51 protein-coding genes and 1 pseudogene (2 of these 52 running past the window's edge) are annotated in these 57,671 nt (G+C 56.2%); 36 read left to right on the forward strand and 16 right to left on the reverse strand.

Features of this window, described 5'->3' with window-relative positions:
• Positions 1–866, reverse strand: the 5' portion of a protein-coding gene (locus tag AC1UKS_RS01510) for a bifunctional 5-dehydro-2-deoxygluconokinase/5-dehydro-2-deoxyphosphogluconate aldolase (protein ID WP_482435467.1). It extends 1,054 nt beyond the left edge of the window; only the first 866 of its 1,920 coding nucleotides appear in the window; the start codon lies at positions 864–866; its stop codon lies beyond the left edge, outside the window.
• 489 nt (positions 867–1,355) lie between these two features.
• On the opposite strand from AC1UKS_RS01510, the gene iolD reads away from it, so the two are divergent.
• The 4 genes from iolD (at position 1,356) to iolE (ending at position 6,251) form a co-directional block, all read left to right on the forward strand.
• The gene (gene iolD / locus AC1UKS_RS01515) at positions 1,356–3,296 is read left to right on the forward strand and encodes a 3D-(3,5/4)-trihydroxycyclohexane-1,2-dione acylhydrolase (decyclizing) (RefSeq protein WP_482435468.1); all 1,941 of its coding nucleotides are present in this window, start codon (positions 1,356–1,358) and stop codon (positions 3,294–3,296) included.
• Between the two features lie 100 nt (positions 3,297–3,396).
• Positions 3,397–4,410, forward strand: a complete 1,014-nt coding sequence (gene iolG, locus AC1UKS_RS01520; RefSeq protein ID WP_482435469.1) for a bifunctional inositol 2-dehydrogenase/D-chiro-inositol 1-dehydrogenase — start codon at positions 3,397–3,399, stop codon at positions 4,408–4,410.
• A gap of 16 nt (positions 4,411–4,426) precedes the next feature.
• A complete protein-coding gene (locus AC1UKS_RS01525; RefSeq protein ID WP_013204265.1) occupies positions 4,427–5,311 on the forward strand; it encodes a sugar phosphate isomerase/epimerase family protein in 885 nt (294 codons plus the stop codon).
• 43 nt (positions 5,312–5,354) lie between these two features.
• On the forward strand, positions 5,355–6,251 hold the full coding sequence (iolE, locus tag AC1UKS_RS01530; protein ID WP_482435471.1) for a myo-inosose-2 dehydratase: 897 nt from the start codon (positions 5,355–5,357) through the stop codon (positions 6,249–6,251).
• Between the two features lie 75 nt (positions 6,252–6,326).
• Here iolE and AC1UKS_RS01535 read toward each other — a convergent pair whose 3' ends face one another.
• Together AC1UKS_RS01535 and AC1UKS_RS01540 are read right to left on the reverse strand one after the other, a co-directional pair.
• On the reverse strand, positions 6,327–6,884 hold the full coding sequence (locus AC1UKS_RS01535; RefSeq protein ID WP_013204263.1) for a DcrB family lipoprotein: 558 nt from the start codon (positions 6,882–6,884) through the stop codon (positions 6,327–6,329).
• Positions 6,885–6,982: 98 nt separating this feature from the next.
• Entirely contained in the window at positions 6,983–7,648 is a 666-nt protein-coding gene (locus AC1UKS_RS01540) for a 7-cyano-7-deazaguanine/7-aminomethyl-7-deazaguanine transporter (protein WP_265909341.1), read from the reverse strand.
• A 203-nt stretch (positions 7,649–7,851) separates the two neighbouring features.
• Between AC1UKS_RS01540 and tusA the strand changes: the two genes are divergently transcribed.
• The gene (gene tusA / locus AC1UKS_RS01545) at positions 7,852–8,097 is read left to right on the forward strand and encodes a sulfurtransferase TusA (RefSeq protein WP_013204261.1); all 246 of its coding nucleotides are present in this window, start codon (positions 7,852–7,854) and stop codon (positions 8,095–8,097) included.
• 35 nt (positions 8,098–8,132) lie between these two features.
• Here tusA and AC1UKS_RS01550 read toward each other — a convergent pair whose 3' ends face one another.
• On the reverse strand, positions 8,133–10,406 hold the full coding sequence (locus AC1UKS_RS01550) for a zinc/cadmium/mercury/lead-transporting ATPase (RefSeq protein ID WP_482435473.1): 2,274 nt from the start codon (positions 10,404–10,406) through the stop codon (positions 8,133–8,135).
• A 93-nt stretch (positions 10,407–10,499) separates the two neighbouring features.
• Positions 10,500–11,126 (reverse strand): lysoplasmalogenase, encoded by a 627-nt coding sequence (locus AC1UKS_RS01555; protein ID WP_105760377.1) that lies wholly within the window; start codon positions 11,124–11,126, stop codon positions 10,500–10,502.
• Positions 11,127–11,279: 153 nt separating this feature from the next.
• Between AC1UKS_RS01555 and AC1UKS_RS01560 the strand changes: the two genes are divergently transcribed.
• Positions 11,280–11,624, forward strand: coding sequence for a DUF2500 domain-containing protein (locus tag AC1UKS_RS01560; RefSeq protein ID WP_265909268.1), 345 nt, complete (start codon positions 11,280–11,282; stop codon positions 11,622–11,624).
• Between the two features lie 57 nt (positions 11,625–11,681).
• Here AC1UKS_RS01560 and AC1UKS_RS01565 read toward each other — a convergent pair whose 3' ends face one another.
• Both AC1UKS_RS01565 and rsmD read right to left on the reverse strand, forming a co-directional pair.
• Positions 11,682–11,951, reverse strand: coding sequence for a DUF1145 family protein (locus tag AC1UKS_RS01565; RefSeq protein WP_265909269.1), 270 nt, complete (start codon positions 11,949–11,951; stop codon positions 11,682–11,684).
• The gene (rsmD, locus tag AC1UKS_RS01570) at positions 11,941–12,546 is read right to left on the reverse strand and encodes a 16S rRNA (guanine(966)-N(2))-methyltransferase (RefSeq protein ID WP_482435475.1); all 606 of its coding nucleotides are present in this window, start codon (positions 12,544–12,546) and stop codon (positions 11,941–11,943) included. The genes AC1UKS_RS01565 and rsmD overlap by 11 nt, the downstream gene beginning before the upstream one ends.
• Positions 12,547–12,711: 165 nt before the next feature.
• Between rsmD and ftsY the strand changes: the two genes are divergently transcribed.
• From ftsY to rpoH, 4 genes are all read left to right on the forward strand, one after another.
• Positions 12,712–14,247 carry a signal recognition particle-docking protein FtsY gene (gene ftsY / locus AC1UKS_RS01575; protein WP_482435477.1) on the forward strand — a complete coding sequence of 512 codons (1,536 nt, stop codon included), beginning with the start codon at positions 12,712–12,714 and terminating at the stop codon, positions 14,245–14,247.
• A gap of 5 nt (positions 14,248–14,252) precedes the next feature.
• Positions 14,253–14,918, forward strand: a complete 666-nt coding sequence (gene ftsE, locus AC1UKS_RS01580; protein ID WP_013204253.1) for a cell division ATP-binding protein FtsE — start codon at positions 14,253–14,255, stop codon at positions 14,916–14,918.
• Positions 14,911–15,903, forward strand: coding sequence for a permease-like cell division protein FtsX (ftsX, locus tag AC1UKS_RS01585; protein ID WP_482435478.1), 993 nt, complete (start codon positions 14,911–14,913; stop codon positions 15,901–15,903). The genes ftsE and ftsX overlap by 8 nt, the downstream gene beginning before the upstream one ends.
• 262 nt (positions 15,904–16,165) lie before the next feature.
• On the forward strand, positions 16,166–17,020 hold the full coding sequence (rpoH, locus tag AC1UKS_RS01590; protein WP_013204251.1) for an RNA polymerase sigma factor RpoH: 855 nt from the start codon (positions 16,166–16,168) through the stop codon (positions 17,018–17,020).
• A 62-nt stretch (positions 17,021–17,082) separates the two neighbouring features.
• Here the strand turns inward: rpoH and panM are convergent, their stop codons facing one another.
• Positions 17,083–17,478, reverse strand: a complete 396-nt coding sequence (panM, locus tag AC1UKS_RS01595) for an aspartate 1-decarboxylase autocleavage activator PanM (RefSeq protein ID WP_482435479.1) — start codon at positions 17,476–17,478, stop codon at positions 17,083–17,085.
• 387 nt (positions 17,479–17,865) lie between these two features.
• On the opposite strand from panM, the gene AC1UKS_RS01600 reads away from it, so the two are divergent.
• From AC1UKS_RS01600 to ugpQ, 10 genes are all read left to right on the forward strand, one after another.
• On the forward strand, positions 17,866–18,981 hold the full coding sequence (locus tag AC1UKS_RS01600) for a branched-chain amino acid ABC transporter substrate-binding protein (protein ID WP_482435480.1): 1,116 nt from the start codon (positions 17,866–17,868) through the stop codon (positions 18,979–18,981).
• A 157-nt stretch (positions 18,982–19,138) separates the two neighbouring features.
• Positions 19,139–20,065: a high-affinity branched-chain amino acid ABC transporter permease LivH gene (livH, locus tag AC1UKS_RS01605; protein ID WP_482435481.1), complete on the forward strand. Its 927-nt coding sequence runs from the start codon at positions 19,139–19,141 to the stop codon at positions 20,063–20,065.
• Positions 20,062–21,336 carry a high-affinity branched-chain amino acid ABC transporter permease LivM gene (locus AC1UKS_RS01610; RefSeq protein ID WP_482435482.1) on the forward strand — a complete coding sequence of 425 codons (1,275 nt, stop codon included), beginning with the start codon at positions 20,062–20,064 and terminating at the stop codon, positions 21,334–21,336. The genes livH and AC1UKS_RS01610 overlap by 4 nt, the downstream gene beginning before the upstream one ends.
• A complete protein-coding gene (gene livG / locus AC1UKS_RS01615; protein ID WP_265909272.1) occupies positions 21,333–22,100 on the forward strand; it encodes a high-affinity branched-chain amino acid ABC transporter ATP-binding protein LivG in 768 nt (255 codons plus the stop codon). The genes AC1UKS_RS01610 and livG overlap by 4 nt, the downstream gene beginning before the upstream one ends.
• 1 nt (position 22,101) lies before the next feature.
• Positions 22,102–22,812 carry a high-affinity branched-chain amino acid ABC transporter ATP-binding protein LivF gene (gene livF, locus AC1UKS_RS01620; protein WP_482435483.1) on the forward strand — a complete coding sequence of 237 codons (711 nt, stop codon included), beginning with the start codon at positions 22,102–22,104 and terminating at the stop codon, positions 22,810–22,812.
• A gap of 262 nt (positions 22,813–23,074) precedes the next feature.
• Entirely contained in the window at positions 23,075–24,394 is a 1,320-nt protein-coding gene (ugpB, locus tag AC1UKS_RS01625; RefSeq protein ID WP_482435485.1) for a sn-glycerol-3-phosphate ABC transporter substrate-binding protein UgpB, read from the forward strand.
• 121 nt (positions 24,395–24,515) lie between these two features.
• Positions 24,516–25,403: a sn-glycerol-3-phosphate ABC transporter permease UgpA gene (ugpA, locus tag AC1UKS_RS01630; protein ID WP_482435486.1), complete on the forward strand. Its 888-nt coding sequence runs from the start codon at positions 24,516–24,518 to the stop codon at positions 25,401–25,403.
• Positions 25,400–26,245 (forward strand): sn-glycerol-3-phosphate ABC transporter permease UgpE, encoded by an 846-nt coding sequence (ugpE, locus tag AC1UKS_RS01635; protein WP_013204240.1) that lies wholly within the window; start codon positions 25,400–25,402, stop codon positions 26,243–26,245. The genes ugpA and ugpE overlap by 4 nt, the downstream gene beginning before the upstream one ends.
• 3 nt (positions 26,246–26,248) lie before the next feature.
• Complete coding sequence (locus AC1UKS_RS01640) at positions 26,249–27,319, forward strand: sn-glycerol-3-phosphate import ATP-binding protein UgpC (protein WP_482435487.1); 1,071 nt, start codon at positions 26,249–26,251, stop codon at positions 27,317–27,319.
• A complete protein-coding gene (gene ugpQ / locus AC1UKS_RS01645) occupies positions 27,319–28,077 on the forward strand; it encodes a glycerophosphodiester phosphodiesterase (protein ID WP_482436867.1) in 759 nt (252 codons plus the stop codon). The genes AC1UKS_RS01640 and ugpQ overlap by 1 nt, the downstream gene beginning before the upstream one ends.
• Positions 28,078–28,192: 115 nt before the next feature.
• On the opposite strand, the gene AC1UKS_RS01650 is transcribed toward ugpQ, so the two are convergent.
• Positions 28,193–28,486 carry a DUF2756 domain-containing protein gene (locus AC1UKS_RS01650; protein WP_265909275.1) on the reverse strand — a complete coding sequence of 98 codons (294 nt, stop codon included), beginning with the start codon at positions 28,484–28,486 and terminating at the stop codon, positions 28,193–28,195.
• Between the two features lie 155 nt (positions 28,487–28,641).
• Between AC1UKS_RS01650 and ggt the strand changes: the two genes are divergently transcribed.
• Entirely contained in the window at positions 28,642–30,390 is a 1,749-nt protein-coding gene (gene ggt / locus AC1UKS_RS01655) for a gamma-glutamyltransferase (RefSeq protein ID WP_346596168.1), read from the forward strand.
• Positions 30,391–30,503: 113 nt separating this feature from the next.
• Here the strand turns inward: ggt and AC1UKS_RS01660 are convergent.
• From AC1UKS_RS01660 to AC1UKS_RS01670, 3 genes and pseudogenes are all read right to left on the reverse strand, one after another.
• A pseudogene (locus AC1UKS_RS01660) lies at positions 30,504–31,014 on the reverse strand (GNAT family N-acetyltransferase).
• A gap of 214 nt (positions 31,015–31,228) precedes the next feature.
• A complete protein-coding gene (locus tag AC1UKS_RS01665; protein WP_482435488.1) occupies positions 31,229–31,525 on the reverse strand; it encodes a type II toxin-antitoxin system RelE/ParE family toxin in 297 nt (98 codons plus the stop codon).
• 16 nt (positions 31,526–31,541) lie between these two features.
• On the reverse strand, positions 31,542–31,781 hold the full coding sequence (locus tag AC1UKS_RS01670; RefSeq protein WP_265909281.1) for a type II toxin-antitoxin system ParD family antitoxin: 240 nt from the start codon (positions 31,779–31,781) through the stop codon (positions 31,542–31,544).
• Positions 31,782–32,022: 241 nt separating this feature from the next.
• On the opposite strand from AC1UKS_RS01670, the gene AC1UKS_RS01675 reads away from it, so the two are divergent.
• From AC1UKS_RS01675 to gntU, 4 genes are all read left to right on the forward strand, one after another.
• Entirely contained in the window at positions 32,023–32,718 is a 696-nt protein-coding gene (locus tag AC1UKS_RS01675) for a pirin family protein (protein WP_482435489.1), read from the forward strand.
• 96 nt (positions 32,719–32,814) lie between these two features.
• A complete protein-coding gene (gene gntR / locus AC1UKS_RS01680; protein ID WP_482435491.1) occupies positions 32,815–33,810 on the forward strand; it encodes a gluconate operon transcriptional repressor GntR in 996 nt (331 codons plus the stop codon).
• A gap of 247 nt (positions 33,811–34,057) precedes the next feature.
• A complete protein-coding gene (gntK, locus tag AC1UKS_RS01685; protein ID WP_053141497.1) occupies positions 34,058–34,591 on the forward strand; it encodes a gluconokinase in 534 nt (177 codons plus the stop codon).
• Between the two features lie 10 nt (positions 34,592–34,601).
• Complete coding sequence (gene gntU, locus AC1UKS_RS01690) at positions 34,602–35,942, forward strand: gluconate transporter (RefSeq protein ID WP_013204228.1); 1,341 nt, start codon at positions 34,602–34,604, stop codon at positions 35,940–35,942.
• 46 nt (positions 35,943–35,988) lie between these two features.
• Here gntU and AC1UKS_RS01695 read toward each other — a convergent pair whose 3' ends face one another.
• The gene (locus tag AC1UKS_RS01695) at positions 35,989–36,582 is read right to left on the reverse strand and encodes a YhgN family NAAT transporter (protein ID WP_013204227.1); all 594 of its coding nucleotides are present in this window, start codon (positions 36,580–36,582) and stop codon (positions 35,989–35,991) included.
• Positions 36,583–36,857: 275 nt separating this feature from the next.
• On the opposite strand from AC1UKS_RS01695, the gene asd reads away from it, so the two are divergent.
• The 6 genes from asd to glgP all read left to right on the forward strand — a co-directional run bounded on the left by asd (position 36,858) and on the right by glgP (position 47,817).
• Positions 36,858–37,967, forward strand: a complete 1,110-nt coding sequence (gene asd, locus AC1UKS_RS01700) for an aspartate-semialdehyde dehydrogenase (RefSeq protein WP_482435493.1) — start codon at positions 36,858–36,860, stop codon at positions 37,965–37,967.
• A 405-nt stretch (positions 37,968–38,372) separates the two neighbouring features.
• On the forward strand, positions 38,373–40,556 hold the full coding sequence (gene glgB / locus AC1UKS_RS01705; RefSeq protein WP_482435494.1) for a 1,4-alpha-glucan branching enzyme: 2,184 nt from the start codon (positions 38,373–38,375) through the stop codon (positions 40,554–40,556).
• Entirely contained in the window at positions 40,556–42,541 is a 1,986-nt protein-coding gene (gene glgX / locus AC1UKS_RS01710; protein ID WP_482435495.1) for a glycogen debranching protein GlgX, read from the forward strand. Before glgB ends, glgX begins: the two co-directional genes overlap by 1 nt.
• A 12-nt stretch (positions 42,542–42,553) precedes the next feature.
• On the forward strand, positions 42,554–43,843 hold the full coding sequence (glgC, locus tag AC1UKS_RS01715) for a glucose-1-phosphate adenylyltransferase (protein WP_013204223.1): 1,290 nt from the start codon (positions 42,554–42,556) through the stop codon (positions 43,841–43,843).
• Between the two features lie 73 nt (positions 43,844–43,916).
• Positions 43,917–45,350 (forward strand): glycogen synthase GlgA, encoded by a 1,434-nt coding sequence (gene glgA / locus AC1UKS_RS01720; protein ID WP_482435496.1) that lies wholly within the window; start codon positions 43,917–43,919, stop codon positions 45,348–45,350.
• 19 nt (positions 45,351–45,369) lie between these two features.
• Positions 45,370–47,817 (forward strand): glycogen phosphorylase, encoded by a 2,448-nt coding sequence (gene glgP / locus AC1UKS_RS01725; RefSeq protein WP_265909288.1) that lies wholly within the window; start codon positions 45,370–45,372, stop codon positions 47,815–47,817.
• A gap of 77 nt (positions 47,818–47,894) precedes the next feature.
• Here the strand turns inward: glgP and glpD are convergent, their stop codons facing one another.
• Complete coding sequence (glpD, locus tag AC1UKS_RS01730; protein WP_265909289.1) at positions 47,895–49,403, reverse strand: glycerol-3-phosphate dehydrogenase; 1,509 nt, start codon at positions 49,401–49,403, stop codon at positions 47,895–47,897.
• 230 nt (positions 49,404–49,633) lie between these two features.
• Here glpD and glpE point away from each other — a divergent pair, with 230 nt between their 5' ends.
• The 5 genes from glpE to malQ all read left to right on the forward strand — a co-directional run bounded on the left by glpE (position 49,634) and on the right by malQ (position 56,339).
• On the forward strand, positions 49,634–49,963 hold the full coding sequence (gene glpE, locus AC1UKS_RS01735; protein ID WP_265909290.1) for a thiosulfate sulfurtransferase GlpE: 330 nt from the start codon (positions 49,634–49,636) through the stop codon (positions 49,961–49,963).
• A gap of 69 nt (positions 49,964–50,032) precedes the next feature.
• Entirely contained in the window at positions 50,033–50,854 is an 822-nt protein-coding gene (glpG, locus tag AC1UKS_RS01740) for a rhomboid family intramembrane serine protease GlpG (protein WP_482436868.1), read from the forward strand.
• A 38-nt stretch (positions 50,855–50,892) separates the two neighbouring features.
• Positions 50,893–51,651, forward strand: coding sequence for a DeoR/GlpR family transcriptional regulator (locus AC1UKS_RS01745; RefSeq protein ID WP_482435499.1), 759 nt, complete (start codon positions 50,893–50,895; stop codon positions 51,649–51,651).
• Between the two features lie 170 nt (positions 51,652–51,821).
• A complete protein-coding gene (gene malP / locus AC1UKS_RS01750; protein ID WP_482435501.1) occupies positions 51,822–54,221 on the forward strand; it encodes a maltodextrin phosphorylase in 2,400 nt (799 codons plus the stop codon).
• A 9-nt stretch (positions 54,222–54,230) separates the two neighbouring features.
• A complete protein-coding gene (gene malQ / locus AC1UKS_RS01755) occupies positions 54,231–56,339 on the forward strand; it encodes a 4-alpha-glucanotransferase (protein ID WP_482435503.1) in 2,109 nt (702 codons plus the stop codon).
• A 45-nt stretch (positions 56,340–56,384) separates the two neighbouring features.
• Here malQ and nfuA read toward each other — a convergent pair whose 3' ends face one another.
• Positions 56,385–56,960 carry a Fe-S biogenesis protein NfuA gene (nfuA, locus tag AC1UKS_RS01760; protein ID WP_013204214.1) on the reverse strand — a complete coding sequence of 192 codons (576 nt, stop codon included), beginning with the start codon at positions 56,958–56,960 and terminating at the stop codon, positions 56,385–56,387.
• 58 nt (positions 56,961–57,018) lie between these two features.
• Positions 57,019–57,671, reverse strand: partial view of a DNA utilization protein GntX gene (gntX, locus tag AC1UKS_RS01765; RefSeq protein WP_482435504.1) — the 3' portion only. It continues 31 nt past the right edge of the window; only the last 653 of its 684 coding nucleotides appear in the window; its start codon lies beyond the right edge, outside the window; it ends in the stop codon at positions 57,019–57,021.

The raw sequence follows: 57,671 nt of genomic DNA on the forward strand, positions 1-57,671 counted from the left end.
AGCAGGCCAGACATAAAGGCATCGCCCGCGCCCAGCACGTTCAGCACTTCCACGCGCACGCCGCTTTGTAATTTGGTCTGTTCCCAGCTGTCCGGGATCTCGCCTTCCAGCACCACGCAGCCCATCGGACCACGTTTGCAGACCAGCGTGGCTTTGGTCGCCTGACGAACGTTTTTCAATGCGGTCAGGGTATCGGTGCTGCCGCCGGCAATATGAAACTCTTCTTCCGTTCCGACCACCAGATCGAAATAGTGCAGCACTTCCTGCAGCTGTTGCGTGACGTGCTCGGATTCCACAAAGCGGGTTTCACCGTCGCCGAGCGAGGTCAGTCCCCACAGCACCGGACGGTAATCAATATCCAGCGCGGTGCGTAAGCCGTTCTGACGGGCAATTTCCAGCGCCTTTAATACCGCCGCGCGGGTTTGAGGATGCGACAGGTGTGTGCCGGTGACCGCCACCGCACGGGAAGAGGTGATGTACTCTTCACTGATATCTTCCGGGATCAGTCCCATATCGGCGCAGTTATCGCGGTAGAACACCAGCGGGAAGGTGTCCTGATCCTTAATTCCGAGGATCACCAGGCCAGTCAGCCGGGTTTTATCAGTGATCAGACATTCGGTATCGGCACCCACGCGCTGCAGCTCTTCGCGCAGAAAACGGCCCATATGTTCATCGCCCACGCGGGCCAGCATGCCGGATTTCAGCCCCTGGATCGCCGTGCCGTACGCCACGTTACCCGACGAACCGCCGAGATATTTTGAAAACGTACTCATATCTTCAAGGCGGGCGCCAATTTGCTGGCCATAGAGGTCAACGGCAATGCGCCCGATACAAATCACATCAAGCCGTTTCTGTTGTGTACTCATACCTGTTGTTTCCTTCTCTGATAAGCCGACTCAGCTGCGCTTTTCCAGCGGACTCGCCTGAACGTAACGTCCGGACGCCCGGATTCAATATGAAAATGAGTATGGAGAATAAAAATTTCAACTTCAACACAAAATGAAATTAATACCCCAAAAGTGTGAGGTGGATAAAACTCTGGGGAGCGTGGTTGTGGGGGATCAAAAGCGGCGGCGGGTTGTGGCGATTCAGGCGGTGTGAGCCTGCTCGCAAACTGCAAAAGCCGTTCGGGCAAAGCTCTTGAAGTGAAACGAAATATTCTTTACTGCTCAGACATCCTCTTTATTGTTCCAAATCTGACCGCGCGATCACCCCGCGTAGAGCCGTTTCATCGCATAATTTGATCTCTCTCGCAAAATGAAATGTTTCTTCTGTAATTCTGTTTGGTGAAAAAAATATTTGTTTATAATCGCCTCACGTTTCACTTTTTCAGCCTCACCGTTAAGGAAGAGCACATGGGTAAGAGTAGATTAACCACAGCACAGGCTCTGGTCAGATTCCTGGACAACCAGTATCTGTCGGTAGATGGCGTTGAAACCAAGTTCGTTAAAGGGATTTTTGCCATCTTCGGTCACGGCAATGTGCTGGGCCTCGGTCAGGCACTGGAGCAGGACAGCGGCGACCTGATGGTTATGCAGGGTCGTAACGAACAGGGTATGGCGCACGCGGCCATCGGCTTCGCCAAACAGAAACTGCGCCGTGAAATCATCGCCTGTACCTCTTCTGTCGGACCGGGTGCGGCCAATATGATCACCGCTGCGGGCACCGCATCGGCTAACCGAATTCCTCTCTTACTGTTGCCCGGCGATGTGTTTGCTACCCGCCAGCCGGACCCGGTTCTGCAGCAGATTGAACAGAGTCATGACCTCAGCATCAGCACCAATGATGCCTTCCGCGCGGTCAGCAAATACTGGGATCGCGTCAGCCGCCCGGAGCAGCTGATGACCGCCTGTATCAATGCCATGCGCGTGCTGACCGACCCGGCTGAAACCGGTGCGGTAACGATTTCTCTGCCGCAGGACGTGCAGGGCGAAGCCTATGACTACCCAGATTATTTCTTCCAGAAGCGCGTGCATCTGCTGGATCGCCGCCTGCCAACTGAAGCCCAGCTGGCAGCCGCACTGAAGATGATCGCCGGTAAGCGTAAGCCAATTATCGTCTGCGGTGGCGGGGTGAAATACTCCGAAGCCGGTGAGGCGTTGCGCCAGTTCGCCGAGCGCCATCAGATCCCCTTCGCGGAAACCCAGGCCGGTAAAGGCACCATTGTTTCTGACCATCCGCTGAACGTCGGCGGCGTGGGCGAAACCGGTTGTCTGGCGGCAAACCTGCTGGCGAAAGAGGCGGATCTGGTGATTGGCGTCGGTACCCGTTACACCGACTTCACCACCGCCTCGAAATGGATTTTCCACAATCCGGACGTCAGCTACATCAACATTAACGTCAGCAATTTTGACGCCTACAAGCTCGATGCCGTGCAGGTAGTGGCCGATGCGCGTGAAGCGTTGACCGCACTCGATGAGCGTCTGGCCGCGCAGGGCTTCACCAGTGGCTGGGGCGAGAAAATCGCCCAGGCGCAGAGCAAATTGCTGAAAGAAACGCAGCGCGTTTATCAGTCGGTTTACAGCAACGACGGCTTTGTGCCGGAAATTGATGACCATATGGATCGTGAAGCGGTCTATGCCGAGTTCAACCGCCTGACCGATTCCTTCCTCACCCAAAGCAGCGTGCTGGGGACACTGAATGAGCATCTCCCAAAGGATTCGGTGATCGTCGCCGCTGCGGGTAGCCTGCCGGGGGATCTCCAGCGCGTCTGGCGCACCAAAGATTACAACAGCTACCACGTCGAGTACGGCTACTCGTGCATGGGGTATGAAGTCAGTGCTTCGCTGGGCGTCAAGCTGGCTGAGCCGCACCGTGAGGTCTACACCATGGTCGGTGATGGCTCCTTTATGATGCTGCACTCCGAGCTGGTGACCTCCATTCAGGAAGGGGCCAAAATCAACGTGCTGCTGTTCGACAACATGACCAACGGCTGCATCAACAACCTGCAGATGGAACACGGGATGGACAGCTTCACCACCGAGTTCCGCTTCCGTAATGCGGAAGGCGGCAAGCTGAATGGCGGCTTTGTGCCGGTGGACTTCGCGGCGATTGCCGGCGGTTACGGCTGCAAAACCTATCGCGTCACTACCCTCGACCAGCTGAAGCACGCGCTGGAAGATGCCCGCAAGCAGACCGTTTCCACGCTGATTGATATCAAAGTGCTGCCGAAAACCATGGTGCACAAATACTTCAGCTGGTGGCGCGTTGGCGGGGCGCAGGTTTCCGAATCTGAACGCGTCGATGCGGTCGCCAAAATGCTCAACGAACATATCGACCAGGCACGCGAATACTGATTCGTTTTGCTTACTCTGAATTTAGTGCGGACATCTTCACTGGCTGCAAATAACGGCCAGGTTGATGCCCGCGCTCTCCCCTACATATAAAGGATATTTTATGACTCTGAAACTTGGCGTAATCGGCACCGGTGCTATTGGTCAGGAACATATTCGTCGCTGTAGCAAAGTGCTGCAGGGCGCCAAAGTGGTTGCCGTCTCGGATATCAACATCGACGGCGCGAAAGGCATTGTCAGCCGGTTAGGTCTGGACGCGGAAGTCTATGCCAACGGCCACGATGTGATCGCCTCTGCGGAAGTGGATGCGATCATCGTGACGTCCTGGGACCCAACGCATGAAGAGTTCACCCTGGCGGCAGTTGCTGCGGGTAAACCGGTGTTCTGCGAAAAGCCGCTGGCGCTGAGTGCTGAAGGTTGCCGCCGTATCGTGGATGCGGAAATCGCCCACGGCAAACGTCTTGTGCAGGTAGGCTTTATGCGTCCTTACGATGCCGGCTACCGCGCGTTGAAGAAAGTGATCACCGACGGTGACATTGGCGAGCCGCTGATGCTGCACTGTGCGCACCGTAACCCGACCGTACCGGAAAGCTACACCACCGATATGGCGATCACCAACACGCTGATCCACGAGCTGGACGTGCTGCGCTGGCTGACCGAAGACGATTACAAATCTGTGCAGGTGGTCTTCCCGCGTTCGACCAAAAACACCCATGCAAAACTGCGCGATCCGCAGATTGTGCTGTTTGAAACCCATAAGGGCACCCGCATTGACGTTGAGATTTACGTCAACTGCGCTTACGGCTACGACATCCAGTGTGAAGTGGTCGGTGAAACTGGCATCGCCAAATTACCAGAGCCGTCTTCTGTTCAGCTGCGCAAAGACGCCAGGCTGTCGAACACCATTCTGACCGACTGGAAAGACCGCTTTATTGATGCCTACGACGTTGAGCTGCAGGCCTTTATCAATGATGCCACCGCCGGAACCTTGCAGGGCCCGTCAGCATGGGATGGCTATGCCGCTTCCGTTGCCGCCGATGCCTGTTTGAAAGCGCAGGAAAGCGGCGCTATCGAGCCGGTTGAGCTGCCAGCGCGTCCAGCCTTCTACAACAAGTAGCTTCAGGGAGATCGCAATGAAAATCGCCTTTGACGTAGACGTCATCAGAGACATGGGCATTACCAAAATGGTTCATCAGGTGGCGGACTGGGGCTACAAGTACATTGAGCAGTCTCCGCACCCACAGATTAACCCGTTCTATAAGCATCCGAAGGCCAGCCGGGAGATCATCACCGAGTATAAAAACGCGCTGCGTGAAACCGGGCTGGAGATTTCGTCGTATATCGTGGTTTACCGCTGGTCCGGCCCGGACGAAGCGCGGCGTCAGGCGGCTGTCCGTAACTGGAAGCGCATGATTGAGATCGCGGTGGAAACCGGCGTGCAGGTGATCAATACCGAGCTTTCCGGTACGCCGAACGAGCCGGAAATCTGCGAAGAGATGTTCTATCGCTCGATGGAAGAAATCTTACCTATCGTCGAACGTGAAGGTATCCGTATCGAAATCCAGTCACATCCGTGGGATTTCTGCGAAGAGAATAACGAAACCGCCGATCTGGTGAAATCATTCCGCAGTGAGAACGTGAAGTACCTGTACAGCGTGCCGCACACCTTCTTCTATGACAAAGGAAAGGGCGATGTGAAGAGCATGCTGGAGTACGCCGGTGGCGATCTGTCCCACGTGCTGATTGCCGATACCATGAACCACACTAAGCATTGTCGCTACATCGTTAACCCGCCAGGCGTGGATGCCACCATTCACCAGCATGTGGGTGTCGGTGAAGGGGAGGTCGATTTCGACACCCTGTTCCAGACGCTGCGCGAAATGGATTTTGCCAACCGAACCTACAAAGTGGGCGGTGAGTCGATTATTGCCTCTTCGCTGTTCGGTTATCCGGAAAAAATGAACCGTCAGGCCGTGGAAACCCGCGAACTGATCGAGCGTGAGCTGCTGAGCAGATAACTTCTGGCAGCCTGCGCTGCCGTACCCCTTGCGAGAGAGTGCGATGAACAAAGATAACGTTAAGCTGGCAATAGCCCCGATTGGCTGGACCAACGATGATATGCCGGAGCTGGGTGCGGAAAATACCTTCCAGCAAATCGTCAGCGAAATGGCGCTGGCGGGATTTACCGGCAGTGAAGTGGGCAGCAAATACCCGCGCGATCCGGCGGTATTGAAGCCAATGCTGGATATTCGCGGCGTGCAGATCTGCAACGCCTGGTTCAGTACCTTTTTTGCCAACGGCGATAAAGCGAAAACCATCGACGAATTTATCAACCACCGTGATTTCCTGCACGCGATGGGCGCGAAGGTGATCGGCTGTTCCGAGCAGAGTAAGAGCATTCAGGGCACGCCGCTTTCGGTACTGGATGAGAAGCCTTACTTCACTGATGAAGAGTGGCAGCTGACCGCCGACGGCTATAACGAGCTGGCGAAACTGGCGGCGGAGAAAGGCATGCAGGTCTGTCTGCATCACCATATGGGCACCGCTATCCAGACCACGGAAGAGATTGACCGCTTTATGGCGATCACCAATGACGACGTGTTCCTGTTGTTTGATACTGGCCATGCCTACTATTCGGAAGGCAGCCAGGCGAAGATGCTGGCGATCCTCGAAAAGTACCTGCCGCGCATCAACCATGTGCATCTGAAAGATGTGCGTGATGAGGTGGTCGCCGAGGTGAGAAGCCAGAAGCTCTCCTTCCTTGATGGCGTCAAGAAAGGCACCTTTACCGTGCCTGGCGATGGCGTGATCGACTTTAGGCCGGTGTTTAAAATTCTGGACGAGTCTGGCTATAAAGGCTGGATGGTGGTGGAAGCCGAGCAGGATCCGGCGTTAGCCAATCCGTTTGAGTATGCGGTGAAAGCCAGAAAATATATCCGCGAGACCGCCGGCCTGTAACCGAGGCGGCAGTGAAATAAGAAAGCCCCTGACCAGCACGCTGGCAGGGGCTTTTTGTCATTCAAACAACGGCGATTATTTCAGCGCAATCGTTTTGATGATGTTCTCAGAGTCGGTCTGAGACTGCTGCTGGTTTTCTGCTGGCAGCGTAATCTGCATGGTCAGCAGTTTGCCATCCACCTTCGCCAGCACCACGGAAGACCAGGAAGACTGGTTCTTGGCGGAGATCACCGTATCCAGCTGCTGAGCAGGCTGGCCGCTGATTTCAATCGCTTTATTGGTCACGACCTGCAGCTGAGGATCGCGGTTGCGCTGCTGCTGCTCAAGGCGGCCAGCCAGCACGTCCAGTCCATCGGTCGTCGCATCACCTTCAATCACGATAATCGCTTTCTGGCCGGTCGCATCAGCATAGACGTGCATGTTATTGGCCTGGGTGCCAAGCTTGCCGCTCTGATCGGACATCCCGGCGGGCAGGGTGAAGCCCAGCTTGCCGTCCATCAGGGTGACGGCCTGGCTGCTCTGGCTGCTGCTGACGCCGTTATCATCCGCAGAGGCTTTGTCATCTTTGCCGTCGCAGGCGGTCAGTCCAACCACCAGTAAGCCGATACCGGCATATTTCAGTAAGTTACGCATCATGATCCCTTTTACGTTAGTCGTGTGCTGCTTTACAGCCCCTCATAAAATAGTAATCAGCGGGCAAAAGCAACTGTCGCTCTGTCACAGAATGCAGCTTAGCCGAAGTTAATCTGAGCGCGGTTCGATTTTTCCGCCAGACGCTTCAGCATGGCATTCAGCAGCAGGCCATAAGCCGGCAGGAAGAAAATCATGCAGATAAGCACCTTGAAGCTGTAATCCACCAGGGCGATCTCCACCCAGTTCTGCGCCATAAACGGATCGGGACTTTTGTAGAAGGCGATAAAGAAGAACGCCAGCGTATCGCTGATATTGCCGAGGAACATCGCGGAGGCCGGGGCAATCCACCACTGCGGCAGCTGGCGCAGACGGTTGAAGACGTGCACATCCAGCACCTGGCCCAACGCGTAGGCCATAAAGCTGGCGCAGGCGATGCGGGCAACGAACAGGTTGACGTTTGCTAATGCGGCAAAGCCCTGCCACTCACCCTGATAGAAGAGTGCGGAGACGGCGTAGGAGATAAACAGTGCCGGAACCATCACCGCAAGGATGATGCGACGAGCCAGCGGCGCGCCAAAAATGCGCACGGTGAGATCGGTTGCCAGGAAGATAAACGGGAAGCTGAACGCGCCCCAGGTGGTGTGAAAACCGAAAATGGAGATCGGCAATTGCACCAGATAGTTACTGGAGGTGATCACCAGCACGTGGAAAAGGGACAGCCAAATCAACGCATGCGTGCGCTGACTATTCGAGAACGAAATCATCATATGACCTTTTTGAAGATTGGGGTGAGGGAACCCAATGAAAAATTGTGTCGCAATAGCGATTGCGCGGCATCTTACCGAAACAGAGTGCTATTGCAACGGTTAATTTTAGCGCAAACGTTATCGTCTCGGCACCTACTTGCACATGCAAAAGGTGAGGGTAAAATGAGCGCAGGTATTTCTTCCGTTTTAATGAGACTGCTATGAGCGATCTGTTCGCCAATCCCGATCAAACCCTCGATGCGATGGGCCTGCGCTGCCCGGAACCTGTGATGATGGTGCGTAAAACCGTGCGTCATATGCAGGAGGGCGAAACCCTGCTGATTATCGCTGACGATCCGGCTACCACGCGTGATATCCCCGGCTTCTGCCGTTTTATGGAACACCAGCTGGTAGCGCAGATGACCGAGCAGACCCCCTATAAGTATCTGCTGAAGAAAGGGCTCTGAGCATCGGCTGCGGGCCCGGCTTTACGCGGGGCCACTCAGCGTTTGCGCAGCAGCCTTAACGCATTCGCGGTGACCAGCGCCGTTGCGCCGGAGTCTGCCAGTACCGCCAGCCACAGGCCGGTAATTCCCAGCAGCGTGGTCACCAGAAACACCCCTTTTAGCCCCAACGCAATAGTGATGTTTTGTCGGATATTGGCATGCGTGGCCCTGGAGATACGGATCATCGTCGCCAGTCCGCCAAGCCGGTTGTGCGTCAGCGCGGCATCCGCCGTTTCCAGCGCGACATCGCTGCCGCTGCCCATCGCAATCCCGGTCGTCGCGGCTTTCATTGCCGGCGCATCGTTAATACCATCACCGACCATCGCCACCGGCTGCTGCTGATTCAGTTCGCCAATCGCGGTGACCTTATCCGCAGGCAACAAGCCTGCGCGGTAGTCGATGCCCAGCTCACCGGCGATCGCCGCAGCGGCGCGCGGATTGTCTCCGGTCAGCATCACCGCCTGAATATCCAGCGCTTTTAACTCCGCCAACGCGGCGGCGGCATCGGCACGCAGCGTGTCACGCAAGGCGATCAGCGCCGTTGGCTGATTCTCCTGCAACAGCACCACCACGGTGTTTCCTTCTGCTTCCAGCGCGGTCACCCGTTCCTGCTGTTCAGGGCTGAGCGTGCCTTGATCCAGCCTGGCGGGCGCGCTGATTAGCAGTGAGTGACCACTGACGATAGCCTCAACGCCGCTGCCGGCCAGCGCGCGTTGCGAGGTTGCCGCTGCCAGCGTTAAGCCACGCTGGCCAGCCAGCGCCACGATGGCTTTGGCTAAGGGATGCGACGAACCGGTTTCCACCGCTGCCGCTTTGGCCAGCAGGGAATCTTCACTCTCCTCTGCCAGTGGGATCAGCGCGGTGACCTGCGGTTTTCCTTCGGTCAGCGTGCCGGTTTTATCGAAGGCAAAGGTGCGGATGGCGTTCAGGCTTTCCAGCGCGGCACCGCCTTTGATTAACACACCCCGACGGGATGCCGTAGCCAACCCGGAGGTGATGGCGGCAGGCGTTGAAATCACTAATGCGCAAGGGCAACCAATCAGCAGCAGCGTCAGGCCTTTGTAGATCCACGGCTGCCAGTCGGCGGCGAACAGCAGCGGCGGGATCACCGCTACCAGCAGCGCCATCGCCATAATCACCGGCGTGTAGATGCGGCTGAAGCGGTCAAGGAAGCGCTCAATCGGTGCCCGGTTGGATTCGGCTTCTTCAATCAGATGCAGAATGCGGTCGATGGCACTTTCACCCGGTTTGGATACCACTTCTAACAGCACCTGGCGGTCCACGCTCAGGCAGCCTGCGGCAACCGCTTCGCCTTGCTGACGCTCGACCGGCACGGATTCGCCGGTTAATGCGCTCTCATCAAAGCTGGCAAACGGCGAGAGTAAGCGCGCATCGGCGGGCAATCTCGCGCCGGCGGCCACTTCAATTCTGTCGCCAGGGCGCAGTTCACTGAGGGCAACCGTTTCACGCTTCTCGCCGCTCACCCGGACAGCTTCTTCCGGTTTCAGGGCCATTAAGGCGGTCACGCCACGGCGGGCGCGGCTGGCGGCAAAGGATTCCAGCCGTTCACCCAGCAGGAACAGCAGCAGCACCATCGCGGCTTCTGCGGTGGCGCCAATAAATAATGCGCCGATGGCCGCGACGGTCATCAGGGTTTCAATGGCAAATGGGGTGCCGCTGCGGATCAAACGCAGCGCGCTGCGGGCAATGGGCCAGGCACCGGCGAGGGTGGTCAGGGTGAAAGCGATCTGTCCGGCTGCAGGGCTGACAAGGTCGATCAGCCAACTGGCCAGCATCATCACGGCAAGCAGAATAATGGCGCGATTTTCCTGCCAGAAGCCCGGCGTGGTGGCGTCGGTTTTGACGGCATCGCTACGTTGCAGGGTGAAACCGGCTTGCTTCACCGCCGCTTCAACCTGCTGGCGGACGTCGCGATCGGCGTTCACGACCAGTTTTTCGGTGGCATACAGCACGCGAGCCGTATCGACTTCGCTGAGCTTGCTAACGGCGGTTTCAATTTTTCGTGCGCAGCTGGGACAATCCATTCCGCTGATTATCCAGCTGAAACGTTCTGCGGAACCTCTCCTGTCGCTTTCCTCATCGGCATCGCTGCCTGAACCGCAGCCGGCCTCGCTGCAACAGCTGGTTTCAGCGGTGACTGAGGTCATCATCGAGATTTTTTTGATGGTTGGGCGAGGTTTACTGCTGCAACCCTGCTGGCTGTGAGCATGGCGTTGGCCACAAGGGCAAGAAGATGAGTGCTGATGCATGGCGCCTCCTGATGGGCAACGGCGGGAAACGCTCCCGCCGATGACGCATCTTACACTCTGGAGTGGACTCCAGAGTCAAGGCTTTTACGGCGATTACAGATACAGCGAACGCACGATCATAAAGTGACCGGCAAAGTAGCAGGCGGCGACAATCGCCCGGTCAGAGGTGAACCGGCGACGATAGTGGCTGACAAGCCAGACGATATTGGCCAGCAGCAGCAGCGAAGTCCCTACCATCAGCGTGAAGCTGTAATCGGTTGGGCGGAAGAAATACTGCTCGGTGGTCAGCCAGACCATCAGCAGGGTCATGCCGATAAAGGTGCAGATCGGCCAGCGCAGATCTTCCAGTCTGGACCAGATGGTGGCGATCAACAGCGCGCCAATTACCAGTACCGTCAGCGGGATCGGCCAGAAGAAGGTCAGCGTCATATGGCTGGCGAAGCACAGGGTATACAGCAGATGCGAAAGGAAAAATGCGCCAATCGCGTACAGCATGCGCCGGTTAGGTAATAGCGTCAGTGCATCACCAATCAGCGTGGCCAGCAGGCCAAACAGGATCAGATAGTCGGTGGTATTGAGGATCGGTGCCTGCCAGGCCAACGCCAGCAGAAGCAGCAAGGTGACGGGCTTAAATACCCAGCGTTGCCATTGAGGTCCACGGTACGACGCATCAACGTAGAGCCAACCGGAAAAGAAAACTGCCAGAAACGACCAAATCATAATGTGTCCCTTTGTATTCAGATGCAAAACTCCACAATTCTGAATCTAGTCTAGGACAGAGCCTGCTGATGTGACAATGGGAGGCGTCTGGTTGTATCCTTTCTGGCCGTGGGAATGATTGGCATTGCCTGATAAGGAGGAAGAAGAAAAAATATGAAGGTCATTTTTTTCATCGTACTGGCTATCATCGCCGTGCTGGCGACGCGTCAGTTTATCAAGCAGCGGAGAGAAGTGGCGGTCAATGACGCTTCCCCGGTGCGCTCAATTCCCGCCGAGGTAAAAGCCAAGCGCGAGGTTCCGATGCCGAACCGCCGTTCGCGTCAGCGTGAAGTGATCCCGGTTGAGGATAAGCGTTATGAAGCCTGGTTTCATCCGCTCAACGGTGCCGGGGATTTCAAACTGGTGCTGAAAGAGCAGGATTACCGGCAGATTGACCGGGGGGAAAAGGGACAGCTGAAGGTGCAGGGGACGCGGTTTATCTCGTTTAGCGCGAATTAGTGGGCTTGCCGAAAAAGCATGGAGTTCCGCGCTTTTTCGGCTGGTTTTACCACTGCGTTACTTCTTCGGCAGGTATTTCTTCTGCCAGGCCAGCAGCTCAAACACACCAAAAAAGAAAATCTTGGTTTGCATCAGGACGCTGAGCTTTGGGGCATCTTTCGGCTGCGTAGCGCGCATCAGCACCAGCTGCAGTCCGTGCATCACCACCATAAAGAACAGCGCCACATCAATAAAATACTTCAGCGGCTTGGGGAACGGATGCACCAGGTTAAGCAGTAAAAATGCCCAGACACAGACCATCAGCAGCCTGCCAATATTAATCATCATGGTTCTCTTCCTTCTTCGCGATCTGGCGGTGGTACAGGCGATACGCTACCTGTCCGGCGACCTTTTCCCGATGCAGCTGCCAGCTTACCGGCACCGGCGGCAGGCCATGTTCTACTTCGCTTTCGACATAAATCAACGCGTTATCCGCCAGCCAGCCGTTGCTTTCCAGCTGGCCGAGGGTCTGTTCCAGCAGTCCCTTACGGAACGGCGGATCGATAAACACCAGATCGTGAGGCTCGCCGTTTTGCGCCAGAAATTGCAGGGTGTTGGTGTTGATCACCCGGCCAGTTTTACAGCCGAGAGTGGTCAGGTTCTTTTCTAACTGCTGCGCAACCGGGCGCTCCAGCTCTAACAGTGTGGCAGATGCGGCGTGACGCGACAGCGCTTCCAGCCCTAATGCACCGCTGCCTGCGAAGCAATCCAGGCAACGTGCGCCCTGAATATCGGGCGCCAGCCAGTTAAATAACGTTTCGCGGACGCGATCGGTGGTCGGTCGAAGTCCGGCGCTGTCCGGCACCGGTAATTTTCTGCCGCGCCACAGACCGCCAATAATGCGGATTTGTCCGGCGCCGCCGCTGCGGGGTTTTTTATTCATGCTGCTGAACTCTTCATAATTTGTTGCACAGTTTAACGGGCTTACCGGGCTGAGGAAACGTAAAAAGGGTGCTGTGTTGCGTTAGCAGGAAAGTGTTAGACTAGGGGATTAAGTCAATTTTCAACGACCTGACAGATTTTTCCCCGCGAGGAGTGTGGTTGCACCATGGCAAAAAATAAAAAACGTGGCTTTTTTTCCTGGCTGGGATTAGGGCGTGAAGAGCAGGCGCCGCCGGAAGAGATAAAAGAGACGTTAGAGGAACAGCAGCCCGCTGACGAGACGTCAACGGATGCCGCCACGCCCGCAAAAACCGAGGCAGAGCAGCGCGCCGAAGCGACGGTCAACGTCACTGAAAATGTGGCTCACGATCAGGCCGCGCACCCGGAAGCTTACCGTGAACCTGCCGCTGAGCCGCAGCCAGAAGCGAAACCTCAGCCGGAAGAGCTTGCGGTAATTGAGCCCGCGCCGCTGGAAGAGTTTTTGCCGGAAGACGACGTGCGTGTTCATCCTGAATCGGAAGAAGAGGTTTTACCGGAACAGCTGGCGGTCGTTCAGCCTGAGCCGGAAGAAGAACTTCTGCCGGAAGAGATAGCCGTTGTTCAGCCAGAGCCAGAAGAGATTGCTGAGATCGCACCGGAAGATGAGATCCTGCCCGAAGAGCTGGAAGCGCTGGCGTTAGCGGCTGACGCAGAGCCGGAAGTGATTGAGGAAGAAGAGTCCATCGCCGCCGCGTTAGCGAAAGTGGAGCAGTCAGAGCAGGCCGAGCAGCAGCGTCCGACCAAAGAAGGTTTCTTTGCCCGCCTGAAGCGCAGCCTGGTGAAAACCCGCCAGAACCTGGGTTCCGGCTTTATCGGCCTGTTCCGCGGTAAAAAGATTGATGACGATCTGTTTGAAGAGCTGGAAGAGCAGCTGCTGATTGCCGACGTTGGCGTGGAAACCACCCGCCGCATTATCAAAAACCTGACGCAGCAGGCGAACCGTAAACAGCTGCGTGATGCCGAAGCGCTTTATGGCCTGTTGAAGCAGGAAATGTCAGAGATCCTGGCTAAAGTGGAAGAGCCACTGGACGTCACCGGCAAAACGCCGTTTGTGATCCTGATGGTGGGCGTCAATGGCGTCGGCAAAACCACCACCATCGGCAAACTGGCGCGTCAGTATCAGGCGGAAGGCAAGTCTGTGATGCTGGCGGCGGGCGATACCTTCCGTGCCGCTGCGGTTGAGCAGCTGCAGGTGTGGGGCCAACGTAACAATATTCCGGTGATCGCCCAGCAGACCGGGTCGGATTCAGCCTCGGTGATTTTCGATGCGATTCAGGCCGCTAAGGCGCGTAACGTTGACGTGCTGATTGCCGATACTGCCGGTCGCCTGCAGAACAAATCGCACCTGATGGAAGAGCTGAAGAAAATCACCCGCGTGATGAAAAAGCTCGACGATCGGGCGCCGCACGAAGTGATGCTGACCATCGATGCCAGCACCGGCCAGAATGCCATCAGCCAGACTAAGCTGTTCCATGAAGCGGTGGGACTGACCGGGATTACTCTGACCAAGCTGGATGGCACCGCAAAAGGCGGCGTGATCTTCTCCGTAGCCGATCAGTTCTCCATCCCGATCCGTTATATCGGCGTGGGTGAAGGCATTGAAGATTTACGCGCGTTTAAAGCTGACGATTTTATAGAGGCACTTTTTGCCCGAGAGGACTAATTAGGATGATTCGCTTTGAAGAAGTCAGTAAGGCTTATCTCGGCGGTCGGCAAGCGCTTCAGGGGGTAGATTTCCATCTGCGTCCGGGAGAAATGGCGTTTCTGACCGGACATTCCGGGGCAGGGAAAAGTACCTTGCTGAAGCTTATTTGTGGCATCGAGCGGCCAAGTGCCGGTCAGATCTGGTTTGGCGGCCACGATATCAGCCGCCTGAAAAGCAGCGAAGTGCCGTTTTTACGCCGCCAGATTGGCATGATTTTCCAGGATCACCATCTGCTGATGGATCGTTCTGTGTATGACAACGTGGCAATCCCGTTGATCATTGCCGGTGCCAGCGGTGAAGATATTCGCCGCCGCGTGTCGGCCGCGCTGGATAAAGTCGGCCTGCTGGATAAAGCCAAAAGCTATCCGATTCAGCTGTCGGGCGGTGAGCAGCAGCGGGTGGGCATTGCCCGTGCGGTAGTGAACAAACCTGCGGTGCTGCTGGCCGATGAACCGACCGGTAACCTCGACGATGCGCTGTCGGAAGACATCCTGCGTCTGTTTGAAGAATTTAACCGGGTTGGCGTCACCGTTCTGATGGCAACCCACGACCGGGCCTTGATCGCCCGCCGCAACTACCGCCTGATGAGCCTGAATCAGGGACGTTTGCACGGAGGCCAGGGTGGTTAATAAACGCAATTCCCGGGCGCCTGCGCCCAAAGCCGCGAAGCAGAAGCAGCCTTCCAAAAGCAAAGCGCTGAAGGGCGGCTGGCAAGAGCAATGGCGTTATGCGCTGCGCGGCACCTTATCTGATATGTGGCGTCAGCCGCTGGCGACGTTACTGACGGTGATGGTTATCGCCATCTCCCTGACTCTGCCAAGCGTCTGTTATATGGTGTGGAAAAACGTCAACCAGGCGGCGGCACAGTGGTATCCGGCACCGCAGCTGACGGTTTATCTCAGCAAAACGCTGGATGACGATGCCGCTGAAGGTGTTGTCAGCCAGCTGAAGAAAGAAGATGGCGTCGACAAGGTGAACTACCTGTCGCGCGAAGAAGCGATGGGCGAGTTCCGTAACTGGTCTGGCTTTGGCGGGGCAATGGATATGCTTGAGCAGAATCCGCTGCCTGCGGTGGCAATTATCACGCCGAAGCTCAACTTCCAGAATGACGACACCATGACCAACCTGCGCGACCGCGTGTCGAAAGTGCAGGGCGTGGATGAAGTTAAGATGGACGACAGTTGGTTTGCCCGCCTGGCGGCGCTGACCGGGCTGGTGGGGCAGGTGGCGGCGATGATCGGCGTGCTGATGATTGTGGCGGTGTTCCTGGTGATCGGCAACAGCGTGCGGCTGAGCATCTTTGCCCGGCGCGATACCATCAATGTGCAGAAGCTGATCGGTGCAACGGATGGCTTTATCCTGCGTCCGTTCCTCTACGGTGGTGCGCTGTTAGGGTTCGCCGGTGCGCTGCTGTCGCTGATCCTCTCCGAAGTGCTGGTGTTCCGTCTGGAGTCCGTTGTGACACAGGTGGCGGCGGTGTTTGGCACCACCTTCAACCTGACCGGACTGGCGTGGGACGAGAGCCTGCTGTTGCTGCTGGTGTCGGCGATGATTGGCTGGATAGCCGCCTGGCTGGCGACCGTACAACATTTACGTCGATTTACGCCGCAGTAACCCCTTTACACGTTTTTTGTTATAATCTTCCTCTGTTGCATGAGTAATGTGCTTCAGAGGAAGTCATCAATTTGTCACTTCCTCCTGCTATACTCTTCCTGCCCAGACGGTGTGTAATTTATTCACCGACGATAGTGAACTTGTGGATAACTTTGACGTCGAAGTAGCACAGATTGCTTTTAATTCTGGCTGCCGTTCACGTACTCTTGTGGACTGTGCAGGGAATTGCGCGGCATTATTGTTAAATACAGAGAGGGTTTGAATGACCAAAGAAATGCAAACTTTAGCTATTGCTCCTTTAGGCAACCTGGATTCTTACATCCGGGCCGCCAATGTCTGGCCTATGCTGACGGCAGAAGAGGAAAAAGCGTTGGCTGAACGGCTGCATTACCAGGGCGATCTGGAAGCAGCTAAAACGCTGATCCTGTCTCACCTGCGCTTTGTTGTTCATGTCGCTCGTAACTATTCGGGCTACGGTCTGCCGCAGGCTGACCTGATTCAGGAAGGTAACATCGGCCTGATGAAAGCGGTTCGCCGCTTTAACCCGGAAGTCGGCGTGCGTCTGGTCTCCTTTGCGGTGCACTGGATTAAAGCTGAGATCCACGAATACGTCCTGCGTAACTGGCGTATCGTGAAGGTCGCCACCACTAAAGCACAGCGCAAGCTGTTCTTTAACCTGCGTAAAGCCAAGCAGCGTTTAGGCTGGTTCAACCAGGAAGAAGTGGAAATGGTTGCCCGTGAACTGGGCGTCACCAGCAAAGACGTGCTGGAGATGGAGTCGCGTATGGCTGCCCAGGACATGACCTTCGATCCGACACCGGATGATGAAGGTGAAGGCCGCTCGATGGCGCCTATGCTCTACCTGCAGGATAAGTCGTCTGACTTTGCCGATGGCATTGAGGAAGACAACTGGGAATCCCATGCGGCTGATAAACTCAGCGATGCGATGCAGGGTCTTGATGAGCGTAGCCAGAATATCATCCGTGCCCGCTGGCTGGACGATGACAACAAAACCACGCTGCAGGAACTCGCCGATCAATACGGCGTTTCAGCAGAGCGTGTGCGTCAGCTGGAAAAGAACGCGATGAAAAAACTGCGCGTCGCTATCGAAGCGTAATCCATGCGGTAACAAAAAAAGGGCGACTCCGGTCGCCCTTTTTGTTTTTGTCAGTCAGCCCGTTATTGCGCCAGAAAGCCCCAGCCGCCGACCTGGGCAATAAAGCCGGCCTGCCGCATAAACGCGGCCATCACCTCACGATCCTCAACCTGACGGTCCGCAATCCACCACTGCACGATCCCCGGGTTCTGCGCCAGCAAATCATTCAGTAAGTAACTGCCCACGCCGCGCCGGCGCGTCACCTCACGCACCTTGAAATCCTGCAACTCGCCCTGCGTGCCAAGGATCGACGCGTTGACTGCCGCCAGCAGGCGGTCGTTGAATTTGGCGGCCCAAACCTGCTGATGTTCATCCAGCGACGCTTCAAGCGCAACAAGGTCAGCCTCTGGCCAGATTTTCGCCAGATCCAGGCGGTCCTGATCGGTGAAATTTTGCAATCTGATGATGGTCAGTTTCATGACGAATACCGAACGAGTACGAAAGGCATATTGTAGCGAATTTAGCCAAAGAAGGGCGCTTAACTTTTCCCCGGAGAAAACGGAGTATTCTGTTTAGTTCGGCGCGCTAACCCAGCGTGAAAGCTTATTGCCGAACTATTAATCAGCATAAAAGACTGCCATTTTGCTGAAAAAGCCACCGTTGCCACCAGCGTTTTATCCTGCGGGAGCTGGGTATTTCTGAATGTGTCAGTTGATTTACAGCAGAATATTCCTGTTTAATAACCTGAAAATTAAAGCCTTATTTATAAAAATCGCCGCGTATTCCGATAACTCTCTCTTTCTTCAGCGTTTTATCTGGGATCCAGCGGCAATAAAACAGCAATCACAACAGATGGGGTAGTTCGGATGAAAATCAGTAAAGGTAGCGCGTTCCTGGCAGGTTGTGTGGCACTGGCGATGAGCCACGCGGCCATGGCGAAGGACATTAAAGTGGCCATTGTTGGCGCGATGTCCGGCCCGGTAGCGCAGTATGGTGATATGGAGTTCACCGGTGCCAAGCAGGCGATTGCCGACATCAATGCCAAAGGCGGCGTAAACGGTGACAAACTGGTTGGCGTGGAATATGACGATGCCTGCGATCCAAAACAGGCGGTTGCCGTTGCCAACAAAGTGATCAATGACGGTATCCGTTATGTCATTGGCCACCTCTGCTCGTCGTCTACTCAGCCTGCTTCCGACATCTATGAAGATGAAGGCGTGCTGATGATCACCCCGGCGGCAACCAATGCCGATCTGACCACCCGTGGTTACAAGATGATCATGCGCACCACCGGTCTGGATTCCGACCAGGGCCCAACTGCCGCCACCTATATCCTGAAAGAGATCAAGCCTCAGCGCATCGCGGTCATCCATGACAAGCAGCAGTACGGTGAAGGCCTGGCGCGTTCCGTGCAGGCCAGCTTGAAAAAATCAGGCGGCAACGTGGTGATGTTTGAAGGTATCACCGCGGGCGACAAAGATTTCTCCACGCTGGTGGCACGCCTGAAGAAAGAGAACGTCGACTTCGTCTACTTTGGCGGTTACTACCCGGAGATGGGCCAGATGCTGCGTCAGGCACGTGCTGCCGGCCTGAAGACCCAGTTTATGGGACCCGAAGGCGTGGGCAACTCCTCGCTGTCTAACATCGCAGGTGCTGCGTCTGAAGGCATGCTGGTGACCTTGCCGAAGCGTTACGACCAGGTGCCGGCTAACAAACCGATTGTTGATGCGCTGAAAGCGAAGAAGCTGGATTCAACCGGCCCATTCGTCTGGACCACCTACGCCGCACTGCAGGCGCTGACCACCGGGATGGAGCGCAGCAAAAGTGCTGAGCCAGCCGATATCGCTAAAAATCTGAAGGAAGGCGCAGCGGTGCCAACGGTGATGGGCGACCTGAGCTGGGATGAGAAGGGCGATCTGAAAGGCTTTGAGTTCGGCATCTTCAAATGGCACGCAGACGGTTCTTCTACCGCAGTGAAATAAATCAGCCATACTTTCCCGGCGGCAGGGGCTGTCCGGGGAAGGCTGACAGCGGTGAAGACGACAACAAATCGTCGGTAACAGTAAACGTCTGGTGAGGGTTCCCGGGCGTTTTTTTCCATTCTCTCCGCCCGTGCGGAAAGAAGTAAGGTAGCAAGGTATGTCCGAGCAGTTTCTCTATTTCCTGCAGCAAATGTTCAACGGCGTGACGTTGGGCAGCACCTACGCGCTGATAGCCATTGGTTACACCATGGTCTACGGCATTATCGGCATGATCAACTTCGCCCATGGCGAGGTCTATATGATCGGCAGCTACGTCTCATTTATTGTGATTGCGGCCCTGATGATGATGGGGATCGATGTCAGCTGGATGCTGATCGGTGCCGGCTTTATCGTGGCGATTGTGATTGCCAGCGCTTACGGCTGGAGCATTGAGCGCGTGGCCTATAAGCCGGTGCGATCCTCCAAACGCCTGATCGCGCTGATCTCGGCCATCGGGATGTCGATCTTCTTACAAAACTACGTCAGCCTGACGCAAGGCTCCCGCGATCTTGCGTTGCCAAGCCTGATCTCCGGGCAGTGGACGCTGGGCGAGAGCAACGGTTTCTCCGCCACTATTTCCACCATGCAGGTGGTGATCTGGGTGGTGACCTTCCTGTCGATGCTGGCGCTGACGCTATTTATCCGCTATTCCCGCATGGGACGCGCCTGTCGCGCCTGTGCTGAAGACCTGAAAATGGCCAGCCTGCTGGGCATTAACACCGACCGTGTTATCTCGCTGACCTTTGTAATCGGCGCGGCCATGGCGGCGGTGGCCGGCGTGTTGCTCGGCCAGTTCTACGGCGTGATTAACCCGTACATTGGCTTCATGGCGGGCATGAAGGCGTTTACCGCCGCTGTCCTTGGCGGCATCGGCAGTATCCCTGGCGCGATGCTGGGCGGCCTGATCCTCGGTATCGCCGAAGCGCTGACCTCTGCGTATCTCAGCACCGAATACAAAGACGTGGTCTCTTTTGCGCTGCTGATTGTGGTGCTGCTGGTAATGCCTACCGGTATTCTCGGCCGTCCGGAGGTTGAGAAAGTATGAAACATCTCAACCTGGTTAACGCCGTTGCCTCCGCGCTGATGCTGGTGCTGCTGGCGGCCTTCTTTATGGGCATGCGCCTCGACCTCGACGGTACGCATCTGGTGGTGAATAACGCCGGCAGCGTCCGCTGGAACTGGATTGCACTGGGCGCGGCGGTGGTGTTCCTGTTCCAGCTGCTGCGTCCTTTGCTGCAAAAAAGCCTGAAAAAAATCTCCGGCCCGGCGATGGTTCTGCCGGGTATTGACGGCTCCACGCCGAAGCAAAAGCTGGTGCTGCTGGTGATGATCATTGCCGCCGTGGCCTGGCCGTTTATCGTCTCACGCGGCACGGTGGATATCGCCACGCTGACGCTGATCTACGTGATGCTCGGGCTTGGCCTGAACGTGGTGGTCGGCCTTTCCGGTCTGCTGGTGCTGGGCTACGGCGGATTCTATGCCGTTGGCGCCTATACCTTTGCCTTGCTGAATCACTACTACGGTCTGAGCTTTTGGGAGTGCCTGCCGCTGGCCGGTCTGGTGGCGGCGATGTTTGGCCTGCTGCTCGGCTTCCCGGTATTGCGGCTGCGCGGTGACTATCTGGCGATTGTGACGCTCGGCTTCGGCGAAATCGTGCGTATTCTGCTGCTGAACAACACCGAAATTACCGGGGGGCCGAACGGCATCAGCCAAATCCCAAAACCGTCGCTGTTCGGTCTGGAGTTTAACCGCAGCGTGCGCGACGGCGGCTGGGACACCTTCCATAACTTCTTCGGCCTGAAGTACGATCCCAGCGACCGCATTATCTTCCTGTATATGGTGGCGTTGCTGCTGGTGATCATCACGCTGTTTGTGATTAACCGCCTGCTGCGGATGCCGCTGGGACGGGCCTGGGAAGCGCTGCGTGAAGACGAAATTGCCTGCCGCTCGCTGGGTCTGAGTCCAACGCGCATCAAGCTGACCGCCTTCACCATCAGTGCGGCCTTTGCCGGCTTTGCCGGTAGCCTGTTTGCCGCACGCCAGGGCTTTGTCAGCCCGGAATCGTTCACCTTTGCCGAGTCGGCGTTCGTGCTGGCGATTGTGGTACTGGGCGGCATGGGATCGCAGTTTGCGGTGATCCTCGCCGCGGTGCTGCTGGTGGTTTCCCGCGAGCTGATGCGTGATTTGAATGAGTACAGCATGCTGGTGCTCGGCGGTTTGATGGTGCTGATGATGATCTGGCGGCCACAGGGTCTGTTGCCGATGAAGCGTCCGCATCTGAAGTTGAAGACGGTAGAAAAAGGAGAGCAGCGATGACCCAGCCTTTGTTGGCCGTAAAAGGCCTGATGATGCGCTTTGGCGGCCTGCTCGCCGTAAATAACGTTGAGCTGGAGCTGCGCCCGCAGGAGATCGTGTCATTAATCGGCCCGAACGGCGCCGGGAAAACCACCGTCTTTAACTGTCTGACCGGTTTCTACCGGCCGACGGGCGGCAGCATCATGCTGCGCGACAAGGATATTGCGGGCCAGCCTGGGCAAAAAATTGCCCGGATGGGCATTGTCCGTACTTTCCAGCACGTGCGTCTGTTCCGCGAAATGACGGTGATCGAGAACCTGTTGGTGGCGCAGCATCAGCATCTGAAAAGCGGCGTGTTTGCCGGTTTGCTGAAAACGCCGGCCTTCCGTAAAGCCGAAAGCGACGCGCTGGATCGCGCCGCCACCTGGCTGGAGCGTGTAGGCCTGCTGGACATGGCCAACCGTCAGGCGGGCAACCTGGCCTACGGTCAGCAGCGTCGTCTGGAAATCGCCCGTTGTATGGTCACCCGGCCGGAAATCCTGATGCTGGATGAGCCAGCCGCCGGCTTGAACCCGAAAGAAACCCACGAGCTTGATGAGCTGATTGCCGAACTGCGCAACCAGCACAACGTCTCGGTACTGTTAATTGAACATGATATGAAACTGGTGATGGGCATTTCTGACCGCATTTATGTAGTGAATCAGGGCACGCCGCTGGCAAACGGCACGCCGGAACAGATCCGCAACAATCCGGACGTGATCCGCGCCTATCTGGGAGAAGCCTGATATGAATCCGATGCTCTCTCTCGAGAACGTCAGCGCCCATTACGGCAAAATTCAGGCGTTGCATAACGTCAGTCTGCATATCAACCAGGGCGAGATTGTCACCCTGATTGGTGCTAATGGCGCCGGTAAAACCACCCTCCTCGGCACCCTGTGTGGTGAGCCGCGTGCGACGCAGGGAACCATTACTTTTGACGGTAAAGCGATCACTGAATGGCAAACCGCGCGCATCATGCGTGAAGCCATCGCCATTGTGCCGGAAGGGCGACGCGTGTTTTCACGGATGACGGTGGAAGAGAATCTGGCGATGGGCGGCTTTTTCGCCGAGCGTCGGCAGTATCAGACCCGCATCAAGCGCGTATATGAGCTGTTCCCACGCCTGTATGAACGCCGCGTTCAGCGTGCCGGTACCATGTCCGGCGGTGAGCAACAGATGCTGGCGATTGGCCGGGCGTTGATGAGTCAGCCGCGCCTGCTGCTGCTGGATGAGCCCTCGTTAGGCCTGGCGCCGATCATCATCCAGCAGATTTTCGACACCATCGAGCAGCTGCGTCAGGAAGGGATGACCATCTTCCTGGTGGAGCAGAACGCTAACCAGGCGCTGAAGCTGGCCGATCGCGGTTATGTGTTGGAAAATGGCCATGTGGTGCTTGAGGATACCGGCGACGCCTTGCTGGCGAATGAAGCGGTGCGCAGCGCCTATCTCGGCGGCTAATTTGTTGTAAACCCGGCGGTTGCAAGGCCGCCAGGCCCACAGCCAGTTGGCGAAGCCGTGGTGACAGGGCGGGATTTTTCCCGCCCTTTTTTGTGCCCGTCACCGCAAAACTGGCGGTAATTCAATCGCCTCGTGCGTCACCTGCCTGTCACCTTTCCGTCATAAACCCGTTATCTTTCCGTCATTTTCCCGTGTCATGTTACTTCCCGAACAATAAGAATGCGCGATATCGCGCGATTGACTCCGGGCACAGGATACCGATATGACATCGTTCTCATTTCGTAAAACCGCACTTTGCATGGTACTGGGACTGACCTTCAGCGGTCACGCACTGGCTGCCACCGAGATCCCTTTCTGGCACTCGATGGAAGGCGAACTGGGTGTGGAAGTAAATTCTCTGGCACAACGCTTTAATGAATCTCACCCAGATTACAAAATCGTGCCGACCTACAAAGGCAACTACGAACAGAGCCTGGCGGCCGGGATTGCCGCCGTGCGTTCAGGTAAAGCGCCGGCTATTTTGCAGGTTTACGAAGTGGGTACCGCCACCATGATGGCGTCCAAAGCGATCGTGCCGGTCTACGATGTGTTCAAAAACGCCGGCGTGGCCTTCGATGAGAAGCAGTTCGTGCCGACCGTGGCGGGCTACTACAGCGACGCCAGCGGCCACCTGATTTCTCAGCCGTTTAACAGCTCGACGCCGGTGCTGTATTACAACAAAGACGCCTTCAAAAAAGCCGGTCTGAACCCGGATCAGCCGCCGAAAACCTGGCAGGATTTGGAAAAAGACGCTGCTGCACTGCGTAAAGCGGGCATGACCTGTGGCTACGCCAGTGGCTGGCAGGGATGGATCCAGATTGAGAACTTCAGCTCCTGGCATGCGCTGCCGGTCGCCACCAAAAACAACGGTTTTGACGGCACCGATACCGTGCTGGAATTCAACAAGCCGACGCAGGTTCGTCATATCCAGATGCTGGAAGACATGAACAAGAAGGGCGATTTCACCTACTTTGGCCGTAAAGATGAATCCACCGCCAAGTTCTACAACGGCGATTGTGGCATCACCACCGCGTCTTCCGGCTCGCTGGCGGATATCCGTCATTACGCCAAATTTAACTACGGCGTCGGCATGATGCCGTACGATGCCACCGTCCCTGACGCCCCGCAGAACGCCATCATCGGCGGCGCGAGCCTGTGGGTGATGAAAGGCAAAGACGCCAGCACCTACAAAGGCGTGGCCGAGTTTATGGCCTTCCTGGCACAGCCGGATATTGCGGCTGAATGGCACCAGAAAACCGGCTACCTGCCGATCACCACCGCTGCCTATGAGCTGACCCGCAAACAAGGGTTCTACGATAAAAACCCTGGCGCGGACATCGCCACCCGTCAGATGCTGAACAAGCCACCGTTAGCGTTCACCAAAGGGATGCGTCTGGGCAACATGCCGCAGATCCGTACCGTGGTTGACGAAGAGCTGGAAGGCGTCTGGACCGGTAAGAAAACGCCGCAGGCGGCACTGGATAACGCGGTGACCCGTGGCAATCTGCTGCTGCGTCGCTTTGAGCAGACGGCTAAGCAGTAACGCTTCGCCCACAGGGGCCGCATTCAGTCCAATTCCTGGCTGGATGCGGCCCTGAACCCGTTTTCAGGGCCGCGTCGAGGGTAGTGAACGCGGCCCCTTACTCCTCATATTGGACGACGCTATGTCTTCTTCCCGTCCCGTGTTTCGCTCGCGCTGCCTGCCCTATTTACTGGTGCTGCCTCAGCTGCTGATCACCGTAATCTTCTTCCTCTGGCCCGCCGGTGAAGCCCTGTGGTATTCGGTGCAAAGCGTCGATCCGTTCGGCCTTTCCAGCACCTTTGTCGGCATGGAAAACTTCAAACGGCTGATCGGCGACGAGTATTACCTCGACTCTTTTCTGACCACGCTGATTTTCAGCGGGCTGGTGACGGTCATCGGGCTGGTGGTCTCGCTGTTTTTTGCCGCGCTGGTCGACCATGTCCTGCGCCTGAAGCGCTTCTACCAGACGCTGTTTTTACTGCCTTACGCCGTGGCGCCCGCCGTCGCCGCAGTGTTGTGGATGTTCCTGTTCAGTCCGGGTCTGGGGCTGATTACCCATTTCCTGCGTTATCTCGGCTATGACTGGAACCATGCGCAAAATAGCGGCCAGGCAATGTTCCTGGTAGTGCTGGCCTCGATCTGGCAGCAGATGAGCTACAACTTCCTGTTCTTCTTTGCCGCGCTGCAATCCATTCCAAAATCGCTGACGGAAGCCGCCGCCATTGATGGCGCGGGTCCGGTCCGGCGCTTTTTCCAATTGTCTTTGCCGCTGATCACCCCCGTCGGCTTCTTTTTAGTGGTGGTGAATGTGGTGTATGCCTTCTTCGACACCTTCCCGGTGATTGACGCCGCCACCGGTGGTGGCCCGGTGCAGTCAACGACCACGCTGATTTATAAAATTTACCGCGAAGGTTTTGCCGGACTCGACCTCTCTTCCTCTTCCGCCCAGTCGGTGGTGCTGATGGTGCTGGTGATTATTCTGACGGTGATTCAGTTCCGCTACGTCGAGAAAAGGGTGCGCTACCAATGATTGAGAACCGACCAGGGCTGACGATGTTCAGCCATATCATGTTGGGACTGGGGATCCTCACCGTGCTGTTCCCGCTGTATGTGGCCTTTGTTGCCGCCACCCTGAGCAACAGCGAAGTGTTCCAGGTGCCGATGACGCTGATCCCCGGCCGCCATTTGCTGGATAACATTGCCAACATCTGGCAGCACGGCGTGGCGCAGAACAGCGCGCCCTTTGGCGTGATGCTGATGAACAGCGCGATCATGGCGCTGAGCATTACGCTGGGGAAAATCACCGTGTCGATCCTCTCCGCCTTTGCGCTGGTGTGGTTCCGCTTCCCGCTGCGCGGACTGTTCTTCTGGATGATTTTTATCACCCTGATGCTGCCGGTTGAGGTGAGGATCTTCCCGACCGTTGAGGTCATTTCCAACCTGAATATGCTCGACAGCTACAGCGGGCTGACGCTGCCGTTGATGGCTTCCGCCACCGCCACCTTCCTGTTCCGCCAGTTCTTTATGACCCTGCCGGACGAGTTGATAGAAGCAGCGCGGATTGATGGTGCCAGCCCGATGCGCTTCTTCTGGGACATCGTGCTGCCGCTGTCAAAAACCAACCTGGCGGCGCTGTTTGTGATCACCTTTATCTACGGCTGGAACCAGTATATGTGGCCGCTGCTGATCATCAGCGAAGCGGACCTTGGCACCGCCGTCGCCGGTATCCGCAGCATGATTGGCAACGGTGACGGCTCGACCCAATGGAATCTGGTGATGACCGCCATGCTACTGACCATGGTGCCGCCGATTGTGATTGTTTTAGTGATGCAGCGCGCCTTTGTTCGCGGGCTGGTTGAGAGCGAGAAATAAGTTATGGCAGGCGTAAAACTTCAGGCTGTTACCAAATCCTATGACGGCAAAAATCAGATCATTCAGCCGCTCGACGTGGAGATCCGCGACGGTGAATTTATGGTGATGGTGGGCCCCTCCGGCTGCGGAAAATCCACGCTTCTGCGCATGGTCGCCGGGCTGGAAGAGGTCACCAGCGGCGATATCTATATCGACACCCAGCGCGTCACCGATCTTGAACCGAAAGATCGGGGCATTGCCATGGTGTTCCAGAACTACGCGCTCTATCCGCATATGAGCGTTGAGCAGAACATGGCGTATGGCCTGAAGATTCGCGGCATGGGCAAAGAGCATGTGCGGCAGAAGGTGCTGGAAGCCGCCAAAAGCCTGGAGCTGGAAGCCTTGCTGCATCGCCGCCCGCGTGAGCTCTCTGGCGGCCAGCGGCAGCGCGTGGCGATGGGCAGAGCGATTGTGCGCGAGCCCGCCGTATTCCTGTTCGATGAACCCTTATCCAACCTCGATGCCCGTCTGCGCGTGCAGATGCGCCTTGAGCTGCAGCTGCTGCACCGCCGCCTGAACACCACCAGCTTGTATGTTACCCACGATCAGGTGGAAGCGATGACGCTGGCGCAGCGGGTGATGGTGATGAACAAAGGGGTGCTGGAGCAGTTGGGTACGCCGGTGGAGGTATATGAACGTCCGGCGACGCGCTTTGTCGCCAGCTTTATTGGCGCGCCGTCGATGAACCTGATGGATGGCCAGCTAAATGATGATGGCAGCCGGCTGAGGTTGTCCGATCGCTTTACGATCCCGTTGCCGCAAGCGAAAGCGCGTTGGGCGGGCCGTCCGTTGACGCTGGGTATTCGCCCGGAGCATATTACGCTCGCGTCGCCGCAGGACGGCTTGCCGCTGGTGGTGGAAACGCTGGAAATGCTGGGCGCGGATAATCTTGCGCACGGCAAGTGGGGCGGGCAGTCGCTGGTGGTACGCCTGCCGCATATCGAGCGTCCGGCGATTGGCAGCACATTGTGGCTGCATCTGCCGACAGACTCGCTACACTTCTTTGAACCCTCTACTGGACAACGGCTCGAATGATGAACAAAGCCTGGCCTTACCCACCGATTGTGGCCCATCGCGGCGGCGGTAAACTCGCCCCGGAAAACACCCTCGCCGGCATTGATGTTGGCGCGAAACTCGGCCACAAGATGATCGAATTTGACGTGAAGCTGTCGCAGGATGGCGAGATCTTTCTGCTGCACGACGACACGCTGGACAGGACCAGCAATGGCTGGGGCATTGCCGGGCAGCTTCCCTGGGAAAAGCTGGTGCAGCTGGATGTCGGCGGCTGGTACGGCAAGGATTTCGCCGATCAGCGCCTGCCGTTGCTGTCGCAGGTGGCGAAGCGCTGTGCTGAGCACCAGATGATGGCCAATATCGAAATCAAACCCACCACCGGTCTGGAAGCCGAAACCGGACGGGTGGTGGCGCTGGCCGCGCGGGATCTGTGGCATATGCAGCCCGCAGCACCGCTGCTCTCGTCGTTTTCATCTGTCGCCCTTGCCGCAGCGAAAGAGGCGGCACCGGAGCTGCCACGGGGTTTGCTGCTGCATGAATGGCACGATAACTGGCGGGAAATGACCGATGCGCTGGAGTGCGTGTCGATTCACTTCAATCACAAGGTGTTGAACGAGAAGCGCGTGGCTGAGCTGAAAAAATCCGGCTTACGTATTCTGGTGTACACGGTGAACGATGCCGACAGGGCTGCACAGTTGCTGAAGTGGGGTGTCGATGCGATCTGTACCGATGCCATCGACACCCTTGACCCCGACTTTGCCTCTCAACTGCATCGCTAAGGCGGCAACCGCGTGAGCTGAATAGATGAACCCCGACCACTGACTGATGTCAGCGCCCGGGGTTTTCAGTACTTGCCGCCTTATTTTCGCGCCAGTACGGCAGGTAAGGTGGAGATTAATTGTTGTTTTGTTGCACCGGCGGCAGGGTATTGGTACCCGGCTGTGACTGGATCACGCGCTGGGAAGCACTGTTCCGCTGCTCCTGAACTTTCCGCTGTGTGTCCTGGCTTTGACGTTGCTGATCCTGCTGCAACTTCAGTTTCTGCTGGGACTGTTGCGTCTGCATCTGGCTCTGCATCCGTTGAGTGCTGGGATTATAGCCCGGCTGGTTTGGCTGATTGTTGTTCAACATGTTGGCCATGCCGCTCAACGGTGCCAGTGCGGCAACAAAAATAACTAACCATTTCATAAACTGCCTCCGTGTTAGATTACTCAAGTGTATGCCAGGGCCACCAATCTGCCTCCAGGAGTCAACTGAATTTCAGTCCCGCCTCGCCTTTTCTCTTATTTCGTACACACTTATCAGCAGTAAACAAACGTAAATAAGACTAACAAGAGGTGAAGATGACAGGACAGGGTAAGTTAACGCGGCTTGCGGGACCGCTAATGATCGGGCTGTTACTGTGGCAGGGTGCCAGTGCTGCACCCACCGCACCGGCAGTTTCTTACGGGGTGGATGCGGATACCTTCCATCCGGTGAAAGAGCAACATGGGATGGTGTCGTCAGTGGATGCGACAGCAACTCAGGTTGGCGTGGATATCCTTAAGCAGGGTGGCAACGCGGTGGATGCGGCGATTGCCGTCGGTTATGCGCTGGCGGTGACCCATCCGCAGGCCGGCAACCTCGGCGGCGGCGGCTTTATGATGCTGCGCACCGCCTCAGGCCGCACCACCGCTATCGACTTCCGCGAAATGGCCCCGACCCGCGCCAGTCGCGATATGTTCCTTGACGCGCAGGGCAATGCCGACAGCAAAAAATCCCTCACCTCTCACCTGGCGTCCGGCGTACCTGGCACGGTAGCGGGCTTTGCGCTGGCGAATAAAGAGTACGGCACTATGCCGCTCAGCCGTCTAATCCAGCCGGCGATCAAACTGGCCAGCAAAGGCATCGTGGTCAATCAGGCGCTGGCTGACGATCTGAAGGTCTATGGCAAAGAAGTGCTGATTAACCATCCCAACAGCAAAGCGATTTTCTACAAGGCGGATGGTCAGCCTTATGCCCGCGGCGAGACGCTGGTGCAGCGTAATCTGGCCCACAGCCTGACGCTGATTGCCAGCCAGGGACCGGATGCCTTCTACAAAGGCGCTATCGCCACGCAGATTGACGAGGAAATGGCGGCGCACGGCGGCTTAATCAGCAAAGTGGACCTGGCGAAATACCAGGCGATTGAGCGTAAGCCGATCAGCGGCACCTATCGCGGCTATGAAGTCTTCTCGATGCCACCGCCATCTTCCGGCGGGATCCATATCGTGCAGATCCTGAATATCCTGGAAAACTTCGATCTGGCGAAAATGGGCTTCGGCAGCGCCGATGCCATGCAGGTGATGGCGGAGGCGGAAAAATATGCCTATGCCGACCGCTCGGAATACCTTGGCGATCCGGACTTTGTGAAGGTGCCGTGGCAGGCGCTGACCAGCAAAGCCTATGCGAAATCGCTGGCGCAGCAGATTGATGTGAATAAGGCGCGGCCGTCTTCGGAGATCAAACCGGGCAAGCTGGCACCGTATGAAAGTAACCAGACCACGCATTTCTCGGTGGTGGATAAGCAGGGCAATGCGGTGGCGGTGACCTACACGCTGAACACCTATTTTGGCAGCGGTATCGTGGCGGGTAACAGCGGTATCCTGATGAACAATGAAATGGATGACTTCTCTGCCAAGCCGGGCACGCCGAACGTCTATGGCCTGGTGGGCGGTGAAGCCAATGCGGTGGGGCCGTACAAGCGCCCGTTGTCATCAATGTCGCCGACTATCGTGGCGAAAGATGGCAAAACCTGGCTGGTGACCGGCAGCCCTGGCGGCAGCCGCATTATCACCACCGTGCTGCAAATGGTGGTCAACAGCATCGATTACGGGATGAATATCGCCGAGGCGACCAACGCACCCCGCTTCCATCACCAGTGGTTGCCGGATCAGCTGCGGGTTGAAAAGGGCTTCAGTCCGGACAGCCTGAAGCTGCTGGAAGCCAAAGGTCAGCATGTGAAGGTGATGCCGGCGATGGGCAGCACGCAGAGCATTATGATTGGGCCGGACGGCATGCTGTATGGCGCATCCGATCCGCGCACCATTGATGATTTAACGGCGGGTTACTGACTGAAAACCCCCGGCATCCGGGGGTAAATTTTTCTGACGGAGAGGCGCTAAGCCTCTGTTTTTTTCTCGTGTCCGGCGTTTTCACGGGTGATCGTGGCCACGCCGTTTAATGTTTAAACCGGCGACGGCTGATCCTTCAGACGTGCCATAAATAGCGCATCCACCTGCTGACCGTCGCGGACCGCGAAACGGCGGGCAACGCCTTCGGTAACAAAGCCGAAGCGCTGATAGAGGGCAATCGCCGTGGCATTATCAGCAAACACCGTCAGCTCAATGCGTTCGATGCTCAGCCAGTTATCGCACAGGACGATCATCTCTTTCATTAGCGCTGAAGCCACGCCTTTTGCCGCGATGATGGACATCGACGCAGATGCCAAACGATGCGGTGTGACGACGACGTAACCGACTGTTCACTTCCAGCGTCAGATCGCCCACCACCTGGCCATCAATGCAGGCGACAAACCGCTGCTGACCCTCTTTCGGTGAGTCCAGCCGCTGCTGCCACATTTGCTGCGAGGGATGCGGAAGCTGGAGCGTATCGCGATAGGTTTCGGGCTGGCTGAGGATGCGAAAAAGCGCCTCAGCATCAGTCGGTTCGGCATGACGTATAACGATCTCCCTCATTTCTCTGCTCTTTGTTTTCCGCTAATCCTCTTTAAGATCATGGGCTTTAGCCGATAAATCAAGCAAAAAAATGCTTTACAAGTGCGAATGATAATGATTATTATTGTCATGCGTTCCCGGCATGGGCTTCACGGACCATCGGGAAAGCACGACATTGCTCACATTGCTTCCAAGTATTTTTTAGCCAGCTCGGGTGCTGGCTTTTTTTTGCCTGCTATTCACTGGAGCCCACTAAATTCTTTATATCACGGGCGCAATGAAGCACTCGTTCAATCCTGACCTGCTTATCCTGAACACTGAATACAATCAGGTACTGCCTGAACGGGCACAGCCGAATGTTTTCAGCCAGTTCTTTCCAGAGTCGATAACGCTCGGGTGCTTCAGCAAGCTTTCCGCACTGGCTGGCGATTTGCTCCAGAAAACTCACCGCCCTGATGGGGTTATCCAGCGCAATATAATCACCAATCTCTTCCAAATCCTGTTCCGCCAATGGCGAGAAAATCAATTCCATCCCTGTATCCTTCTAATTACCTTGAATACTTTTTCCCCAGTCTGGCGAAAACCTCTGCGGCCGGTTTACCTTCGCCGCTGTTAACCCCTGCCTGAATGGCCAGACGAAGCTCATCCAGTTCTGATGTTTGCTCGCGTTCTTCTAACGCTCTCAAGCCTGCGCGAATGACTTCGCTAACATTATTGTAGCGACCACTCTCAATCTGCTGGCGGATGTATTGCTCGAAGTAGGGGCTCAATGCAACACTTGTCGGCATAAAAATTCTCCATTTGTACTATCTGTTATTAATAGAGAGTATTTCATCTTGCCGCATATTGTTCAACTTTGGCTCCACAGTCGGCTGCACTTAGCCACGGCTCAAGGTATCTCTCCGACAAAATGTCTGTTTGTTCCCTTTCGATTCCATCGAATAATTTGAACAGAGGAGACAATTTTATCCGCTATCATCCCCTCCAGAACAGGTCCAGACTATGTGAAAACGTTGAGGAGGATTGAACATGATTTACCTACGCAAAGCACAAGATCGCGGTCACGCTAACCACGGTTGGCTGGACAGCTACCACACATTTTCTTTCGCCAGCTATCATGACGCCAACTTTATGGGCTTCTCGGCGCTGCGGGTGATTAACGAAGATGTGATCGACGGTGGACAGGGTTTTGGTACCCATCCGCATAAAGACATGGAAATCCTGACTTACGTGCTGTCCGGTACGGTTGAGCACGAAGACAGCATGGGCAACAAAGAGCAGATCCCGGCGGGTGAATTCCAGATTATGAGCGCCGGTACCGGTGTGCGTCACTCTGAGTACAACGCCAGCAAAGAGGTGCCGCTGCACCTGTATCAAATCTGGATAATTCCGGAAAAAACCGGCATCGAGCCGCGCTATGCTCAGCGCCGCTTCGATGACGTGCAGGGTCGCCAGCTGGTGCTGTCTCCCGATGCACGTGACGGTTCGCTGAAGGTGTTCCAGGATATGACGCTGTCGCGTTGGGCGTTTAAGCAGGGCGAACAGGGCGCTGTGGAGATTGAAGCTGGACGCCGTATCTGGATCCAGGTGGTGAAAGGGGATGTCACCGTCAACGGTGAAAAAGCCTCCACCAGCGATGCGTTCGCGATCTGGGACGAAGCCGCTCTGGCGATTGAAGCCGGTAGCGATGCCGAAATCCTGCTGTTCGATCTGCCTGCTGTTTAAGTCCGTCACACTTTGGGTGCGGTTTACCGCACCCTTCACCGTTTCCCTTTCAATTTTGTTACACTCTGTTCATCTCTCCCCTGACCCTTTACAACAATGAAGAAAAAAAGACCGGTATTACAGGATGTTGCCGATCGTGTGGGCATCACCAAAATGACCGTCAGCCGCTATCTGCGTAATCCCGATCAGGTCTCTGTTGCCTTACAGAGCCGGATTGCCGAGGCGCTGGATGAGCTGGGTTACATCCCCAATAAAGCCCCCGATATTTTGTCTAATTCCACCAGTCGCGCCATTGGCGTGCTGCTGCCCTCGCTGACCAACCAGGTGTTCGCCGATGTGCTGCGCGGCATCGAGGCGGTGACCGATGCCGCGGGCTACCAGACCATGCTGGGCCACTTTGGCTACAGCGCGGAAAAAGAAGAGCGGCAAATTCGCTCGTTGCTGGCCTGGAACATTGATGGCCTGATCCTCACCGAACGCACCCACACCGCCGCCAGTCTGCGGATGCTGGAAACCGCCGGCATCCCGGTGCTGGAAATGATGGATTCGGTTTCGCCTTGCCTGGATATGGCCGTCGGCTTTGATAACGTCGAAGCCGCGCGGCAAATGACCCATGCCATTCTGCAGAAAGGCCATCGCCGTACGGTATACCTTGGCGCCCGCCTGGATGAGCGTACCTTGCTTAAGCAGCAGGGCTACGAGAAGGCGATGCGGGAAGCTGGTCTGGAGCCGCGCAGCATCATGATGGAAGAGGCGTCCTCTTTCTCGATGGGCGCAACCCTGCTGAAGGAAGCCCAGCGCCGCTATCCCGAAACCGACAGCCTGTTTTGTACCAACGATGACCTGGCGGTCGGCGCGATGTTTGAATGCCAGCGTCAGGGATTGCGGGTGCCTCAGGAAATGGCGATTGCCGGTTTTCACGGCCATGATATTACTCAGGTGGTAACACCTGAACTGGCAACGGTGGTGACACCGCGTGAAAAAATGGGTCGTGAATCTGCCGCCTTGCTGCTGTCCAGCATCCGCGGCGAATCGCGCGACGCCAAACAGGTGAATGTCGGCTTTACCATTTCGGAAGGTGGCAGCATCTGATGGCTGGGTGAATTTATCCACTGCGTGTGGGCAAGAGGGTTTGCTGCCCGCGCGCTGTGGATGAAAGTTGTCCCTTTGTGCCGCCATGACTCTGAAACTGTCATTTTTTTGAGCTACTTCACATTTACCAGCTTTTTCCTCCCCAGCTGTTGCCTTAGCGGACGGCCGTCCAGACAATGTTACCGATAACAAATTGGGCTGACCCAGAACGGCCATCTCCATAGACTTCTCTGCCGGAGCATAAATAATGAAAACATCCCCTTCGTCCAATCACGTGTTCGTGTTGATGGGCGTATCCGGAAGCGGCAAATCAGCTGTTGCCAACGCCGTTGCACACCAGTTGAAGGCGGCGTTTCTTGACGGGGATTTTCTTCATCCTCGCGCCAACATCGAGAAAATGTCTGAAGGCCATCCGCTCAATGATGATGACCGCAAACCCTGGCTGGAAGCGATTAACGATGCGGCATTCGCCATGCAGCGCACTAACGACATCTCGCTGATTGTCTGCTCGGCGCTGAAAAAGAGTTACCGCGACATCCTGCGCAAAGGCAACGACAACCTGTCCTTCGTCTATCTGCAGGGTGATTTCGACACCATCGAATCCCGTCTGCGCGCGCGCAAAGGGCACTTCTTTAAGCCGCAAATGCTGGTCACCCAGTTTTCCACGCTGGAAGAGCCGGGCACTGATGAGCGCGATGTGCTGGTCGTGGACATTAATCAGACGCTGGATGAGGTTGTGGCTGCGACCATTACCACTATCGAAGGCGCGATAAAAAAATAAGTTGGATGTAATGGCTACTGCAACACTGGTTTTGACCGCAGCGGGTTCTGTTTTACTGCTGCTGTTCCTGGTAATGAAAGCGCGTATGCACGCCTTTGTCGCTCTGATGTTAGTTTCTGTCGGGGCCGGGATCTTCTCCGGTATGCCGCTCGATAAAATTGCGGACACCATGCAGAAAGGCATGGGCGGCACGCTGGGCTTCCTCGCGATTGTGGTTGCGCTGGGGGCAATGTTCGGCAAAATTCTGCATGAAACGGGCGCGGTCGATCAGATCGCCATCAAGATGCTGAAGACCTTTGGCCAGAGCCGCGCGCATTATGCGATGGGCGTGGCCGGTTTAATCTGCGCGCTGCCGCTGTTCTTTGAAGTGGCTATTGTGCTGCTGATAAGCATTGCCTTTGCCGTGGCGCGTCGGACCAACGACAACCTGGTGAAGCTGGTCATTCCGCTGTTTGCCGGCGTGGCGGCGTCCGCGGCCTTCCTGATCCCCGGCCCTGCGCCGATGCTGCTGGCCTCGCAAATGCACGTCGACTTTGGCTGGATGATCCTGCTGGGCGTGTGCGCGGCGATCCCAAGCATGCTGATTGCCGGTCCGCTGTTCGGCAACTTTATCAGCCGTCATGTGACCTTCACGCTGCCCACCGAAACCACCCATCCGGACTTTGATGAGAGCAAGCTGCCCTCGTTTGGCTTCAGCCTGTCGCTGATCCTGTTCCCGCTGGTGCTGGTGGGCCTGAAAACCATTGGTGCCCGCTTCACGGATCCCGGCACGCGGTTGTACGAGTGGCTGGAGTTCATTGGCCATCCGTTTATCGCCATTCTGCTGGCGTGCCTGGTGGCGATTTATGGTCTGGCGTACCGTCAGGGGATGGATAAAGAGCGGGTGATGCAGATTTGCGGCAGCGCGCTGCAACCTGCCGGGATTATCCTGCTGGTGATTGGTGCCGGGGGCGTGTTCAAACAGGTGCTGGTGGATTCGGGCGTTGGCCCGGCGCTGGGTAACGCGCTGACCGGCGCGGGTCTGCCGGTTGCGCTGGCGTGCTTTATTCTGGCCGGTGCGGTGCGCATCATTCAGGGTTCAGCAACGGTTGCCTGTCTGACCACGGTTGGCCTGATTATGCCGGTGATTGAGCCGTTGCATTATTCAGGCGCGCAGATGGCAGCACTGTCGATCTGTATCGCCGGGGGTTCGATTATCTTTAGCCACGTCAACGACGCCGGTTTCTGGTTGTTCGGCCGCTTTACCGGCGCAACGGAAGCCCAGACGCTGAAAACCTGGACGATGATGGAAACCATTCTGGGGACCGTCGGTGCTATCGTCGGCATGATTGCCTTCGAGCTGCTGTCCTGATGGGCAGCTGAATAGCAGAAGGGCGCTCAGTGAGCGCCCTTTTTGTTTAAATCTTCAGATAAGCCCGGATGCCATCGAGGAACATCTGGGTCGCCAGCATAATCAGAATCAAGCCCATCAGCCTTTCCAGCGCGTTAACGCCTTTCTCCCCCAGCAGCCGTAAAAATACGCCCGACATCAGCAGGATAAACACCGTTGCGCCCCAGGCAATCATCAGTGCACCGACCAAATGCGTCATCTGATCGGGATACTGATGCGACAGCAGCATCAGGGTGGCCAGCAGCGACGGGCCTGCCACCAGCGGAATGGCCAGCGGCACCAGGAAGGGTTCTTCGCCGGCGGGCAATCCGCTGCTGCTACTTTCATGGGAAGGGAAGATCATTTTAATGGCGATCAGAAAAAGAATGATGCCGCCGGAAATCGACACGGTTTCCGTGCGCAGATTCAGGAAGGCGAGGATTTTCTCACCAGCAAACAGAAACAGCAGCATGATCACCAGCGCGATCAGCATTTCGCGGATCAACACCACCCGTCGACGTTTAGGCTCCAGATGCTTCAAAACCGACATAAAAATCGGTAAATTGCCCAGCGGATCCATAATAAGCAACAATAATATCGTTGCTGAGATCATTTCAGTCATCGTATCCATCTCTGTTAAGCGCCGTTAGCGGCCAATACCCTGCATTTTCCAGCCGACAGGTCTGGCGCTATCCGCCTGCCCGTTTGCTGAATTATTACGGGTATATTAGCGATATTGCTAAAAATTTGCCGATAATCGATTTAATTCACTTGCCACTTTTGCAGCATTTTGTAAGGTGTTAACCATACTTCTTTCTTATAACTTTAACAGGTCAGGTCTACTCTCCCCCCGCCATTGACTGGCCGGGCAAGCCAGTGGTCTGCAGCAGGTGCATCATGAAATCAGTAGGACTTATCGGTTGGCGTGGCATGGTTGGATCCGTTCTTATGCAGCGCATGGTAGAAGAACGTGACTTCGACGTGATCCGCCCGGTCTTCTTCTCGACGTCTCAGCATGGCCAGCCGGCCCCTGAGTTTGGCGGGCAGTCTGCCGGAACCTTGCAGGATGCATTCAATATCGAGGCGCTGAAAGCGCTGGATATTATTATTACCTGTCAGGGTGGCGACTATACCACTGAAATCTATCCAAAACTGCGTGCTGCCGGCTGGCAGGGTTACTGGATTGATGCCGCTTCCACCCTGCGTATGAACGACGATGCGTTGATTATCCTCGATCCGGTTAACCATAACGTTATCCATCAGGGCCTGGACAAAGGCATCAAAACCTTCGCCGGCGGTAACTGTACCGTCAGCCTGATGCTGATGTCACTGGGTGGCCTGTTTGCTAACAACCTGGTTGAGTGGGCGTCAGTGGCCACCTATCAGGCGGCCTCCGGCGGCGGCGCGCGTCATATGCGTGAACTGCTGACGCAGATGGGCATGCTGCATGACCACGTGGCGAAAGAGCTGCAGAACCCGGCCTCAGCAATCCTCGACATCGAGCGTAAAGTGACCGAGATGGGCCGCAGCGGCGTGCTGCCGACCGATAACTTTGGCGTCCCCCTGGCTGGCAGCCTGATCCCATGGATCGACAAGCAGCTGGAAAATGGTCAGAGCCGCGAAGAGTGGAAGGGCCAGGCCGAAACCAACAAAATTCTGCAGCCACCCAGCCTGATACCGGTCGACGGATTGTGCGTTCGCGTTGGTGCGCTGCGCTGTCACAGCCAGGCTTTCACGCTGAAGCTGAAAAAAGACGTGCCGCTGCAAGACGTGGAGCAGCTGCTGGCTTCCCATAACGACTGGGTCCGCGTGGTGCCAAACGACCGCGAGCTGACCATGCGCGAGCTAACGCCTGCTGCGGTGACCGGCACGCTGAAAACGCCGGTAGGGCGTCTGCGTAAGCTGAATATGGGGCCGGAATATCTGTCTGCCTTCACCGTCGGCGATCAGCTGCTGTGGGGTGCCGCTGAGCCTCTGCGTCGCATGCTGCGTCTGCTGGTTGGCTAAGCCTTAAACCCCGCGTTACCCACGCCCCGTTCGCCTCTGGCAGCGGGGTGTTTTATTTGCAATCCGTTTCCTGCTGCGCTTTCCCTCCCGCGTTTTCCGACTTGTCCGTCACCAATCTCCGAAAGTTTGATCTGAAAGGCATATTTTTATGTTTTCAGTGCTGGCTTTAGCCGCGCCCTGGCTATGCTTAAAAATATCATTGAAACATAACGGGCCGGGACTGCTTGCGGGACACGGTCCGAAACGCTTTACCTTATCTGATGAAGTTGTCGCACGCTGCGGCGGTTTTCGCACTGGATGGCTACCTTTCCGGTCAGCGTGCTTTTGGTTCAATAAAGAGCAGAGCATTCGTTGCCTTTTCGGGGTAACAAGAGATTGCCTGCCAACCATCAAGGGAAGAAAGTCATGTCCGAGCTTACGGATCGTCGGCTTATTAATGAATTAATTTCCGGCCACTATGCAGACCCATTTTCGTTCCTTGGTATGCATCAGACCGAGAGCGGCCTCGAAGTACGGGCAATGCTGCCTGATGCAACCGAAGTCTGGGTGATTGAAACCAATACCGGGCGCAAATGCGCTCAGCTTGAATGCCTGGACTCCCGTGGTTTCTTCCACGGTGTGGTTCCGCGACGTAAAAACCCCTTCCGCTACCAGCTGGCCGTCACCTGGCATGGTCAGCAAAACCTGATTGATGATGCCTACCGCTTTGGCCCTTTGCTGGCGGAAATGGACAGCTGGCTGCTGGCCGAAGGCACGCACCTTCGCCCGTACGAAACCATGGGCGCCCATGCGGACGTGATTGATGGCGTTATCGGCACGCGCTTCTCCGTCTGGGCGCCGAATGCCCAGCGCGTCTCGGTAGTGGGTGATTTCAACTTCTGGGATGGCCGTCGCCATCCGATGCGCTTTCGCCAGGAGATTGGCGTCTGGGAGCTGTTTGTTCCCGGTGCGATCCACGGGCAGCTGTATAAATTCGAAATTATCGATCTGCACGGTCAGCTGCGGCTGAAGGCCGATCCCTATGCATTTGAAGCGCAGATGCGGCCGGACAGTGCCTCGATGATTTGCGGGATACCCCCAAAAACCGAGATGCCGGAGGCCCGTCGTCGCGCCAATGATTTTGACCAACCGATCTCGATTTATGAGGTGCATCTGGGCTCATGGCGTCGGCACACCGATAACAATTTCTGGCTGAGCTATAAAGAGCTGGCCGAACAGCTGGTGCCTTACGCCAAAGAGATGGGCTTCACCCACCTTGAGCTGATGCCGATTAACGAACATCCGTTCGATGGCAGTTGGGGCTATCAGCCAACCGGCATGTACGCGCCAACCCGGCGGTTTGGTACCCGTGATGACTTCCGCAACTTCGTTGCCGCGGCGCATGAAGCCGGGCTGAACGTGCTGCTCGACTGGGTGCCGGGCCATTTCCCTTCCGATGACTTTGCTTTGGCCAAATTTGATGGTACCGAGCTGTACGAGCACGGCGATCCGCGCGAAGGCTACCATCAGGACTGGAACACGCTGATTTATAACTTCGGCCGCCGCGAAGTCAGCAATTATCTGGCGGGCAACGCCCTGTACTGGATTGAGCGCTTCGGCATTGACGGGCTGCGCGTCGATGCGGTGGCGTCAATGATCTATCGCGATTACAGCCGTGCCGAAGGGGAATGGGTGCCTAACCACCTGGGCGGCAGAGAGAATCTGGAAGCTATCGCCTTCCTGCGCTACACCAACCGCACGCTGGGCTCCGCCGCACCGGGCTCGGTGACGGTAGCCGAAGAGTCGACCGATTTCCCTGGCGTCTCACGTCCGCCGGAAATGGGCGGTCTGGGCTTCTGGTACAAGTGGAATCTGGGTTGGATGCACGACACGCTGGATTATATGAAGCTGGATCCGGTGCATCGCAAGCATCACCACAACAACCTGACCTTTGGCATGCTCTATAACTCCACCGAAAACTTTGTGCTGCCGCTGTCGCACGATGAGGTGGTGCACGGCAAGAAATCGATTCTGGACCGCATGCCGGGCGATGCCTGGCAAAAATTTGCCAACCTGCGTGCTTATTACGGCTGGATGTTCGGCTTCCCCGGCAAAAAGCTGCTGTTTATGGGCAACGAGTTTGCGCAGGGCAAAGAGTGGAACCACGACGTCAGCCTCGACTGGCATCTGCTGGAAGGGCACGACAACTGGCATAACGGCGTGCAGCGACTGGTACGCGATTTGAACCACACTTATCGCGCGCATCCCGCGCTCTATCAGCTCGACTTCGACCCGATGGGCTTCGAATGGCTGGTGGTGGATGATTTCGAAAACTCGGTGTTTGTCTTTGTGCGCCGCGATCGCGAGGGCAACGAGCTGATGGTTGTCAGCAACTTTACCCCGGTCATCCGTGGGAACTACCGCTTTGGCGTCACCGGCGCGGGCAGCTGGCGGGAAGTGCTCAACACTGACTCCAGCCATTATCACGGCAGCAATGCCGGTAATCAGGGCGCAATCCACAGCGATCCGCAGCCCAGCCACAATCGTGAACACTCGGTGAGCATGACCTTGCCGCCGCTGTCCACCGTCTGGCTGGCGAGGGAGGCGTGATGAGTCCCGTGCTTCCTGGCAAAGACACGCCCGCCGGCGCTGATTACGACGGCAAAGGCGTGAACTTTACCCTGTTCTCGCAACATGCAGAGCGCGTGGTGCTCTGTCTGTTTGACGAGCAGGGCCAGGAAACACGCGTGGATTTACCGGGCCACACCGGCGATATCTGGCATGGCTATCTGCCGGCGATCAAACCCGGCCAGCGCTATGGCTACCGGGTGCATGGCCCGTGGCAGCCGGACGCCGGACACCGCTTCAATCCCAACAAATTACTGGTCGATCCCTGTGCCCGCGAAGTGGAAGGCGAAGTCACCGACGATCCGCGTTTCCAGTGCGGTGAAACGGAGATGAATTGTGAAGACAGCGCGGCAGTGGCGCCGAAAAGCGTGGTGCTGGCCAATGATTTTGACTGGGAAGACGACCAGCCACCGCGCGTGCCCTGGGGCTCGACCGTCATCTATGAAGCGCACGTTCGCGGGCTGACCAGGCGCCATCCGGGCATTCCCGCAGAGATCCAGGGTACCTATGCGGCGCTGGGCCATCCGGTGATGATCAGCTATTTCAAGCGCCTCGGCATCACCAGCCTGGAGCTGTTACCGGTGGCGTATTTTGCTCACGAGCCGCGTTTGCTGCGCCTTGGGCTGACCAATTATTGGGGTTACAACCCGCTGGCGCCTTACGCACTGGATGCGCGTTATGCCTCCGGCGTTAACGGGCTGCATCCGCGCGATGAGTTCCAGCAGGCGGTGAAGGCGCTGCATGCGGCGGGCATCGAAGTGATCCTCGACGTGGTGTTTAACCACACCGCCGAGCTGGAAGAGACCGGCCCGACGCTGTCCAAACGCGGTGTCGACAACAAAAGCTATTACTGGCTCGACGATCAGGGTGGCTATCAGAACTGGACCGGCTGCGGCAACACGCTGAACATCAGCCATTCGAAAGTGATGACCTGGACGCTGGACTGCCTGCGTTACTGGGTAGAGGAGTGCCACGTCGACGGCTTCCGCTTCGATCTTGCCACCATCTTAGGTCGTACGCCGGAATACCAGCGCGATGCGGAGATGTTCCAGGCGATCCAGGCCGATCCCCTGTTATCGGCCTGCAAGCTGATTGCTGAGCCCTGGGATATCGGGCCTGGCGGTTACCAGGTGGGGAACTTCCCACCGCCGTTTGCCGAATGGAATGACCACTTCCGCGACGTTGTGCGCCGTTACTGGCTGTATGGCGACATCTCTAATGCCGAGTTGGTCAGACGCTTTGCTGCGTCCAGCGACGTGTTCCAACAGCCTGGACGATTGCCGTCGGCCAGCATCAATCTGATCACTGCCCATGACGGTTTCACCCTGTGCGATGTGGTTTGCTACAACGACAAACATAACGAAGCCAACGGCGAAGATAACCGCGATGGCAACAACAGCAATTACAGCCATAACCACGGTGTGGAAGGGCTGAACGCGCCGTTGCTGGTGGCTGAACATCGCCGCCGCAGCGTGCACGCCATGCTGACCACGCTGTTACTGGCGCAAGGCACACCGATGCTGTTAGCGGGTGACGAGCACAGCCACAGCCAGCACGGCAACAATAACGCCTACTGTCAGGATAACGAGTTGACCTGGCTTAACTGGGAAAACAATGACAGCGGGCTGTTTAACTTCACTGCCGCATTAATCCATCTGCGCAGCAAGATCCCTGCGCTGCAGAGCGATAGCTGGTGGCAGGAAGGGGATGGAAACGTTGAGTGGCTGGGGCCCACGGGTCAGCCTTTGAGCGTTGAGGAGTGGCAAAACGGGGCGCATCGTCTACAAATTTGCCTGTCTCAGAACTGGTTAATTACGTTTAACGCCACGGAAGAAGTGTGCGATTTACAACTGCCTCAAGGGGAATGGCATGCCATTCCACCCTTCGCCGGGGATGATAACCCGATCCTTATAACTGTCTGGCATGGACCAGCCCACGGTGTGTGCGTGTTCCAAAAGCAATCATAACAGGAGTCAGACATGATCAAATTAGAGAAGAACGATCCCCTGATGCTGGCAAGACAATTGCCGACACAAACTGTTGCCCTCATCCTTGCCGGTGGACGCGGTACCCGGTTAAAAGATCTCACCGCGAAACGTGCAAAACCTGCTGTACACTTCGGCGGCAAATTTCGCATTATCGACTTTGCGCTATCGAACTGCCTGAACTCCGGGATCAGGCGGATCGCGGTGATCACCCAGTATCAATCCCACACGCTGGTGCAGCATATCCAGCGTGGCTGGTCTTTCCTCAACGAGGAGATGAACGAGTTTGTCGACCTGCTGCCTGCGCAGCAACGTCAGGCCACGGAACACTGGTATCGCGGGACGGCAGATGCGGTCACGCAGAACCTCGATATCATTCGCCGTTATCAGGCGAAGTACATCGTGATCCTCGCGGGTGACCATATCTACAAAATGGATTACTCGCGGATGCTGCTGGACCATGTGGAAAATGACGCCAAATGCACCATCGCCTGTCTGCCTGTGCCGATCGAAGAAGCCAGCGCGTTTGGCGTCATGGCGGTTAACGATGAAAGCCGGGTAGTGGAATTCCTCGAAAAACCGGCCGATCCGCCGCATATGCCGGGCGATAAAACCCAGGCGCTGGCCAGCATGGGGATCTATGCGTTTACCGCAGACTATCTCTATGAGTTGCTGGAAGAAGACCTTAAAAATCCCGAATCCAACCATGACTTTGGTAAAGACATTCTGCCGCAGATTGTCTCCACCGGTGAGGCGCTGGCGCACTCGTTCAGCATCTCCTGCGTGCAAAGTGATGAGACCGCGCCGCCTTACTGGCGCGATGTGGGAACCCTGGAAGCTTACTGGAAAGCCAACCTCGATCTGGCCTCGGTGACGCCAGAGTTAGATATGTATGACCGCGACTGGCCAATCCGCACCCATATGGAGCCGCTTCCTCCGGCGAAATTTGTGCAGGATCGCTCAGGCAGTCACGGTATGACCATGAATTCGCTGGTGTCGGGCGGCTGCATTATTTCCGGCTCGGTGGTGGTGAATTCGGTGCTGTTCTCCCGCGTTCGAATCAACTCTTTCTGCAATATCGAATCCTCAGTTCTCTCGCCAGATGTGGTCGTGGGGCGATCCTGTCGCCTGCGCCGCTGTGTGATTGACCGAGCCTGCGAGCTGCCGGAAGGCACGGTAATCGGTGAAAATCCCGATGACGATGCGCGGCGTTTTTACCGTTCCGAAGAGGGGATCGTACTGGTGACGCGATCCATGCTGGCCAAATTGGGCTGGCGCAGTTAACTAAGAAGCAGTTCAGTCTGGGCAAGGTTTTTGATGCGGAGGACCGCGTCAGCACACCGTAAAGGAGCCGATAATGCAGGTTTTACATGTCTGTTCAGAAATTTTCCCGCTGCTTAAAACCGGCGGGCTTGCTGATGTTGTTGGGGCATTACCGGCGGCGCAAATTGCAGAAGGCATTGATACCAGAGTCCTGCTTCCAGGCTTCCCTGATTTAAAGAAAGGGATCCCGGAGACAGAGGTCGTGGCAAGGCTGCAAACGTTCGCGGGCTACGTGGAGCTGCTCTATGGGCAGTTTGATGGCGTAGGGATTTACCTGATAGATGCGCCGGGTTTATATGACAGACCCGGTAGCCCTTATCACGACGAGTCACAGTTCGCGTATACGGATAACTATCTCCGCTTTGCGCTGCTGGGCTGGATTGGCTGTGAAGTGGCCTGTGGGCTGGATCCTTACTGGCGACCTGAGGTGGTCCATGCGCATGACTGGCATGCCGGGCTGACCTGCGCCTATCTGGCGGCACGCGGCCGTCCAGCAAAATCGGTATTTACTGTTCATAATCTGGCGTATCAGGGATTGTTTGCCGCCAAGCATATGGATGACATCCAGTTACCCTGGTCATTCTTCAATATGTTTGGGCTGGAATTCTTCGGGCAGATTTCTTACCTGAAGGCCGGCCTGTTTTATGCTGACCATATTACCGCCGTCAGTCCTACTTACGCCCGGGAGATCACCCTGCCGGAGTATGGTTACGGCATGGAAGATCTGCTGAAGCAGCGACAGCTTGAGGGCCGGCTGACCGGGATCCTCAACGGGGTCGATCCGGCCATCTGGGACCCGGCGCAAGACCTGCTGCTTAACGCGCGCTATAACCGCGATGTGCTGGATGCCAAGGTCGAGAACAAACGCCAGTTGCAGATCACCATGGGCCTGAAGATTGATGACAAGGTCCCGGTCTTTGCGGTGGTCAGCCGCCTGACCAAACAGAAAGGATTGGATCTGGTGCTGGAAGCCTTGCCTGGCCTGCTGGAGCAGGGCGGACAGCTGGTGTTACTGGGCGCCGGAGATGCCGTACTGCAACAAGGATTCCTTGCGGCGGCGGCCGAATATCCGGGCCAGGTGGGTGTACAGATTGGCTATCATGAAGCATTCTCCCACCGCATTATGGGCGGTGCCGACGTGATTATGGTCCCGAGCCGTTTTGAACCCTGTGGACTGACCCAGCTGTACGGCCTGAAATACGGCACCTTACCGCTGGTCCGGCGCACCGGTGGACTGGCGGATACGGTCAATGACAGTTCGCTGGAGAACCTCGCCGATGGCATGGCCAGCGGATTTGTTTTTGAGGACAGCAATGCCTGGTCTTTACTGAGGGCTATCCGCCGTGCTTTTGTACTGTGGTCCCGTCCTTCACTTTGGCGCTACGTGCAGCGTCAGGCGATGGGGATGGATTTTAGCTGGCAGGTGGCCGCTGTGGCCTACCGCGATCTCTATCAACGACTGTTGTAATGGCTATGGGAATTTTGATATGAACGCACCTTTCACCTATACCGCTCCCACGCTCAGCGTCGATGCGCTGAAGCACTCGATTGCCTATAAATTGATGTTTACCATCGGTAAAGATCCCTCAATTGCCAACAAGCATGAATGGCTGAATGCCACGTTACTGGCGGTCAGGGATCGGATGGTAGAGCGTTGGTTGCGCTCTAACCGGGCGCAGCTTTCCCAGGATGTGCGGCAGGTGTATTACCTGTCGATGGAGTTTCTGGTAGGCAGAACCCTTTCCAACGCGCTGCTGGCGATGGGCATGTACGATGATGCTCAGGCCGCGCTGGAGGAGATGGGCTTCAATCTGGAAGACCTGATTGAAGAAGAGAGCGATCCGGGTTTGGGTAACGGTGGTTTAGGCCGACTGGCTGCGTGCTTCCTGGATTCCCTTGCCACGTTAGGATTGCCTGGCCGCGGCTATGGCATTCGCTACGACTACGGCATGTTCAAACAAAATATCATTGATGGTCGCCAGGCTGAGTCGCCGGACTACTGGCTGGAATACGGTAATCCCTGGGAGTTCCAGCGCTTTAACACCCGCTACAAAGTGCGCTTCGGCGGACGTATTCAGCTGGAAGGCAGCCGTTCGCGCTGGCTGGAAACCGAAGAAGTGCAGGCGATGGCCTACGACCAGATCATCCCGGGCTACGACACCGATGCCACTAACACTCTGCGCTTGTGGTCAGCGCAGGCCAGTAATGAAATCAACCTGGGGAAATTCAATCAGGGCGATTACTTTGCGGCGGTGGAAGATAAGAACCATTCGGAAAACGTGTCCCGCGTGCTCTATCCCGATGACTCGACCTATTCCGGCCGGGAACTGCGGCTGCGTCAGGAGTATTTCCTTGTCTCGGCCACGGTGCAGGATATCCTCAGCCGCCACTGGCGGATGCATCAGACCTTCGATAACCTCGCCGACAAGATTGCCATTCACCTGAATGACACCCACCCGGTACTGGCGATCCCGGAACTGATGCGCCTGCTGATCGATGAGCATAAGTTCAGCTGGGATGATGCGTTTGAAGTCACCTGTCAGGTGTTCTCCTATACTAACCACACGCTGATGACCGAAGCGCTGGAAACCTGGCCGGTCGATATGATCGGCAAGATCCTGCCGCGCCATCTGCAAATCATCTTTGATATTAACGATTACTTCCTGAAAACCATTCAGGATTACTACCCGGACGACTGGGATCTGCAGTCACGCATTTCGATCATAGATGAGAACAACGGCCGTAAAATTCGAATGGCCTGGCTGGCGGTGGTGGTCAGCCACAAGGTGAACGGCGTTTCTGAGCTGCACTCCAATCTGATGGTGCAGTCGCTTTTTGCGGATTTTGCCGCGCTGTTCCCCGGCCGCTTCTGCAATAAAACCAATGGCGTGACCCCGCGTCGCTGGCTGGCGCTGGCGAACCCTGAACTCTCCGGCGTGTTGGATGAGGCGATTGGCCGCACCTGGCGTACCGAGCTGAGCCAGCTGGATGAGCTGAAGCAGCATATCGATTATCCCAGCTTCCTGACGCAGATCAGCGATGCCAAGCTGCACAACAAAAAGCGGCTGGCAGACTATATTGCGCAGAAAATGGGGGTGGTTATCGATCCGCACGCGCTGTTTGACGTGCAGATCAAGCGTATCCACGAATATAAGCGTCAGCTGCTGAACGTGCTGCATGTAATCACCCGCTATAACCGCATCAAAGAGGATCCTGACGCCGACTGGGTGCCGCGCGTTAATATCTTTGCCGGTAAGGCCGCCTCGGCTTACTACACCGCGAAGCATATCATCCACCTGATCAACGATGTGGCGAAGGTCATTAACAACGATCCGCTGGTGAGAAACCGGCTGAAGGTGGTTTTTGTGCCTAACTACAGCGTCAGCCTGGCGCAGATCATCATTCCTGCGGCAGATCTCTCTGAACAGATTTCACTGGCGGGGACCGAGGCGTCAGGCACCAGTAATATGAAATTTGCGCTGAACGGCGCGCTGACTATCGGCACGCTGGATGGTGCCAATGTCGAGATGCTGGAGCACGTGGGCGAGGAGAATATGTTTATCTTCGGTAACACCACGCCGCAGGTCGAAGCGCTGCGCAAGAATGGCTATAGCGCGCACAAGATTTACGAGCAGGATGCGGAACTGCATCAGGCGCTGACCCAAATCGCCACCGGCACCTTCAGTCCTCAGGAACCGGGCCGCTACCGTAATCTGTTCGATTCGCTGGTTAATCTGGGCGACCATTACCAGCTGCTGGCCGACTATCGCAGCTATGTTGATACCCAGGATAAGGTGGATACGCTTTATCGTCACCCGGATGAGTGGACCCGCAAGGCGCTGCTGAACATCGCCAATATGGGCTACTTCTCCTCGGACCGGACGATCCAGGAATACGCTGACGAGATTTGGGGGATCAAACCGGTACGGTTGTAATCCCGCGCGTTAAAAGCAGAAATGCAAAAGGGGCAGAATAATCATTCTGCCCCTTTTCATTACGTCGACTGGATGAATCAGGAAGCCAGTGACAGCGCCGGTTTCTTCACGTGCTGAGCCAGCCATTCGCCAACGCGGGCGCGTTGCTCATCGTTCAGCCACATACCGATTTTGGTCCTGCGCCACAGGGCATCATCCTGCTCACGCACCCACTCGTTTTCCACCAGATAACGCAGTTCGGCTTCATAGAAGTGGTGACCAAACAGCTCGCCCAACTCTTCCAGGCTGGTCGCGCCGCTTAACAGCTTCTCGGTATTGCTACCGTAAGTCCGGGCGTAGTGACGGGCCATCCCTTCAGTAATGAACGGATAACGGCGACGCAGGCTGGCGGCGTAATCTTCACGCGTACCGGCAATATCTCCGCCTGGCAGCACGCAGGTTTTGGTCCAGGCCGGACCCGCTTTCGGATAGTACTTCGACAATTTCTCCATCGCGTGCTCAGCCAGCTTACGGTAAGTGGTGAGCTTGCCGCCAAATACAGAGAGCAACGGTGCCTGGCCGTTATCATCGCGCACGTCGAGCGTGTAATCGCGGGTGATCGCCTGCGGTGAATCAGATTCGTCATCGCACAGTGGACGCACGCCGGAGTAAGACCAGACGATATCCTCTTTGCTCAGCGACTTCTTAAAGTGGCCGTTGAATACTTTCAGCAGGTATTCAGTCTCGTTGTCGTCGATATGGACGTTTTTCGGATCGCCTTTGTATTCCACGTCGGTGGTGCCGATGATCGAGAATTCGTCCATCCACGGGATCACAAACACGATACGGTTATCTTCGTTCTGCAGAATGTAAGCCTGTTTCTGCGTATGCACGCGTGGCACCACGATGTGGCTGCCCTTGATCAGGCGAATTCCGTATGGTGACTTCAGCTTGAGGCCATCATCGAACAGCTGCTTAACCCATGGGCCAGCGGCATTGACCAGACCTTTGGCACGCCAGGTGAAGGTTTTGCCGCTGTCGATATCTTCGGCTTCAACCATCCACAGGCCATTTTCACGCCATGCGCGGGTCACTTTGGTTCGGGTGCGGACTTCGCCACCGCGCTTCTCAACTTCCTGCGCATTCAGCACAACCAGGCGCGCATCGTCGACCCAGCAGTCGGAATATTCGAAACCGCGCACGATTTCAGGCTTCAGTACCGAATCTGAGCCAAAACGCAAACTTTTGCTGCCCGGCAGGCTGGTGCGTTTGCCCAGATGGTCATACATAAACAGACCGATGCGGATCATCCACGCCGGACGCAGATGCGGACGGTGCGGCAGACGGAAACGCATTGGGAAAGCGATGTGCGGTGCCATCTTCAACAGCACTTCACGTTCTGCCAGCGCTTCGCTGACCAGACGGAATTCGTAATGTTCCAGGTAGCGCAGGCCACCGTGGATAAGTTTGGAGCTGGCGGAAGAGGTCGCGCAGGCCAAATCTTGCGCTTCCAGCATCAGCACAGACAGGCCGCGTCCTGCAGCATCAGCCGCAATGCCAGCGCCGTTGATGCCGCCGCCGATTACGATCAAATCTTTGGTTTCCACGTCATCTTCCCCCGATGTTCGGAATAGTTCTTAAATGTTCGTTTTCGAGCATTATAATAGTCGTATTCGCACATTGATGCCAGCGTTAACCGAATAAAAACATTTATGCGTGATGCAGGTAACATAATTGAGCAAAGAAAAGCCGCTTAACCCTGCAACATATCGGGTTATTCCAGGCAACCTTCGCGTTACAATAAGGCTGATTTGTCTGACTTTGACGAGAACCCACCATGGAACAATTTGAGTGCATCAGTGTGCAGCAGGCACAGGCACAGATGACCGATAACAACGCGCTGCTGGTTGATATCCGCGATCCGCAGAGTTATGCCGCCGCCCATGCCAGCGGGGCCTTTCATCTGACCAATGAATCGCTGCCCGGATTTATCGCGCAGTCCGATGTCGACACGCCGGTGCTGGTGATGTGCTATCACGGCATCAGCAGTAAAAGTGCCGCGCAGTATCTGTTGAGCCAGGGATTTAATCAGGTGTTCAGCGTTGATGGTGGTTTTGAAGCCTGGCGTGTGGTGTTCCCGCAGCAGGTGGAAGCCGTTGCGCTTTAACTGACCCTCTTCTAACAGTGCGGTATACTGTTCTTTCGTTTTAATTAACAGGGACTTTCGACGGCGATGATGCGCATCACTGAATTCTCCAACCCCCGCATGGCGCAAGCCTTTGTGGACTATATGGCAACCCGTGGCATCCAGCTGCGTGTGGAGCACGATAACCATTATACGGTTTGGCTGGATGATGATTCGAAAGTCAATCTGGTCGAAAACGAACTTAGCCAGTTTATTCGCGACCCGAACCACCCGCGCTATCAGGCGGCGAGCTGGCATTCAGGCAGCACCTCGTCCGGCATTCATTATCAGGGCTCCTCACTGTTGGCCAATATCCGTGAGCGCGCCGGACCGCTAACGCTGTCCGTGATGGTGATATGCATCGTGGTCTTTGTGCTGATGCAGATTTTTGGCGACCAGACGGTGATGAGCCTGCTGGCCTGGCCTGATGCGGACCAGCACTTTGAGTTGTGGCGCTGGTTCACCCATGCGCTGCTGCACTTCTCGATCCTGCACATCACCTTTAACCTGATGTGGTGGTGGTATCTGGGCGGCGCGGTGGAAAAAAGACTGGGCAGCGGCAAGCTGTTTGTCATCCTGCTGATCTCGGCATTGCTCAGTGGCTGGATGCAGTCCAAATACAGTGGGGTGATGTTTGGTGGCCTGTCTGGCGCCGTCTATGCTCTGATGGGCTACGCGTGGCTGAGAGGCGAGCGCGACCCGCAAAGTGGCATCTACCTTGAACGTGGGCTGATGGCCTTCGCGGTCGTCTGGCTGGTGGTGGGGTACATGGGCTGGTTTGGCTTGTCTATTGCCAACGCCGCGCACGTTACGGGCCTGTTGGTCGGTCTGGCCATGGCATTTGTTGATACCCGACACGTTAAAAGATCCTAAAGCATTCATCAGCAGGGACGCCTGGACAGGAGAGTTTTGTGAAGCAAACGCAACGTCATGACGCCATTATCGAATTAGTGCGTCGTCAGGGATATGTCAGTACGGAAGAGCTGGTGGATCATTTTGCCGTCAGCCCACAAACCATCCGTCGCGACCTGAACGACCTGGCAGAACAGAATAAAATTCAACGTCATCACGGCGGGGCTGCCCTGCCATCCAGTTCGGAAAACACCGCCTGGCAGGATCGTAAGATGATGTGGTCGGCCGAAAAAGCGCGTATTGCTCAGCGTGTTGCCAGCCAGATCCCTGACGGCGCGTCGCTGTTCATTGATATCGGCACCACGCCGGAAGCGGTGGCGCACGCGTTGCTGAATCACAGCAATCTGCGGGTGGTGACCAACAACCTGAATGTTGCGATGCTGCTGATGTCGAAACCCGATTTCAGTCTGATCGTTGCCGGTGGCGAAGTGCGTACCCGTGACGGCGGCATTATGGGTGAGGCGACGCTCGACTACATCTCTCAGTTCCGCCTGGATTTCGGCATTCTGGGGATCAGCGGCATCGATATGGATGGTTCCCTGCTGGACTTCGACTATCACGAAGTGCGCACCAAGCGGGCGATCATTGAAAACTCTCGCTGCGTCATGCTGGTCGCTGACCACTCCAAGTTTGGCCGCAACGCGATGATTAATCTGGGAAATATGAGCCTGATCGACTACCTGTTTACCGATGAAACGCCGCCACCGAGCGTGATGCAGACCATCGAGCAGCACGAAGTGCATCTGGAGCTGTGTTAACGCCCGGACTCTGCACACAGCGGCAAGGATGCCGCGCGCTTTTCTCCTTTCTTCTTTTGTATCAAGTTTATCTTTCCCCCAACGAGCAATTTATTCTGTTCCGGTCTTAACTGTAAGAGTCGTAAGCCGGTTTGCACTTTGCCATTTTTCCCTTTTAATAAGGAAGCGGTATGTCGCAGCAGAAATTCAATCAGGCGCGTTTTGACGCGGCCCTTACCCGTCAGTGGCAACATCTTGGTTTAGCTTCAGCCAGTGAAATGACGCAGCATCAATGGTGGCAGGCCCTTAGCGGCGCACTGGCCGAGATGCTGGCGGCCTTGCCAGTGGCCAGACAGACCCGGAAACAGCGCCACGTTAATTACATTTCAATGGAATTCTTAATCGGCAGGCTGACCGGCAATAACCTGCTGAATCTCGGTTGGTATGATGAGGTCAAAGCCAGTCTGGCTAAGCACCAGTGCGATCTGAGCGAGCTGCTGGAAGAAGAGGTCGATCCAGCATTAGGCAACGGTGGGCTGGGTCGACTGGCGGCCTGCTATCTCGATTCGATGGCGACGGTGGGACAACCGGCAATTGGCTACGGGCTGAACTATCAGTACGGCTTATTCCGCCAGTCCTTTGTTGACGGCCAGCAGTTTGAAGCGCCGGACGACTGGCAGCGCAACAGCTATCCGTGGTTCCGCCATAATGCGGCGCTGGATGTGAATGTTGGGCTGGGCGGTAAAGTGGTTAAACAGGGCGGCATCTCCCGCTGGGAACCGGCGTTTACGCTGCGTGGTGAGGCCTGGGATCTGCCCGTCACCGGCTATCGCAACGGCATCACTCAGCCACTGCGACTGTGGCAGGCCACGCATGCGCATCCTTTTGACCTGACGTTATTTAATGACGGCAAGTTCCTCAAGGCTGAACAGCAGGGGATTGACGCAGCGAAGCTGACCAAAGTGCTGTATCCGAATGATAATCATCAGGAGGGCAAACAGCTTCGCCTGATGCAGCAGTATTTCCAGTGTGCCTGCTCGGTGGCCGACATTTTGCGCCGCCATCATCTGGCCGGGCGCCATATCGCCGAGCTGCCGGATTATGAAGTGATCCAACTAAACGATACTCATCCCACCATCGCCATTCCTGAAATGCTGCGCGTCTTGATCGATGATCATCAGATGAGCTGGGACGACGCCTGGGCCATCACCAGCAGAACCTTCGCTTACACCAACCATACGCTGATGCCAGAGGCGCTGGAGCGCTGGGATCAACGGCTGTTCCGCACGCTGTTGCCACGCCATTTTATGATCGTCACCGAGATCAACAAACGCTTCAAAAAGGTCGTGGAGCAGCACTGGCCAGGCGAAGAGGCGGTGTGGGAGAAGCTGGCGGTGCTCTACGATCATCAGCTGCGGATGGCGAACCTCTGCGTGGTCGGTGGGTTCGCGGTTAACGGCGTCGCGGCACTGCATTCTGAGCTGGTGGTGAAAGATCTGTTCCCCGAGTATCACCAGCTGTGGCCGAACAAATTCCATAATGTCACCAACGGCATCACCCCGCGCCGCTGGTTAAAACAGTGTAACCCGGCGCTGGCCGGGCTGATTGACGAGACGCTGAAGGTCGAATGGGCCAATCAACTCGATGCGCTGAAAGGGCTCGAACCCTTTGCCGATAACAAAGCCTTCCGTAAGCGTTATCGCCAGATCAAACACGATAACAAGGTGCGTCTGGCCGACTATATCAAGCGGGTGACCGGCATTCTGGTTAGCCCGGATGCGCTGTTCGATGTACAAATCAAACGCCTGCACGAGTACAAACGACAGCATCTGGGCCTGTTGCACATCCTGCATTGCTACAAAGCGCTGCGCGAAAACCCTGAGAAAGACGTTGTTCCGCGCGTGTTCCTGTTTGGTGCCAAAGCGGCACCGGGCTATTACCTCGCCAAAAATATTATCTACGCCATCAATAAAGTGGCGGAGAAAATCAACAACGATCCGCGGGTAGGCGACAAGCTGAAAGTGGTGTTTATCCCTGACTACCGGATTACGGCGGCGGAACTGATGATCCCGGCGGCGGACCTTTCCGAGCAGATCTCCACTGCCGGTTATGAAGCGTCCGGTACCGGCAATATGAAGCTGGCGCTGAATGGCGCGTTAACCATCGGCACGCTGGATGGGGCAAACGTTGAGATTGCCGAACAGGTCGGTGAAGAGAATATCTTTATCTTCGGTAACTCGGTGTATGAAGTGAAGGCGCTGAAAGCGGGCGGCTATTCCCCTAAAAAGCTGCGTAAGAAGGATAAGCATCTTGATGGCCTGTTGAAGGAGCTGGAAAAAGGTTTCTTCAGCGATGGCGATAAACATGCCTTCGACCTGATGCTGCACAGCCTGGATAAGGGCGGCGATCCCTGGCTGGTGCTGGCCGATTTCAACAGCTATATCGAGGCGCAAAAGCGGGTGGAAACCTTATGGCTTGATCAGGAAGCCTGGACCCGCGCCACCATCCTGAATACTGCCCGTACCGGGATGTTCAGTTCCGATCGCTCAATCCGCGATTATCAGCAGCGTATCTGGCAGGCGAAGCGCTAAGGAGCCGCAATGGACAAAAAGAAATTTGAACAGGAAGCCGCCGCCGCCGGGATCGCCACAAAATACATCAACGCCCGTGGTGAGGCGGAAGAGGTCAGCGTGGCAATCCGTCAGCGGCTGCTGGCGGCGATGTCGGGGAAGCACAAGGAAAAACCCGGGCCGGTACCGGCCTGCAAAGTGTTTATCCGTAAGCGTTTGCTGCAACTGTCGGTCGGCGGACAGGGCGAATATCAGTGGCAGCTGATGATGGAGAACGGGCGGGAACATAGCGGCGCGGTCAACGGTGGGGAAGCGATCCGGCTGCCGGCCAATCTGGCCTTCGGCTACCATCAACTGCATCTTCAGCAGGGTGGAAAGCAGTGGCAGTGCCGGCTCATTGTTGCCCCTAAGCGCTGTTATGAACCTGAGCCGTTGCTGCAGGGCAAAAAACTGTGGGGATCCTGCGTTCAGCTGTATACCGTGCGTTCTGAACAGAACTGGGGAATGGGGGATTTCGGCGATTTAAAACGCCTGCTGGCGGAGGTGGCCGATCGGGGTGGCGCGTTTATCGGCCTGAACCCGATCCACTCGCTGTATCCCGCCAATCCGGAAAGTGCCAGCCCTTATAGCCCCTCATCACGACGCTGGCTGAACGTGCTGTATATCGATGTGTCCGACGTGCCGGATTTCCAGCAGGGCAAAGCGGCACAACGCTGGTGGCAACAAAAAGGCACGCAAAAGCTGCTGGCCAAAGCCCGTGAAAGTGACTGGGTGGATTATGCACGGGTTGGCGAGCTGAAAATCAACGGGCTGCGTCATGCATGGCAGCATTTTACCCAGCGCAAAAATAGCGATTCCGACGTGGTGCAATTTGAGGATTTTATTGCCGAAGGCGGTAGCAGCCTCTACTGGCAGGCGGCATATGATGCGCTGCATGGCATTATGCTGGCGGACAATCCCGATCGTTGGGGCTGGCCGGTGTGGCCGAAGACCTTGCAGCAGGCCCACTCGAAAGAAGTGCAGCAGTTTTGCCAGCAGCAGGAGAGTGAAATCCGCTTCTGGCTGTGGTTACAGTGGCTGGCAAACCGGCAGTTTGATGCCTGCTGGCAGCTGAGCCAGCAACGCAAGATGCCGATCGGCTTATACCGTGATCTGGCGGTTGGCGTGGCCGAAGGCGGTTCGGAAACCTGGTGCGATCCGGAGCTGTATTGCCTCGGTGCTTCCGTCGGTGCGCCGCCGGATATTCTGGGGCCACTGGGGCAAAACTGGGGTCTGCCACCGATGGATCCGCACGTTATGGCAGCCAGAGGCTATCAGCCATTTATCGATCTGGTACGGGCGAATATGGCCAGCTGCGGTGCGCTGCGCATCGATCATGTGATGTCGATGCTGCGGCTATGGTGGATCCCCTACGGTGAAACTGCCAACTTCGGTGCCTATGTTTACTATCCGGTGGAAGACTTACTGGCAATCCTCGCACTGGAGAGCCAGCGCAATCAATGCATGGTGATTGGCGAAGATTTGGGCACGGTGCCGAAGGAGATCGTTTCACTGCTGCGGGAGGGCGGTATCTACTCCTGGAAGGTGCTGTACTTCGAACAGCAAAACAGGGACCAGTATCGTTCACCCGCCGCCTGGCCCCGTCAGTCGATGGCGAGTGCCACCACCCACGATTTGCCAACGCTGCGCGGCTTCTGGAATGCCGGCGATCTGGTATTAGGGGAACGGCTTGGGCTCTACCCGGATAAAGTGGTGCTGCACCGGCTGTATCAGGATCGCGCCAGACAGAAGCAGGCTCTGCTGACGGCCCTGCATCAATATGGCTGCCTGTCTAAAAGCAACGGCAAAAAAGCCAGCGTGATGAAAATGACCCCGGAGTTGAATCGCGGGATGCAGCGATTTATTGCCGACAGCAACAGTGCGCTGCTGGGTCTGCAACCGGAGGACTGGCTGGATATGGATAAGCCGGTCAACGTGCCCGGAACCACCGATCAATACCCGAACTGGCGCAGAAAGCTCAGCATGACGCTGGAAGAGATGTTTGCCGATGCGCGGATAAACCGGCTGATCAAGGATATTAATCGCAGGCGCAAGGCGAGTAAGTCAGGCGGGAAATCAGGGAAGAAAGCGGGGGAGTAAAACCGGAAATGAAAACGGGCGGAAGGATCCGCCCGTTAAGGCCACTCAGTAGAAAGAGTGCTCGCCGCGCTGGTGTTCAGTCAGATCGCGTACGCCTTTCAGCTCAGGGAAAGCCACCAGAAGTTCTTTTTCGATGCCTTCCTTCAGGGTCACATCGACCATAGAACAACCGTTACAGCCGCCACCAAATTGCAGGATAGCGTAACCGTCATCGGTGATTTCCATCAGCGAGACTTTACCGCCGTGGCTGGCCAGCTGTGGATTGATGGTCGCCTGGAGCTGATACTCAACGCGTTCAATCAGCGGGGCATTATCGTCCACCTTACGCATTTTGGCGTTAGGCGCTTTCAGCGTCAGCTGAGAACCGAGGTTATCGGTAACGAAATCGATTTCCGCCTCTTCCAGATACGGGGCGCTGAGTTCATCAATATAGGCCGACAGCTTCTCAAACTTCAGTTCGGTGTCGGTGGCTTCTACTGCATCGGGTGGGCAGTAAGAAACGCCGCATTCGGCTGTTGGTGTACCTGGATTGATTACGAATACACGGATTTGTGTGCCATCTTCCTGTTTCGACAGCAGTTTTGCGAAGTGCTCTTGCGCAGAATCAGTAATTAGGATCATGGCGATTGCTCAATAGTTTATACAATTAATTAACGATATTACGCCCATCGCCGACGCTCTACAAGGTTCGGCACAGGCTCCATACCTGCACGCTGGCCGCGCCTGCGGCCAACAAAATGCGGCTGATCTCTCCCACGGTGCTGCCGGTGGTGACCACATCATCTGTTAATGCGATATGCAGGCCTTTCACCGCAATTTCAACCCTGAACGCCCCACGCAGATTTCGTCTTCGGGCGGTGGCCAGCAGCTGGTGCTGGATCCGCGTTTTCCTGTGCCGGGAAATTCCCGCTACGGTATAACGGCATTTAAGCCAACGGGCGAGATGGCGGGTCACTTCATCCATCTGATTATAGCCCCGTCGCCAGGCGCGTGATGGGTGTAAGGGTACACAGAGCAGCAGGTCAGGTCTGCGCAGCTTGTGCTTCCGGCGCGCATCTAACCAGCTTAGCAAAAGCAGCCTCGCCAGCATGGCTGAGAGTGCGGTGGCCTGGTGAAATTTTAGCCGCTTCACCCAGTCACTGAGCGGTGGTCGCCAGTCGCTGACCATAATCATCTGGTGCCAGTAAGGGGGTTTCAGCAGGCAGGCGTCGCATTCCTTTTTGGCGTTTGAAGACGGCAGGCCACAGCGCTGACAGCAGGTGGGCAATGGCGGAAGGTGGCGTAGACAAACGCTGCAAATGCCGTGATGGGCAAACGTCAGCGGCATCTGGC

The sequence above is a fragment of the Erwinia sp. AK-PDG3-5 genome (assembly GCF_056821705.1).

Excerpts from the sequence above, each read along its gene's own strand:
- AC1UKS_RS01665 (WP_482435488.1), bottom strand. The coding sequence starts at position 31,525 with ATGGAATTGATTTTCTCGCCATTGGCGGAACAGGATTTGGAAGAGATT.
- AC1UKS_RS01675 (WP_482435489.1), top strand. The coding sequence starts at position 32,023 with ATGATTTACCTACGCAAAGCACAAGATCGCGGTCACGCTAACCACGGT.
- iolD (WP_482435468.1), top strand. The coding sequence starts at position 1,356 with ATGGGTAAGAGTAGATTAACCACAGCACAGGCTCTGGTCAGATTCCTG.
- livH (WP_482435481.1), top strand. The coding sequence starts at position 19,139 with ATGTCCGAGCAGTTTCTCTATTTCCTGCAGCAAATGTTCAACGGCGTG.
- livF (WP_482435483.1), top strand. The coding sequence starts at position 22,102 with ATGAATCCGATGCTCTCTCTCGAGAACGTCAGCGCCCATTACGGCAAA.
- rpoH (WP_013204251.1), top strand. The coding sequence starts at position 16,166 with ATGACCAAAGAAATGCAAACTTTAGCTATTGCTCCTTTAGGCAACCTG.
- malQ (WP_482435503.1), top strand. The coding sequence starts at position 54,231 with ATGGACAAAAAGAAATTTGAACAGGAAGCCGCCGCCGCCGGGATCGCC.
- nfuA (WP_013204214.1), bottom strand. The coding sequence starts at position 56,960 with ATGATCCTAATTACTGATTCTGCGCAAGAGCACTTCGCAAAACTGCTG.
- AC1UKS_RS01670 (WP_265909281.1), bottom strand. The coding sequence starts at position 31,781 with ATGCCGACAAGTGTTGCATTGAGCCCCTACTTCGAGCAATACATCCGC.
- gntK (WP_053141497.1), top strand. The coding sequence starts at position 34,058 with ATGAAAACATCCCCTTCGTCCAATCACGTGTTCGTGTTGATGGGCGTA.
- ugpE (WP_013204240.1), top strand. The coding sequence starts at position 25,400 with ATGATTGAGAACCGACCAGGGCTGACGATGTTCAGCCATATCATGTTG.
- AC1UKS_RS01650 (WP_265909275.1), bottom strand. The coding sequence starts at position 28,486 with ATGAAATGGTTAGTTATTTTTGTTGCCGCACTGGCACCGTTGAGCGGC.
- AC1UKS_RS01695 (WP_013204227.1), bottom strand. The coding sequence starts at position 36,582 with ATGACTGAAATGATCTCAGCAACGATATTATTGTTGCTTATTATGGAT.
- AC1UKS_RS01640 (WP_482435487.1), top strand. The coding sequence starts at position 26,249 with ATGGCAGGCGTAAAACTTCAGGCTGTTACCAAATCCTATGACGGCAAA.
- glpG (WP_482436868.1), top strand. The coding sequence starts at position 50,033 with ATGCGCATCACTGAATTCTCCAACCCCCGCATGGCGCAAGCCTTTGTG.
- AC1UKS_RS01600 (WP_482435480.1), top strand. The coding sequence starts at position 17,866 with ATGAAAATCAGTAAAGGTAGCGCGTTCCTGGCAGGTTGTGTGGCACTG.
- tusA (WP_013204261.1), top strand. The coding sequence starts at position 7,852 with ATGAGCGATCTGTTCGCCAATCCCGATCAAACCCTCGATGCGATGGGC.
- glgX (WP_482435495.1), top strand. The coding sequence starts at position 40,556 with ATGAGTCCCGTGCTTCCTGGCAAAGACACGCCCGCCGGCGCTGATTAC.
- AC1UKS_RS01560 (WP_265909268.1), top strand. The coding sequence starts at position 11,280 with ATGAAGGTCATTTTTTTCATCGTACTGGCTATCATCGCCGTGCTGGCG.
- ftsE (WP_013204253.1), top strand. The coding sequence starts at position 14,253 with ATGATTCGCTTTGAAGAAGTCAGTAAGGCTTATCTCGGCGGTCGGCAA.
- rsmD (WP_482435475.1), bottom strand. The coding sequence starts at position 12,546 with ATGAATAAAAAACCCCGCAGCGGCGGCGCCGGACAAATCCGCATTATT.
- ugpA (WP_482435486.1), top strand. The coding sequence starts at position 24,516 with ATGTCTTCTTCCCGTCCCGTGTTTCGCTCGCGCTGCCTGCCCTATTTA.
- glgA (WP_482435496.1), top strand. The coding sequence starts at position 43,917 with ATGCAGGTTTTACATGTCTGTTCAGAAATTTTCCCGCTGCTTAAAACC.
- asd (WP_482435493.1), top strand. The coding sequence starts at position 36,858 with ATGAAATCAGTAGGACTTATCGGTTGGCGTGGCATGGTTGGATCCGTT.
- AC1UKS_RS01540 (WP_265909341.1), bottom strand. The coding sequence starts at position 7,648 with ATGATTTCGTTCTCGAATAGTCAGCGCACGCATGCGTTGATTTGGCTG.
- AC1UKS_RS01565 (WP_265909269.1), bottom strand. The coding sequence starts at position 11,951 with ATGATGATTAATATTGGCAGGCTGCTGATGGTCTGTGTCTGGGCATTT.
- ugpB (WP_482435485.1), top strand. The coding sequence starts at position 23,075 with ATGACATCGTTCTCATTTCGTAAAACCGCACTTTGCATGGTACTGGGA.
- ugpQ (WP_482436867.1), top strand. The coding sequence starts at position 27,319 with ATGAACAAAGCCTGGCCTTACCCACCGATTGTGGCCCATCGCGGCGGC.
- glgP (WP_265909288.1), top strand. The coding sequence starts at position 45,370 with ATGAACGCACCTTTCACCTATACCGCTCCCACGCTCAGCGTCGATGCG.
- ftsY (WP_482435477.1), top strand. The coding sequence starts at position 12,712 with ATGGCAAAAAATAAAAAACGTGGCTTTTTTTCCTGGCTGGGATTAGGG.
- gntR (WP_482435491.1), top strand. The coding sequence starts at position 32,815 with ATGAAGAAAAAAAGACCGGTATTACAGGATGTTGCCGATCGTGTGGGC.
- AC1UKS_RS01555 (WP_105760377.1), bottom strand. The coding sequence starts at position 11,126 with ATGATTTGGTCGTTTCTGGCAGTTTTCTTTTCCGGTTGGCTCTACGTT.
- AC1UKS_RS01525 (WP_013204265.1), top strand. The coding sequence starts at position 4,427 with ATGAAAATCGCCTTTGACGTAGACGTCATCAGAGACATGGGCATTACC.
- AC1UKS_RS01535 (WP_013204263.1), bottom strand. The coding sequence starts at position 6,884 with ATGCGTAACTTACTGAAATATGCCGGTATCGGCTTACTGGTGGTTGGA.
- livG (WP_265909272.1), top strand. The coding sequence starts at position 21,333 with ATGACCCAGCCTTTGTTGGCCGTAAAAGGCCTGATGATGCGCTTTGGC.
- malP (WP_482435501.1), top strand. The coding sequence starts at position 51,822 with ATGTCGCAGCAGAAATTCAATCAGGCGCGTTTTGACGCGGCCCTTACC.
- AC1UKS_RS01550 (WP_482435473.1), bottom strand. The coding sequence starts at position 10,406 with ATGCATCAGCACTCATCTTCTTGCCCTTGTGGCCAACGCCATGCTCAC.
- glpE (WP_265909290.1), top strand. The coding sequence starts at position 49,634 with ATGGAACAATTTGAGTGCATCAGTGTGCAGCAGGCACAGGCACAGATG.
- iolE (WP_482435471.1), top strand. The coding sequence starts at position 5,355 with ATGAACAAAGATAACGTTAAGCTGGCAATAGCCCCGATTGGCTGGACC.
- glgC (WP_013204223.1), top strand. The coding sequence starts at position 42,554 with ATGATCAAATTAGAGAAGAACGATCCCCTGATGCTGGCAAGACAATTG.
- glgB (WP_482435494.1), top strand. The coding sequence starts at position 38,373 with ATGTCCGAGCTTACGGATCGTCGGCTTATTAATGAATTAATTTCCGGC.
- gntU (WP_013204228.1), top strand. The coding sequence starts at position 34,602 with ATGGCTACTGCAACACTGGTTTTGACCGCAGCGGGTTCTGTTTTACTG.
- AC1UKS_RS01610 (WP_482435482.1), top strand. The coding sequence starts at position 20,062 with ATGAAACATCTCAACCTGGTTAACGCCGTTGCCTCCGCGCTGATGCTG.
- iolG (WP_482435469.1), top strand. The coding sequence starts at position 3,397 with ATGACTCTGAAACTTGGCGTAATCGGCACCGGTGCTATTGGTCAGGAA.
- ggt (WP_346596168.1), top strand. The coding sequence starts at position 28,642 with ATGACAGGACAGGGTAAGTTAACGCGGCTTGCGGGACCGCTAATGATC.
- panM (WP_482435479.1), bottom strand. The coding sequence starts at position 17,478 with ATGAAACTGACCATCATCAGATTGCAAAATTTCACCGATCAGGACCGC.